The sequence below is a fragment of the Salinactinospora qingdaonensis genome (assembly GCF_039539445.1).
Lineage (GTDB): Bacteria > Actinomycetota > Actinomycetes > Streptosporangiales > Streptosporangiaceae > Salinactinospora > Salinactinospora qingdaonensis.
Map to the genome: position 1 here is coordinate 1 of NZ_BAABDD010000015.1, position 57671 is coordinate 57671.

A 57671-nucleotide genomic window follows, 5' to 3' on the forward strand; every position below is an offset into this window, starting at 1 on the left:
TCAGCGGTCGTGCGGCGCCTCTGGTGCCCGGTGACACCACCCCCCGGATCATCGGTGACAGGGGGACACAGTCATACCGGGACCAGAGGCCGGGAGTCCCATTGCGGGACTGCTCTAAAAGGTAATGAGGGACAGCGCCGAACCGCCGACCCCGGCGGTGCGGCGCTACGCCCGACGATGAGCCAACGCCCGAGCCTGGCCGACATCCGGCGCGCCCCCAAGGCGCTGCTCCACGACCACCTCGACGGTGGGTTGCGCCCGCGCACCATCGTCGAACTCGCCGACGCCACCGGCTACACCGGCCTGCCCACGCGCGACCCCGACGAGCTGGCCGCCTGGTTCCTCGCCGCCTCCCAATCCGGCGCGCTCAACCGCTACCTGGAGACCTTCGGCCACACCGTCGCCGTCATGCAGACCCGCGCGTCACTGGTGCGCGTGGCCACCGAGTGCGCCGAAGACCTCGCCGCCGACGGCGTCGTCTACGCCGAGGTGCGCTACGCACCCGAACTGCACCTGGAAGGCGGGCTCAGCCTCGACGAAGTCATCGAAGCGGTCCAGGAGGGGCTGACCGAGGGCGCCCAACGCGCGGCCCGCCAGGGCACCCCCATCCGGGTCGGCGCCCTGCTCACGGCGATGCGCCACGCCGCCCGCTCCCGCGAGATCGCGGAGTTGGCGGTGCGCTACCGCGACGTGGGCGTGGCCGGTTTCGACATCGCCGGCGCCGAAGCCGGGTACCCGCCCACCCGCCACCTGGACGCCTTCGAGTACCTGCGCAGAGAAAACGCCCACTTCACCATCCACGCCGGCGAGGGGTTCGGGCTGCCCTCCATCTGGGAGGCGTTGCAGTGGTGCGGCGCCGACCGGCTCGGCCACGGCGTGCGCATCGTCGACGACATCGAAGACCTAGCCGAGTCTGCCGCGCCGGATGCCGGCCCGGGCACGCTCAGCGGCACGGCCAAACTGGGCCGGCTCGCCGGCTATGTGCGCGACAAGCGCATCCCGCTGGAGATGTGCCCCACCTCCAACGTTCACACCGGGGCCGCTCCCTCGATCGAGCGCCACCCGATCGGCCTGCTGCGGCGGCTGCGGTTTCGCGTCACCGTCAACACCGACAACCGGTTGCAGAGCGCCACGACGCTGTCGGAGGAGTTCGCCAAGCTGGTCGAGGTCTTCGACTACGGCTGGGACGATCTGGAGTGGTTCAACGTCAACGCCATGAAGTCGGCGTTCCTCCCCTTCGACCAGCGGCTGTCCATCATCAACGGCCACATCAAACCCGGGTTTGCCCGGTTGGCGTGGGCGGCGCCGTGAAACCACTCACTCGGCCGCTGCCGCGGGTGCTGGGCTGGTGCTGGCTCGGCCTCGTCGCACTCAACCTGCTCGATCTGGCGCTGCGCGGGCGCACCTCGGCGGCGCTCGTGGCCGGTGCCGTGCTGCTGGCCAGCGCGGGGGTGGCCTACGTGGTTGCGCTGCGCCCCAAGCTCACCCCCACCGAGGCCGGTGTCTGGCTGGTCAACCCGCTGCGGGACGTGTTCGTGCCGTGGTCGGCGCTGACGTGGGTCGATGTCACCGACGTGCTGCGGGTCCACACCGATGGGCGAGTGTTCCGTTCCTGGCCGCTGCGTGAGAGCCGCCCCGCGAAGGTGCGCGACAACCTCCGCAGTGTGGAGGCCGGGATGACACAACCCCCCGAGGACACCGCAGACCGCGCCGACGCAGCCGCAGCCTCACGCCCGCCGCGCCCGGTCGACGCGATGGCCCAATGGCTGCGGGAGGAAGCCCAGCGCCGCAAGGCACAACCGCCGGCCGGTAGGCCGGAAGGTGGAGTGTCCGGCGGTGCCGAGGCCGATGGTGGGGCGCCTACCCACCCCGGGAGCGAGGCCGGTGGCGAACCCGCACCCCGCTGGGCGCCCGACGCCCTCGCCGCCCTCCTCGTCCCCGCCGTGCTCTTGGTCGCCGCGCTGCTGCTGGCCTAACCCCCCGGGAGCCGGAGGCAAGTACCGGGAGCTGTGCATTGCACACCGTGCACCTAGGGAGCGCGTGAGCGTGCCTGGCCCGCTTCCTGGCAGCACAGAAGCCCGCTCGTCGCAGCCTCGTCGGCCAAGCACGGGGCCTCCCACCGGCCCCGCTGTGAAGGGACAACGAGCCCCAAGCGGCTGCCTCTCCAAGCGCCAGGAGGGGCGGCTGTGCCACTTGCTACAGCCGGCCGTGCTTACCGCGGACACCACAACCCCACCGTTTGGCCACAATTTGAAGTGACCTCAACCAATTCCGCCCGCCTCACCAAACCCCGCGCCCGTGGCTGGATCACCTCACCGCAGGCAGACTCCACCCCACCCGGGTCACCCCTGGGCCGCCACGAACCCCACCGCGCCCCCGGCAGCCGTGGCCACGGCTCTCCACAGCTACACTTCAAGGCCATACGCCACCCAGCACCATCCGCGCGAACTATGCGGCTTATGGGGTATGTGTCCGATTCTCAACAAGTGGATAAAACAGCCCCACCCCGCCGATAGCCTCGCAGGTCAACGAGGATACTCCCCGCGCACGCGGGGATGGTCCCGACCGGGAGTAGTCGCCAATGGTTTCCTGCGAATACTCCCCGCGCACGCGGGGATGGTCCCTACTGCAATCGTGGGGGTGCGTGCCCCACCGGATACTCCCCGCGCACGCGGGGATGGTCCCGCCGCGCTGGCCTCGATTGAGAGCGCTGCGGCATACTCCCCGCGCACGCGGGGATGGTCCGGCCAGCTACACCGTCAACGCTGGCAGCTTCCGATGCTCCCCGCGCGTGCGGGGGTGGTTCGCGGGCCGCGGTGAACGACCAGCTCATCTGCTTGTGCTCCCTGTGCGTGTGAGGGCCTTGAAGTGGTGGGGACGGTAGGGGTGTTTCGTGCGCTCGTACCTCGATCGCTTCGCGATCTCGGTAGCCTGAGTGGGCGCGGGGCGGGGTGGTGTGAGGCGAGCGGGGCGGCTACCAGAGGGCAGGGTGGGTGCTACACGGCTCCGGATGGCGGGGCAAGCGTCACCCCTTCAGAGCGTGGCGGGAGGCCGGCGCACCCCTTAAGGTGCAGCCCGCCCCTGGGCTGCCGAGATCGCGAAGCGATCGAGGCACGAGCGACGCGAAACGTCCCCGCCTGCTCGAACCAGACCCCCACATCACGCTGTGGCCCTCACCCCAGAGAAGGCCCCGGATATCGTTGCTGTGGCCTGAAGCGCAGGGGCGGCGACGAAGAGCAGCGAGGACGAGCGGTGGGTGGGGGGCGACCTGGATGTCGGTACTGTGCGCTGGGGTAAGGCAAGTGACGTGGGGGCAGCGAGGGCGGCTGGTGGCTGGGCAGGCTGCGTGTCGGTGCTGTGCGTTCGGGGCGGAGCCGGCAACGGAGGGCAGCGAGGACGAGCGGTGGACGGGGCAGCCTCGGACGTGTCCCTCGTGCGGGTGGTGAGGTGTCCTTGGTTGGCCTGCTTCGCGATCTCGTTAGTCGGCGGGCCGCGGGCGAGTATGGGAGGTTCGCCAACACTGACGATGATCATGGCCGGCGCGAAAGCGATAAAGCCGCCCATAGCGCCCCCGCGGCGGCAAGGTGCGTGCCTCGCGGGTGGCCCCCTCGCGCGAGAATGCGCCCCCTTTCCGGGGCAAGAGACGACATAGCGGGGCAAATCGGATGCCATGCGGTCAGTGGCCACCCCAGGGCCGCCTTGATCGCCGAACGGATGCACCTCGCGGCGATCATGCCGAACAGATCGCCCCTCGCCCCCATTGAGAGCCCATCAGCCGCCCACCCGGCCCTCCCCCACTGGCTTTCGCTGTCTTCTGTTGCTCGCTTCACCTCAACGCGCAGCACCGATGCGCAGTGCCCTCGCCAAGCCATCCGCCCTCGTTGCCCTTCGTTGCCACCTTCACCGCAGCGCGCAGCACCGACACCCGGCCCTCGCCAGCCACCACCGGCTCTCGCCGCTCTCCGTCGCAGCCCCTTTCCTTCTCGTGTGACCTCCCGCGGTTTCCCAGGGAGGGGTAGCGGTCGGGACTTGACGCACCCCCTCCAGTCATGGTTAGGTAAGGCATGCCTAAGGGGGATTGCTGGAGATTGTCGGCATGCACCCCGGCGGGAGCGCGGAGTACAAGCACATAGCGTCAGTGCCGCCGGCCACGGATCGCCACACGTGGCGGCGCGAATCCGTCGAAGTCGTGGGTTAGACGGACCGCGCCATGGCGGCCCACCGGGGGAGAGCCGGGAGCGTCGCAGCTCCTCGCTGCGACGCGGCCCATGGGTGACACGCCGGTCGCGAAGGTCGGCGCCGCACTCTTGGCCTCAGGGTGCTGCTCGCCACGCAGCGCCGGCCCGAGTCGTCGGCCCGTCGCCCGTTCTCCCAAGCACGGGGTGGAGCGCTCGTCCTTTACGCGGAGGGGCGAGCACTCCACCCCGATTGCTGTCAGCCAGGGCTGTCCACCCTGGCGCCACAGTGGCCCCACCGGCCCCACCGGTCCCGCGCCTCGGGCCGCACCACGCCCGGGGGCGTCGTGGATTCAGTCACACTTTTCCGGTGCGCCCGCCCGTCCGACTGCCCCGGCGGTGAGCCGCCGACAGCCGCCTCAGCCGTCGAACCGCCGACGGCTGTCCACAAGGACTGTCTCAATCGCCCTTAGGGGACGCTGGCAGCCCCGCTTCCTTAGGGGACCACCGTCATCTGCCCCTCAGGGGCCGTCGGCGGCGCTGGGCCGTAGCCGCAGGTCGGTCACGTAGTTCGCCGGCGCTCCCGCGCGCTCTGCCGCGTCGGCGATCCTCCCCAGGTACGACGCTGACGGTAGCCCCCCTTCGTAGTCGTCGAGCACATAGGTCCACACGGTGAGTTCGCCATCGAACAGCGTGACCGCTCGCGCCCGGATTTTGGTATAGGTCCCCGGAGCGGTGTCCTCCCACCACTCCAGCAGGGGTTCGTCCCACTCCGCCACGTCGTAGAGGGCCACGAAGACACTGCTGCTGGGCTCCTCAGCCAGTGTGGCTAGTGCACCGCCGTCGACTGCGCCGCCGCCGAAGGTCAGCCGCCATCCTTGTAGCCAGCCGGTGTTCCACAGTGGCGAGCGCGGAGCCTGCTTGGACATCTGGTCGGGGTCGAGATTGCTGCCGTAAGCCGCGTAAAGAGGCACGCCCGCCATGGTAGAGGTCTTTCTCAACGGAGGCACGAATTTCGTGAGCGGGATATGCCCGACAATGGAAGACGAGCGACAGGCGAGCACCCGAACCCGGGCGGCAGACTCGCGTTCTCTCCAGCGGGCCTCGAATTCGTGTTCCTGCCGCCGGAAGGAGTGAGGTAGACGTGGCAAAAGTCGTAATCATCGGCGGCGGCCCCGGAGGCTATGAGGCGGCCCTCGTAGCCGCACAGCTTGGCGCGCAGGTGACGGTGGTAGATCGCGACGGTATCGGCGGCGCGTGTGTCCTCACCGACTGTGTGCCCTCAAAGACACTGATCGCGACCTCGGTGCGCATGAACTACGTCACCGACGCCGCCAAGCTCGGCATCAACGTGGGTAACGAGCCCGAGGACAAAGACATCGTCAACATCGACCTCAAGACCGTCAACGAGCGGGTCAAGCGGCTGGCCCAAGCCCAGTCCGACGACACCGCTGCGCGGCTCGTCGCCGAGGGGGTCCAGGTCATCCCCGGCGAGGCGCGTCTGGTCGATCCGCACATCGTCGCGGTCGGTGACCAGCGGCTGCACGCCGACGTCGTGCTCGTCGCCACCGGAGCCCACCCCCGCGAGCTGCCCACGGCCGTGCCCGACGGCGAACGTATCCTCACCTGGCGCGACCTCTACGAGCTGGAGAGCCTGCCCGAACGTCTCGTCGTCGTCGGCTCCGGTGTCACAGGAGCGGAGTTCGCCAACGCCTACCAGGCGCTGGGCTCCGACGTCGTCCTCGTCTCCTCCCGTGACCACGTGCTGCCCACCCAGGACTCCGACGCCGCCGAAGTACTCGAAGGGGTCTTCCAACGCCGCGGGATGACCGTGCTGGGCAACTCCCGTGCCGAGTCGGTGACGCGCACCAACGGCGGCGTCGTGGTCAACCTGGCCGACGGCCGCACCGTGGAGGCCAGCCACTGCCTCATGACGGTGGGCATGGTCCCCAACACCACCAACCTCGGCCTGGAGGAGATCGGCGTCCGGCTCGACAAGGGCGGGTTCATCGAGGTCGACCGCGTGTCGCGCACCACCGCCGCCGGAGTCTACGCCGCCGGTGACTGCACCGGCGTCAACATGCTCGCCTCTGTCGCCGCCATGCAGGGCCGTATCGCCATGTGGCACGCCCTGGGCGAGGCCGTCGCACCGTTGAAGCTGTCGACGGTGGCCTCCACCGTGTTCACCAACCCGGAGTTGGCTGCCGTGGGTGTCAGCGAGGCCGACGTGGAGTCGGGCCGCGTCGACGCCCGAGTGGTGAACCTGCCGCTCGACACCAACCCGCGCGCCAAGATGCACGGCACCAAGGACGGTTTCGTCAAACTCATTTGCCGCCAGCACACCGGGATCGTCCTGGGCGGTGTCATCATCGGCCCGCGCGCCAGCGAACTGATCCTCGGCGTCTCCATCGCCGTACAGCAGCGCCTCACGGTCGACGACCTCGCCCACACCTTCTCGGTCTACCCGTCGCTGTCGGGAAGCGTCACCGAGGCGGCTCGCTCGCTCATGCAGGCCAGCCCCGAATAGCCGCGCCCGTCCCCGCGCGACCACCGGGCAGCCGGTGGCCGCACAGCGCCGCCCCACCCTGGCCGCGAGCTGGCCGCGACATGCGAAGACCCCGGCCACAGGGCCGGGGTCTGGCGGCGAGGCGGGGCGCGGTGCCTCGGCGGATCAGAAGTCGAACCCGCCGAAGTCCATTCCGCCGCCCAGGTCACCTCCGAAGTCACCGCCCATGTCGCCACCCATGTCGCCGCCCATGTCACCCATGCCGGCGCCCATCATCGAGCCCATCATGGACCCCATCATCATGCCGGTGAACATGCCCATCATCATGTCCATGCCGAAGTAGCCACCGGCGTAGGGAGCATAGGCGGGACCGGCGTCGTAGTAAGGACGGCGGTGGCCACCGACCTCGACCATGCGCACATCGGGGTCGCCACCCGCCAGCACCGCGCGCGAGCAGGCCGCGCACGCCGGCACCGAACGCGACGTTCCCCCCGGCGGTGCCCACATCACATCCTGCTGTGAGGGGCCGTGCTGCGGGTTGAAGAAGCAAGGCGCCCGGCGTTCGGGCACCGGATCGCCGTTGAGCCGCGCGCGCGTGGCCGTCATGTAGTAGCGGCCGTCCTCCAAGGCGTTGGTGACCCGCTGGATCTCCTCGGCGCGCTCGATGGTGTCGAGCTGGCTCTTGGCCTGGTCGTAGGAGTCCATCGCGTGGGTGTAGTCGGTGCGCGTGGGCTCGTCGACTTTGGTCAGGTCGATCTCCAGGCTGGCGATGTCCTCGCCCAGCCGGGTGACGTCCTCGGCGGCCATCTGCTTGATCTCGGCCAGCTCCCGAGCCCGCTTGGCCTCGCGCTTCTTGCGGGCGGTGTAGACGAAGTAGCCACCGCCGGCTACGGCCAGCGCGAGCAGGCCCAGCAGCACCATGCCGAAGATCGCCGCCGCCGACGAGGCGGCCTCCTGCTCTTCCACGACATCGGGAACCGCGGCAAGCGAGTCGACCAGGTTGCCGTTGCCTTCCTGGATCGCCAGGTCCCGGACCTGCTCCTCTTCGGCGTCGCTTAGGGAAGAGGAAGTGACGACCATCGCCTCAGATCCGGCCATGGTCGCGTAGGTCCCCTCGCCCACCTCGTCTTGGACTTGGGAGATGAAGCTGTCGACACTGCTCTCCGAGTTGAAGGTCCCGGTGGGCAGCACCACGTAGTAGGTGGGGCTCGACGCCTCGGCCGCGGCCTGGCTCAAGACGTCGCGCTCAGCCTCGGGAAAATCAGCGGTAGTGACGCCTGGATCGACGTAGACGTTGTTGTTTTCGAGTGCGTCGGCCACTTGGCCGGCGCCGGGAGCTTCGGCCGCGCTGGCGGGCGCGGCCGACATTATGACAGCGGCACCCGCACTCAGCAGGGCCGGTACAACCAAGCGGCGCAACATAACCGTTCCTCTCGCCTCCCTACTCTCCTGATGAGACGAACGGCGGTGGGGAGATGGTTCCCGAGTGACCAGCAGTTGACTCCTGTTGAGGGGCCAGCGGTAGCCCGGCGGCTTCTCCCACCTCCCCCCAGAGCGGCCCACCACTGCCCACTACGGTCTGCCGGAGCCTGCTCGCGCGCGATTGGGCCGGCCTGTGGGCCCCACGGGGCTTAGACGCGACTGTGTCGCAGATCACCGCGCAGGACACGTTCGATGAGATCGCCGCGCAGCGCACCGAATCCGGTGTCGGACCACACACTGTGCTGTGCGGGCACCTCGTAGTAGGCGATCTCCTCGCCATCGTGGACTACCGGCAGGGCCGTCGGCCGGGCGTGGCGCCGCACCGCGTCGGCGCACGCACCGCACAGCGGCACCGTGATGGTGCGCCGGCTGCCCAGTGCGCGCCACTCGGTGGGCTTGGTGCGGGTCCCGTGCAGCGGGTTGGCGTAGCAGTGCGCGCGCGGCTTGGGGAGACTGCGACCATCGCGGCGCGCCTCGGCGGTGGCCAGGCAGTCTTCGCACATGTCCAGCAGCACCAGCGTTCCCGCCAGATTGGCTAGATCGTTCTGGTCGGCCTGCTCGTTCTGGGCGTCGCTGATCTCGCTGAACGCCTTTCCGGCGGCTTGGTAGGCGTCCAGGGCGCGCTGGTAGGACTTGCCGGCCTGGCCGCGCATGTCTTCGGTGCGCGCCTCGCGCAGCCGCTCGCCCACGGTCACCAGTTCGCGTTCGGCTTGGCTGGTGAGTTCGGCCACCCGCGCCTGGTCGGCGTTGTCGAAGGCCGCGTGCTGGGGAAGATCGGGCAGGTTGATCCGCCGGGGGCGGCGCCGCCACAGCAGCAGGCCCATCCCGGCCGCGGCCAGTACAGCCACGCCGGCGGCGATGGCGGCGACCATGGCCAGATCGGAAGCGTTTCGCTCGGCGGTTGAGGGGGTGGCCCCTTCGCCGGTGTCCTCAGCGGGCGGGTCGGGGTTACGCGCCTGGTAGTCGGCCTCGGCCTGGTCGGCGAGCTCCGCAGCGCGTCCGGAGACCGTCACCTCCACGGCGCGGTTGAGCAGATCGGCCAGCGGGACACTGGCGAAGTCGGTCTCGTAGGCGGCGGCCAGCGCGCCCGCCGAGGCACTCACGCCGGCGTCGCTGCCGCTGAGCGGAACGTCGACCCCTTGCAGGTTCGACCCGCGTAGCGCGAGGTAATGGCCTTCGGAGATGCCCAAGCGGTCGTGTACGGCGCTGACGAGCTGACGCGGGTCCCCCTCCCAGGTGTCGCCGTTGACCACCGGCACGAGGACGACGTAGACGGGCTCATCGCTGCGGTCGATGCGCTCCGCCAGCGCCTCCCGCCGATCCTGAGGCAGCGAGTCGCTCAGCGAGGGGTCGACGTAGACGGGTGACGCCTCCAGGGAACGCGCGATCTGCGCCGCAACGCTCTCTTCTCCCGCATTGGCGGCACTGTCCGCGCCGCTGGTGCTGTCGGCACCCGTGCCGGCGGCGGCAGGGCCGGCCAGGACCAGGTAGCCGGCCGCGATGAGCAGGAGGGCCGCAGCCCGGGCGGTGGTTCGGCGATTAATGCACACCCAGTTCCTCCAACACCCGTTCCGGGAAGTTCTCGACCCGGTCGCCGTAGCGCACCTGCACCCAGAAACGGTCCAGTTCGTAGTGGGGCACCCACGAGCCCGCGTGCTGTACTTGCAGCACGCGGTGGTCCAGTAGTTTCTGCTCCGGCACGACGCCGCAGCGGGCGCACACCTTGACCTTGCCGACGGTGGGCAGCCGCGCCGTGGACCCCACCGAGGCTTTGCCGTGCAGGGGGTTGACCATGCACACCGGCCAGGTGCCTTTTTCCGGAGCGGCCAGCGACTGCCGGGCGTCACGGACCAGGACCACGGCTCCCACCAGGTCCAGGGAGTCGGAGCTCTCACCTATGAGGAGGCCAACGGCGTCCACGGTGTTCACGGCGCGCTGGCGCGCCGGGTGGTCCTGGGGAGCCTGCTCCAGTTCGCGGTTGAGCGCGGCCAGCTCTCTGTTCAGGGTGTTGCTGAGCCAGCCCGGTGCGGGGCGTCGCGGGGCGTCCCGGTTGCGGGCGGCCTCGTGCGGACGGCCCGCCTCCCCGCTGCGTTCGGGGCGGTCCAAGACGACGCCGAACCGGCGTGCCCCCCGTGCCGCGCTACTGCTGACCACCTTGAACAGGGCAAGTGTGAGCAGCGCGCACACTGCTCCGATGCAGAAGAAGAGCAGGCCGGTGACCCAGCCCTCCGCCTCGTCGGAGGACCCGTCCTCCTCGCCGGCTTCTTCGCTGTCGTCGGTGAGTTCCCATACGGCGTAGGGCAGGTCCGGCGCGGCCGGCGAAGCGTCCGGAGCGGCGGCTACACCGGAGGCGAGCCGCCCGAGGGTCTCGGTGGCCGACAGGTCCTCGCGGGAGAGGTCCTCGATGTCCTCAAGCGCATCATTGGAGACGGGCACGCCGAAAGCGATCACCGTCACCTCGCAGAAGGAGAAGTGGGGCTCGACCAGGACGTAGACCGCGTCCTCGTCGAGGAGGTGGTGGAGGGCGTGCAGCACGACGTCGCGTTCCCCCTGCGCGGCCGAGTGTCTGGAGGAGGACGCCACGAGTACTCGGAGCGGGACGTCGCTTTCGGCCAGTTTCTCTTCGATCGGGGCGCGCTCTCCCGCTGGAAGCACGCTCGCCACCTCCGGGTCCACATACAGCGGCGAGTCCCGTAGTCCCGCGGCGAATCGTTCGACGCGCGAGGTGTCGGTGACATAGGGCGGCTCGGTCGTGAGTGGTTTCGCCGGAGTCTCCTGGGTTGCCCATGCGGGAGTGGTCCCCACTGGCGCGCACAGGCACAGCACGGCCGCCGCGACAGCCAACGGGCGGCGGCGGTGGGTGCGAGCGCGGAGATCGGCGGTCATCGGCGCGGCCACGAGCTCGCGGGGCGGGCGAGACGCCGGCGCGGGGAAGCGAGGTCAGCCCGGCCGGCGAAGGAGGACCGCATCCAGATGGCGATGAAGGCCAGCCAGGTCAACGCGGTGCCGCTCAGGAAGCCGATGACAGCGCCCCGCAGGGAGGCGTCCTCTTCCCAACTGGGGCCAAACGTGTCGACGAAGGACCCCTCCTCCGACTCCTGCCGCCGGTCCTGCTCGGCTCGCCACTGCGCGACCGTTTTCTCGGCGATGGCGGCCGGATCTTCCGACAGTGCGACATCGACGAACCGGCGGGCGGTCTCCTCGGGGGTGGACTCGTGGGTGAGCTCGTCATCGAACCGGGCTGCTCTGGCCGCGTCATCGGCGGGCACGCTCACTCCGTAGGTGTTGGCGTGCACCGAGGGGCCTTCCGCGTCGAGAAGGAGGTAGAGGCCCTCCGCGCCGAGCCGGTCGTGTACGGCGGCCAGCAGTTCTTCGTCCCTCGGCGGATGGAATCTCGTGGGCAGGACGAGGACGTAGAAGGGGACGTTTAGCTCCGAGACGGTGCTGCGCAGCTTCGCGGCGAGTTCGGCGCGGTCGTATCGCCCGGCCAGGTGGTCGCTGATGAAGATCTCGTCCTCGGCGAGTCGGGCGGCGAAATAGGCGGGCGCGCTCGTGAACTCTTCGGTTTGTTGCGCAGAAGAGGAAGGAGCCGCGGGCGTGGCGGGTGCCGTTTCCGCAACGGCTGCGCCGGGCAGAAGCGGCACCGCCACCACCACTGTCAACGCCAACGTGGCCATTCTGCTACCGAGAGACACAGGGGGCATCTTAACAGCGGAATCCGGGTTGGTGAATGCCCGATGTTCCCATTTTGGTCACGTCGACTGTCGGGATCGAAAGTGGCTTACTACAGTTCTTCGGATTTCACGGCGTGAACGAACGCGGCCCATTCCGCGGACGAGAATGGTAGGTGGCCGTCGGATATGCGCGTGGAATCGCGCACGGCCGAGGTGCCGTCGGTATCGGCGACCTCGACGCAGGCGCATCCGTCGGGGAGAGAGCTGTAGCTGGACTTGCGGAATTGCAGTGTGTTGTTCATGCCAATCTCATTCCCCTTCGCTGGACTGATTATGCCTGCTCAATGCGGGTGTTCGGCAGAATTTTTCAACCGGGGGAAGAGTATTTTTGGTGACCTGTCGGGGGCGGTATGGAATTTCCGATTTCGCCATCGGATCTCGTGGGTGCACGGTTCCCACCGGAGCGCGAAAGTAATGAGTGAATTCCTGTTGCCGGCAACAGGTTATAGAGCGTGCGGCAGCAGCGACCGACTCGCTGCGTCCGCCGCTGCCGCCAGCCGACCGTTCCCGCTAAGAATCCTTGATTTCGCAGATGGTGGCGCCGTTGGTGAGGGGGTCGCCGGGGGCGAGGTTGAGGCCGGTGACCGTGCCGGCTTTGTGGGCGCTCAGCGACTGCTCCATCTTCATGGCCTCGATGACGACGATGGTGTCGCCTTCGGCGACGAGTTGGCCCTCCTCGGCGGTGACTTTGACGACGGTGCCCTGCATGGGGCTGGTGAGGGTGTCGCCGGAGGCAGCGGCACCCGCGGTGTTGCTCGTGGTGCGGCGGCTAGGGGTGCGTGCTTTGCTCTTGGCGCCGCCGGGCGCGGGGGTGGCGAGTTCGGCGGGCAGGGTGACCTCTAGGCGCTTGCCCGCGACCTCCACGGTCATGCGGGTGCGTGGAGCGGGTTCGGCCTCGGCCGGGGCGTGGTCGTAGGGGGCGATGGTGTTGGTGAACTCGGTCTCGATCCAGCGGGTGTGGACGGTGAAGTCCGCACCGGTGGTGGCGGTGAAGGCCGGCTCGTCCAGCACGGCCTGGTGGAAGGGGACGACGGTGGGCATGCCCGCAACGCGCAGTTCGGCCAGGGCGCGGCGGGCGCGTTGCAGGGCTTGGGTGCGGTCGGCGCCGGTGATGATGAGTTTGGCCACCAGCGAGTCGAAGGCGGCGGGAACGGTGAAGCCGGTGTGGCAGCCGGTGTCCACGCGCACGCCGGGGCCGCCGGGCAGGTTCAACGCGGTGATGGTGCCGGGCGCCGGAAGGAAGTTGCGGCCGGGGTCTTCGGCGTTGATGCGCAACTCGATGGAGTGCCCGCGCGGGGTGGGATCGTCATAGCCCAGGGGCTCGCCTTCGGCGATGCGCAGCATCTCGCGCACCAGGTCGATGCCGGTGACCTCTTCGGTCACGGGGTGTTCGACTTGTAGGCGGGTGTTGACCTCCAGAAACGAGATCGTGCCGTCGGCGGCCAGCAGGAACTCACAGGTGCCCGCGCCCACGTAGCCGGCTTGAGCCAGGATGTCTTTGGAGGCTTGGGCGAGCAGGCGCTCCTGCTCGGCGGTGAGGAAGGGGGCGGGCGCCTCTTCGACGAGTTTTTGGTGGCGCCGCTGCAACGAGCAGTCGCGGGTGGAGACCACGACGACGTGGCCGTGGGTATCGGCCAGGCACTGGGTTTCCAGGTGACGGGGGCGTTGCAGGTAGCGTTCCACGAAGCATTCGCCGCGTCCGAAAGCGGCCTGGGCTTCGCGGGTGGCCGAGTCGAACGCCTCGGCGACCTCGGCCATGGTGGTGGCGATTTTGAGACCGCGCCCGCCGCCGCCGTAGGCGGCCTTGATCGCGATCGGCAGGCCGTGCTCGGCGGCGAAGGCCTCGACCTCGGCGGCGGTGGCCACGGGGTCGGGAGTGCCCGGCGCCAACGGCGCGCCCACACCGGCGGCGATGTGGCGCGCCGCGACCTTGTCGCCCAGCGAGCGGATCGCCGCCGGAGGCGGGCCGATCCAGGTCAGGCCGGCATCCAGCACCGCTTGGGCGAAGTCGGCGTTTTCGGCCAAAAACCCATAGCCGGGGTGGACCGCGTCGGCGCCGGTCTGGGCAGCCACCGCCAGTAGCTTGTCGATGTCGAGGTAGGACTCGGCGGGTGTGGTCCCGCCCAGCGCGTGGGCCTCGTCGGCGACCTGAACATGCAGGGCGTCCAGGTCGGGCTCGGCGTAGACCGCGACGCTGGCCAGGCCCGCGTCCCGGCACGCCCGTGCCACCCGCACCGCGATCTCACCCCGGTTGGCGATCAAAACTTTACGCACGGTCGACATTCCTCCTGGTACACGGCCTCGGCCGGTCTATCGGGCCTGGTCATGGCAAGTCTAGAAAGAAGCGGGACAATCCCTCGGAAACAGTGGGTCGGCCCGGTGAGCGCATCCCCCGCCGGGTCGACCGCGGGTGGCGGTGGGCCCGCTCGGCGGGGCGTCCCGGGATAGGCCGGTTGGCTGGGCATGCCTCCGGTGGGCCGGAGTCGAGCCTGTCCTGTGCTGGTTGGGGGCTGGCACGGCAGGTGTGGTTAGGAGGGGTGGAAACTTCTCCGCCACGCTCCCGGTCCGGGGCGCGGGTGGCCGCGTAGCAGGGCCGATCGGTCTTTCCAGGCCGAGCGTGGCGTGCGGGTGGCGTCGGTACCGGCCTGGTCACCGGCGGCCTGGGCGCGCACGGTGAGCGCCGCGGTCAGGGCCGCGATCTCCTCGGCAGTGGCATCGCCCCGCACGATCTGTAGTAACGGGGCAGCGTCCGGTTCGGCAGTGCTCATCACAGTGGGATGTTTCCGTGTTTCTTGGGCAGGGACTGTTTGCGCTTGTTGCGCAGCGACCGCAGTGCCCGTGTGACGGCGCTGCGCGTCTCGCTGGGCAGGATCACCGCGTCCACATAGCCCCGCTCAGCCGCGCTGTAGGGGTTGAGCAGCGCATCCTCGTATTCACTGATCAACCGTGCCCGCTCGGCCTCCACATCCTCGGCTTCGGCCAACGCGCGCCGGTGCACGATGTTGACGGCTCCTTGGGCGCCCATGACCGCGATCTCGGCCGTGGGCCAGGCCAGGTTCACGTCAGCGCCCAGATGCTTGGAGCCCATCACGTCATAGGCCCCGCCGTAGGCCTTGCGGGTGATCACCGTCACCAGCGGCACCGTCGCCTCGGCGTAGGCGTAGATCAGCTTGGCCCCCCGCCGAATAATGCCGTTCCACTCCTGGTCGGTTCCCGGCAGGAACCCCGGCACGTCCACGAACGTCAGCACCGGCACGTTGAACGCATCACAGGTGCGCACGAACCGCGCCGCCTTCTCCGAGGCGTCGATATCCAACGTGCCCGCGAAACTCATCGGCTGGTTGGCCACCACCCCCACCGGGTGTCCCTCGACGCGGCCGAACCCCACCACCATGTTCGGGGCGAACTGTGCCTGCACCTCGATGAAGTCGCCCTCGTCGAGCACGTGTCCGATCACAGTGCGCATCTCATAGGGCTGGTTGGCCGAGTCGGGCATGAACTCGTCGAGTTCCCGGTCGGTCGCGTCGACCTCCAGCCCTGCTTCAGGGGCCTCGTATACCGGTGGGTCCTCCAGGTTGTTGCCTGGCAGGTGGGCCAACAACGCCTTCACGTAGTCGAACGCATCAGCCTCGTCGGTGGCCATGTAGTGGGCCACCCCCGAGCGGGAGCTGTGGGAACGCGCCCCGCCCAACTCCTCAAAGCCCACGTCCTCGCCGGTGACCGTCTTGATGACATCGGGGCCGGTGATGAACATGTGCGAGGTCTCGTCGGCCATCACCACGAAATCGGTGATCGCCGGCGAATACACCGCGCCGCCGGCGCATGGGCCCAACACCAGCGAGATTTGTGGGATCACCCCTGAGGCGTGCACGTTGCGCTTGAAGATCTCGGCATACAGCCCCAGTGCCGCGACCCCTTCCTGAATCCGCGCACCTCCCGAATCGTTGATGCCCACCACCGGGCACCCCGTTCGCAGCGCGTGATCCATCACCTTGACGATCTTCTCGCCGAAGACCTCTCCCAGCGAGCCGCCAAAGACGGTGAAGTCCTGGCTGAACACCGCTACCGGCCGGCCTTCGACCGTGCCGTAGCCCGTTACTACCCCGTCCCCGTAGGGGCGATGCTGCTCTTGGCCAAAACTCACCGACCGGTGTCGCGCCAAGGCATCCAGTTCCACAAACGACCCCGGGTCCAGCAGCGCGTCGATGCGCTCACGCGCGGTCATCTTGCCCTTGGCATGCTGTTTGTCCACCGCGCGCTGTGAACCAGCATGCACCGCCTCATACCGACGCCGCTCAAGATCAGCGAGCTTTCCCGCCGTCGTATGAATGTCAATCTCCGCCGCGGGCAACGGCTCAGGAGCTTCAGTCGCCATACCGCCTCAGGGTAGACCCGAGCACCGGCACGTCCGCATTTGGGGGCACAGTTGTTTTCAGATTTGCCGTCTCGATGGAGCTCCTGGTCACCCCGGATCAAGGGGGAAGTGTGACCCTTCCCAAAGATTCCCCTGTCGCCAGCAGGTTAAGGAGAAGGTTAAGGAGAACAGTGTGGTTGTGCGGACGTCGCATCGATCACGCCTGGAACCCACCTGGCCAAGACCGATTTCCCAGGTGACCTGAGATGAAATGGTACAGACCAATCCAGATAGGGTAGCCCTATGACAGTGGTTAGCGCGGAACGCGACACTGCCCGCCAGGAGATGCCCGACCGGCTGCGCGGCGATGTCCGCCTGCTCGGCGAGATGCTCGGGACGGTCCTGGCCGAAAGTGGCGGTGACGACCTGTTGGCCGACGTCGAGCGGCTACGACGCGCCGTGATCGGCGCCAGAGACGGATCGGTCACCGGCGATGAGATCACCGATCTCATCGCGTCGTGGCCGTTGGAGCGCGCGAAACAGGTCGCGCGCGCCTTCACCGTCTACTTTCACCTTGTCAACCTGGCTGAGGAACACAACCGCATCCGGTCGTTGCGCGAGCGCGACGACGCCGACAACCCACCCCCCGAATCATTGGCCGCGGCCGTACGCTCCATCCGTGAAGACGAAGGGGAGCAGCGGCTAGGGGAGCTCGTCGCCGGCATGGAGTTCCACCCCGTGCTGACGGCCCACCCCACCGAGGCGCGGCGGCGCGCGGTGTCCACGGCGATCCTGCGGGTGAGTGAGCAACTGGAGCGGTTCAACAGCTCCCACCCCGGCAGTAGCGAGGCCGCCGAATCCCGGCGGCGCCTCACAGAACAGGTCGACCTGCTTTGGCGCACGTCGCAGTTGCGCTACACCAAGCTCGATCCGCTTGACGAAGTGCGCACGGCGATGTCGGCCTTCGACGAGACGATCTTCCAAGTCATCCCCGAGGTGTACCGCACGCTCGATGCCGCACTCGACCCCGAGGGAACCGGCCTACGCCCCACCATGGCCAAACCCTTTGTCCGCTACGGAAGCTGGATCGGCGGCGACCGCGACGGTAACCCGTTCGTCACCCACGAGGTCACCCGCGAGGCCATCTCGATCCAGTCCGAGCACGTGCTGCGCGCTCTGGAAAACACCTGCGAACGGGTCGGGCGCACTCTCACCCTCTACGGCAACCTCACACCCCCCAGCGAGGCGCTACGCCACGCCCTCGACAGTGCCCAAGCCGGTCACCCCCGCCTGGTGTCGGAGATCCTGACCCGCTCGCCCAACGAGCCCCACCGCCAGTTCCTGATGTTTGCCACCGAGCGGCTGCGCGCCACCCGCGAACGCAACGCCGACCTGGCTTACTCCGGCCCGGAAGCGTTCCTGGCCGATCTGCGTATGGTGCAGGACTCGCTGGCCCAAGCCGGAGCGACGCGCCAAGCCTACGGCGAGTTGCAGCACCTCATCTGGCAAGCCGAGACGTTCGGGTTTCACCTGGCCGAGCTGGAGATCCGCCAGCACAGCGCCGTACACGCCCAGGCGTTGCAGGAAGTGCGCGCCGGGGGTGAGCTCTCAGAGCGCACCCAAGAGGTCTTGGCCACGCTGCGCGTGATCGCCTGGATTCAGGAGCGTTTCGGCGTCGACGCCTGCCGCCGCTACATTGTCAGCTTCACCCGTTCGGCAGATGACATCGCCGCTGTCTACGAGCTCGCCCGCCACGCGCTCCCCGAGGGGCAAGCTCCCGTCCTGGACGTCATCCCCCTGTTCGAGACCGGCGCCGACCTCGCAGCTTCGCCGACCGTGCTCGGCGGCATGCTGGAGCTACCCGAGATGCAGCAGCGGCTCAAAGACACCGGGCGCCGCATGGAGGTCATGCTCGGTTACAGCGACTCCGCCAAGGACGTGGGGCCCGTCAGCGCTACGCTGCGACTCTACGACGCTCAGGCCGAGCTGACCCGCTGGGCCGGCGCCAACGACGTCAAGCTCACCCTCTTCCACGGCCGCGGTGGCGCGTTGGGCCGCGGCGGCGGCCCGGCCAACCGCGCCGTGCTGGCCCAGGCGCCGGGCTCGGTGGCTGGACGGTTCAAGGTCACCGAACAGGGCGAGGTCATCTTCGCCCGCTATGGCCAGCCCGCCATCGCCCAGCGCCACATCGAGCAGGTGGGCCACGCCGTCCTCATGGCCTCCACCCACACGGTGCAGGAGCACACCGCCGCGGCTGCCGATCGGTTCCGTGACACGGCCGACCGGATCGCCGCAGCCGCCCACGAGGCCTACCGTCACCTGATCGACAGCGACGCCTTCGCCGAATGGTTCTCCCGCATCAGCCCGCTGGAGGAGCTTGGCGAGCTACGGCTGGGCTCGCGTCCCTCGCGGCGCTCAGCCGCTCGGGGGCTCGACGACCTGCGCGCCATCCCGTGGGTGTTCGCGTGGAGCCAGACCCGGATCAACCTGCCCGGATGGTACGGGCTGGGGACCGGGCTCGCCGCCGTGAACGATCTTGAGGAGCTGGGGCGTGCCTACGCCGAATGGCCGCTGTTCGCCTCCCTGCTCGACAACGCCGAGATGAGTCTGGCCAAGACCGATCGCGCGATCGCTGAGCGCTACCTGGCGCTGGGTGGGCGCCCCGACCTCACCGAGCTGGTCCTCGACGAGTACGACCGCACGCGCGAGCTGGTGCTCAAGGTCACCGGCCACGAGCGTCTCCTAGAGAACCGGCGCGTGCTCTCCCGCGCCGTCGACCTGCGCAACCCTTACGTTGATGCACTGTCTCACCTACAGTTGCGTGCTTTGGAGGCGCTGCGTTCCGAAACGGCCGAAGAGCTGTCCGAGACCAACCGCAGCCACCTGGAACGGCTGCTGCTGCTCTCGGTCAGCGGCGTCGCCGCCGGCCTGCAAAACACCGGCTGAGCCCCGCGCCGAGGGTCAGCCGCGGGTGGCGGGAGCCCACTTCCGCCACCCGCGCCCTCCGCCGCCCGGGCCCGTCCCGGCGGGCGCCGCGACGGGCGGCATCGTCGGCCGGCCCCAGTCGCGCTCGACGAAAAACACAGCGGCACCCCGGCACGGGTGGTGGCGCCGGCACGGTTGAATGGAGAGACCACCGTCCTCCCCGGCGCCGCCAGGTGAGCCCGGCGCGCCTCGGGGGGATAGTGGAGCGCAGCCGACCGCGTGAGGGGAGCTCCCGTGCTGTCACATCTGGCCCCGCCGGCCCCGCCGGGGCAGCAGCGGGCCGCGGCGCCTCCCCGCCGCCGCGCGCTGCCGGCGCACCCACCGTCGTCCGAGCAAGATGGCGGGCAGCGGCATGCCCGTCCCCACCAGTGCTTCCCGGCCTGCCGGCCGGGCCGTCCCGGGGAGGTCAAGGTGACTCCAGGTGACTGAGGTACCAGGTTTTCCCACCTCATCGGCCTCGTCGCCCTACACCGACCTGGATCGTCCTCCGCTGCGCCAGTCCGCGCTGCGGCGCGCACTCTTAGGGGCGGGCGAACTGTGGCGCGAAATCGAGGTCGTCGACGCACTGGAGTCGACCAACACCGAACTCGCCCGCCGCGCCCACGCCGGCGCCCCCGAGGGGAGCGTCCTCGTCGCCGAACACCAGACGGCCGGTCGGGGGCGGCTCAACCGCTCGTTCCAGACCCCCCCGCGCGCCGCTTTGACGTTCTCGGTCCTGGTGCGCCCGGGGCCGCACCCCACCAGCTACGGATGGTTGCCCCTGCTCATGGGGAGCGCCGCCGTGGCCGCACTGGACCGTGTCGCTGGGGTGAGGGCCCGCTTGAAGTGGCCCAACGACGTCCTGTTGGACGAACGTAAACTCGCCGGCATCCTCAGCGAGGCCGTGACCGAGACTGGCGGGTCCGTGGCCATCGTCGTCGGTATGGGGCTCAACGTTTCGCAAACCGCCGAGGAGCTTCCTTCGGCCGCTGCCACCTCGCTCGCCCATGCCGAGGCCGGCTGCCTTGACCGCGACCCGCTGTTGCGCGCCGTGCTGCGCGGTTTTGCCGAACGCTACGGACAATGGCAGCGGGCCGGGGGAGACGCCGAAGCGTGCGGCTTGGCCGCGGAGTACCGGCAGCAGTGCGCGACGATCGGCCGCGACGTGCACGTTCACCTGCCCGACCAGTCTCTGCGGACCGGGGTGGCCACCGATATCGACGCTGAGGGGCGCCTGGTGCTCCAATCGCACGACGCTCACGGGGCTGGAGGGCAGATCCCACTGACGGCCGGGGACGTGGTCCACGTGCGGCCCGACGAACGGACCGGTTAGGTTCTGTTTTTCGAAGCGCTGGGGCGGCGGCCGTGGGGGTGTTTTCGTTCGCTCGTGCCTCGATCGCTGCGCGATCTCGGCAGCCCGGGAGCGCGGTCGTTGAGGTGATATGAGAAGTGTTGGTTGTTGAGGTGAGGCGAACAGATGAGGTGAACAGATACAGGCAGCCACCGGAGGCGAAGAAACGCTGCGGCAACTCGGAACCCGGTAACGGGTACGGCCTCCCCTGACATGGCCTCGAACGGCATGGTCGCTCTGTGGCGGGAGGCGACCTTTCGGGAGGGTGGCAGGCTGGCATAGTCGCGCTGTGGCAGGAGGCGGCCTCGAGAGTGCAGCGTCAGGTGACGGCGCTCCTCGACCTCCACGCGCCCCGTAAGGCAGCGGAAATGTAGCTCCAGGCTAAGGCGTTCACCCCAGACGCAGCCCACCACCCTGCGGGCGGTTGGAGGGGGTTGTGTGCTCTGCTGAGGCGTTCACCCCAGACGTAGCCCACCACCCTGCGGGCGGTTGGAGGGGGTTGTGTGCTCTGCTGAGGCGTTCACCCCAGACGTAGCCCACCACCCTGCGGGCGGTTGGAGGGGGTTGTGTGCTCTGCTGAGGCGTTCACCCCAGACGTAGCCCACCCTTGGCTGCCGAGATCGCGCAGCGATCGAGGCACGAGCGACGGGAAACGCCTCGTGACCTCCTCAAGCCAAAGCCACACCGCGCCGAAGGCCCTCTCCTGTTTTCCACCGCCGCCACAGGCGTGTCGGCCTGTCACCAACGTGCCGGGGCATCACGGCTAGGGCCGGCTGAGACGAGTAGGGCGCCAACGGCACGGTTGTGCCAAGATGAGGGTATGTCCAGCGTTTCCCGCTACCTGGCTGAAGACGAGCGACTGGTGCGCGTCGTCCGGCGTCACTGGACGGATGTGCTGGGCTGTTTCGCGGTGCTCGCGGCGATCGTTGCGGTGGCGGGCGCCCTGCTGTGGCTGCTGTCGGCCCGTCAAGAGCAGTGGTCGGTGTGGGCCTCCTATGTGGTGGTCGGTATCGCCGCGCTGGCAGCGCTCGTCTACTGGCTGGCGCCGCTGCTGAGCTGGTGGAACACCCGCTACCTTCTAACCGACCGGCGTCTGCTGCACCGCTACGGCGTCCTCACCCGGCACGGCCGCGACGTGCCGCTGGCGCGGATCAGTGACGTCTCCTCCTCCGCAACGCTGGCCGACCGGCTGCTGGGCCGGGGCACGCTCTCCGTGGGCACTGATTCCGAGCAGGAGGAGCTGGTCCTCGACAGGATTCCATCGGTGGAGCTGTTCCAAAGCGACCTGCACCGCTTGGTCGACGCTGAGAACCGGCGCTCCGCCTCCGCCAGTGACGAGTCGGACCGCAGCGACACCGGGGGATGAGCGTGGGGAGGCGGCCACGGTTGGAGTGCTCGGCGCCTTATGTCGGTCCTCTCCGCTTCCTCACGTGCGGTGATCCCATCGTTGAATGTCCTTGACGGGGTGGGTGTACAGGTACTAAACCGGCAATCACGCGCACATGCGCCGTGTGCCCCTCCGGCCGGCGCCCGTCCTTCACCGGCTCGCCGCCCCGACCCTGAATGCACGAGAGAACCTATGCCGTCGCGTCCCGACCCCAAGGAGATCGAAGCCACCCTGTTGGGAGGCGAGGCGCTCTACACGCGCGAGGAGGCGGTGCAGCGCGCTGGAGTCACACACGAGTTCGCCACCCGCATCTGGCGAGCGCTGGGGTTTGCCACGCGCGGCGAGGACGTCCCCGCATTCACCGACAGTGACATCGACGCCCTGCGGACGACGGCTGGACTGCTGAGCCGCGGCGCGCTCGACGAGCAGGCCGCTGTACGCATGGCTCGGGCGATGGGACAGACGATGACGCGACTCGCCGAGTGGCAGATCAGCATCCTCGCCTCCCTCACTCCGGCTCCCCAACCCGACTCCGGCGAGGGCGACGAGAGCTCGCTCGTGGGGTTGACCGCAGATCTGCTGCCCGACGTCGAACGCCTGCTCGTGCATATCTGGCGCCGTCAGGTCGCTGCTTCGGCCACGCGCACCATCGCCGTCTTGGAAAACAGCGAGGACGCCGCCCCTAACTACTTCCCGCTGTTCGTGGGGTTTGCCGACCTCGTCTCGTTCACCACCCTCAGCCGGGAGCTCGACGAGATGGAACTCGCTGAGGTCGTCGAGGAGTTCGAGGCCACCTCGGCCGACGTCGTCGCTTCCAGCGGGGGCCGCCTCGTCAAAACACTCGGCGACGAGATCCTCTACGTCACCACCTCCGCCGCCCCCGCAGCCGAGATCGCGCTCCAGCTCGCCGATGGCATCAAGACCCACGTGGAGGTGCCCGATGTGCGGGTGGGCATCGCCTATGGCCCCGTTCTCGCGCTGTTGGGCGACGTCTTCGGGACCACGGTCAACCGCGCCAACCGGCTCACGTCGTTCGCGCGGCCAGGTACGGTTCTCATCGACGAGGACCTCGCTGGCTTCCTCAAGGACAACAACGCTTACCAAGTGGTCAGCGCACGGCCGCGCCACGCCCACGGCTTGGGCCAGCTTCAGCCCTACGCATTGCGGCGCAGTCTCGCCGTCTCCGGGGCCGATTCCGCTACGGGGTGACGCCGGGTGTTTGCGCTCAGCTTTCGCAGAGCGCTAGCCGGATTTTTGTCTCACGTACCGGCACGTGGTCGGCTCGATGCGCCACGATAGTGAGCGGAGCCGATTCCCGTGGGCGATGGCCACGCCGGCCGTGAGGTGTCTCTGAGGTGCTGGCCACGACGTCGACGAAGAGAGACGGGTGAGTCATTGATGACGGCCGAGACCCCTCCCATCCCGATTGACACGCTCGTCACCTCGGGAGTGTTCAGCCTCGACGGTGGCGACTGGGAGGTTGACAATAACGTCTGGATCGTCGGTAACGAGCGTACGGCAGTGGTGATCGACGCCTCGCACGACTACGAGGCGATAGCCCGCGCCCTTGGTGACCGCGAGCTGATGGCGATCGTGTGTACGCACGGCCACAACGACCACATCAACGCCGCAGGCGCGCTCGCCGACCTCACCGACGCCCCTATCCTGCTGCATCCCGACGACGCGCCGCTGTGGCGCATGGTTTACCCTCACCGCGAGCCCGACGCGCCGCTGCTGCACGGCGAGCGGCTGCAAGCCGGCGACGTGGAGGTGCGGGTCATCCACACCCCCGGCCATGCTCCCGGCGCGGTCTGCCTGCACATCCCTGAGGCGGGGGTGGTGTTCACGGGCGACACGCTGTGTCACGGCGGGCCCGGGGCCACTGGCCGCTCCTACTCCGATGCGGCCACCCTCCGGCGGTCGATCCGGGAGCGCCTGTTGTGCCTGCCGCAGGAGACCGTGGTCTACCCCGGTCACGGTGAGTCCACCACGATCGGAGCCGAGGTCGCCGGGTTCGACGCTCGATAGGCCCGCCTAGCCTTCGCAGCACCGTGGGGAGCGAGGTTCTGTTTTGGGGACGGGCGGCGCGAGCGGGCGGTGGGTGAAAAAGCGGGTGAGCGCGTCCGCCGGCGCTTCGCGGGCTGCCGAGATCGCGCGGCGATCAAGGCACGAGCCAACGAAGAACACCCCCACAGCCCCCCACCGGCCGTTCGCACAACAGGACCTAGACAGGACCGGTGACGCGCGACAGCCCGTCGGTGCCGATCGGTAGGAACACCGCGAACGTCGTGGGGCGGGCGTGGACCAGTTCGACCCGTGCACCCCCCGACTCGGCGATGTGGCGGGCCAGCGACAACCCTAGACCGGTACCGTTGCCGCTGGTGACCTCGCGTTCAAAGATGCGGGCGGTCAGTTCCTCGGGGATGCCCTCTCCCTCGTCGCTGATCTCGATGCGCGCGCTTTGGCCGGCTTCCATCCGTCGGATGGTCACGGTGCCGGCTCCGTGCTTGAAGGCGTTTTCCACCAGGGTCGCCAGGATCTGGTTGAGATCGGTGGGTACCGTCATGGCGGTCAAGCCACTGGTGCCGGTCAGCCGCAACTCGCGCCCGGCCTGGGCGAACATCGGCGCCCACTCGTCGATGAACTGGTTGAGCAATTGATCGAGGTCAACGGGCTCGACTTCGGGGTTTTGGCTCTTGCGTGCCCGTCCCAGCAGGCTCTCCACGATCTCGACGAGCCGCTCGGTCTGGGAGAGGGCGGCTTCCCCTTCCTCCCGCACGATCTCAGGGTTGTCGGCCTCGGCGATGATCTCCTCCAGCCGCATCGACAGCGCGGTCAGCGGGGTGCGCAATTGGTGGGAGGCGTCGGTGGCGAAGTGGCGTTCAGTGGCGATGAGTCCGGCGATGCGCTCGGCGCTCAGGTCGAGGATCTCGGCGACCCGGTCGGCCTCGGGGATGCCGTAGCGGTGCCCCCACGGGGTTACCACCCCCGACCCCAGGCGTTCCGCGGTGGCGGCCAGATCGACCAGCGGTAGGGTCAACCTGCGGGCCTGGAGCATCGCCAACCCCACGGCAACTCCGATGGCCAGCAGTGACAGTGACGCGATGCCGATCCAGGCGCGGATGATGCTGTCGCGCACCCCGCCGATCCCGCGCCAGATGTGCACCCTCGTGCCCTCGCGCGAGGTGACCTGGGCGTCCAGCGCGGCGGAGGCGTGGTCGGTTCTGGGGTTGTAGTCCAGCCCTCCCACGATGATGGGCTCGGAACGGCCGGCCGGCGTGATCTCGATGCGGCGATTGGGGTAGACCCGCGCGAAGTGCTCGCGGTCGAGGCCGCCCCCGTCTTCAAACTGCGAGTCGGCGTCGGCGGCGATGACCTCGGCTTCGCGTTCGAGTTGGGCCACGTTTTCGCCATAGACGTTCTGATAGGTCAGCGCCCCCAACGGCAGGCCGAGCAGCATGACCGCGATGATGGCCACGACGAGAGTCGAGAACAGCATCCGCCTGCGCAATGTCACTCCTTGCCCGCGCGCTACCGCGCCCGTCGCGTCCCCGCGCCGGGGCGAATGCTCGTGTCGTGGGCCGGCACTACTCTCGCTCGAACCTGAATCCCACTCCGCGCACCGTCGTGATGTAGGAGGGCTGGTTCGCGTCGTCGCCGAGCTTGCGGCGCAGCCATGAGATGTGCATGTCGAGTGTCTTGGTTGAGCCCCACCAGTTGGTGTCCCACACCTCCCGCATAATCTGTTCGCGCGTCACGACCTTGCCCGCGTCGCGCACCAGGACGCGCAGGAGATCGAACTCCTTGGTCGTGAGCTGAAGTTCGTGCTCACCGAGCCAGGCGCGGCGGGAGTCGTTGTCGATACGGACGCCGTGCACCACGGGAACCTCGGCCCCGCCCCTGCGCAGCAGGGCGCGCACGCGCGCCAGGAGTTCGGCAAGCCGGAATGGTTTGGTCACGTAATCGTCAGCGCCGGCATCCAGGCCGACGACGGTGTCGACTTCGTCGGCGCGCGCGGTGAGGATCAGCACCGGAGTGCCGTGCCCTTCGGCGCGCAGCCGACGACAGACTTCAAGACCGTCCAATTCCGGTAGGCCCAAATCGAGCACGATGAGATCGGGGTCGCCGGTGCGGGCGCGTTCCAGCGTTTCCACACCCTCGATAGTGATCTCAACCGTGTATCCCTCTCGCCGCAGCGCACGAGCCAGCGGTTCAGAGATCGAGCTGTCGTCTTCGGCCAGCAACACGCAGGTCATGCCCTGATCGTAAGTCGAACGGCAAGGTTTTCCCTATCCTGCGCGCCGGTTGAGCAAGGGTTGACCTAAAATGCGCAAGGCCTGTTCAGAGCGCTGGTCACCCGATCACGGTGCCACAGCGCCGCAGTGGCGCGGTGATCGGACAGCCGTGCCTCAGGCCGCGAGATGAGGGTAGTTTTCGGGTGAGCGAAAAACCCATTTCTTATAGGACCAAAATCGGAACAGCGTTCCGATGCCGACACCGATCACGTTGCCGCCGATGTTGCGCGCCAGCGGTCCGTCCAACCCGAGGAGGTCCACGGTCACCCAGAGGCAACTGAGCTGAATGAGTATCCCCACCCCGTTGAGCACGAAGAACACGAGGTAATCGCGCGACAGACTCGACCGTACCCGGTGGCTGAAGGTCCAGAATCGGTTGCCCAGAAAGGTCACCACGGTGGCGCAGAAGGTTCCCAGCGCCTGACCGCCCAACTCCGGCATTCCGAGGCCCCACCAGAACAGGTTGGTCAGGGTGAGTTGGACGACGTAGGCCACAGCACCCACAGTTCCGAACTTGGCCAACTCGTGTACCAGGTGGGAAAAGCGCCGGTAGAGCGCTGTGAGCAGTCTCAAGAGCCGTCCCGCTTCTTTCCGAGGTCGTTACTAGAATTTCGAGGGCACCCCATCGGCGGCTGACGGCGTCGCTCAGCCCCGTTTCGCATCACACCGTGAAGAGTTGAGGCAACGTGAGTGAGCGTAATCGGCCCCTGCCCTCCGTGGGAATGGTAGGGGGCGGCCAACTGGCCCGGATGACCCACCAGGCGGGGATCGCCTTGGGGGTGAACTTTCGCGTGCTGGCTGGTTCAGCCACCGACAGCGCGGCGCTGGTCTGCGCCGACGTCCAGTTGGGAGACGACAAAAGCGCGGCCGACCTCCTGACCTTCGCCAAGTCCTGTGACGTCCTCACCTTCGATCACGAACACGTGCCCGATCCCGTCCTGCGTGAGCTGGAGGCGGCGGGCGCCACGGTTAGGCCCAGTCGGGATACCCTGCGTTACGCTCAGGATAAGCTGCGTATGCGTACCCGGGCCGAGGAGCTGGGCGCGCCGTGTCCTCGCTGGCGTGCGGTCACCACCCTCGCCCAAGTCGAGACCTTCGCCCGCAACAGCGGATGGCCGGTGGTTCTCAAGGCCGCCCGAGGCGGCTACGACGGCAAAGGGGTGTGGGTCGTCGACTCCGCCGAGCAGGCGGGCGTAGTCGTCGACCGGGCGGCCCGCGAGCAGGTGCCGCTGCTCGTCGAAGAGCAGGTGGCCTTCACCCGGGAACTCGCGGTACAAGTGGCCCGCTCTCCCTACGGGCAGCTCGCCGTCTACCCGGTTGTCGAGACCGTGCAACGCGACGGCATCTGCCATGAGGTGGTGGCGCCGGCGCCAGGACTCGATGAGGAGAAGGCGATGCGGGCCCAAGAGTTGGCCATCGACCTCGCCCACGCTCTCGACGTCGTCGGCATGCTCGCCGTGGAGCTGTTCGAGACCCCTGAGGGCGTCATCGTCAACGAGCTGGCGATGCGTCCCCACAACTCCGGCCACTGGACGATCGAGGGAGCCCACACCTCCCAGTTCGAGCAGCACCTGCGGGCCGTGCTCGACCTTCCGCTGGGCTCGCCCGCCCCCACCGCCCCCACCACGGTCATGGCCAACGTTCTCGGCGGCACCGACCCCGACGTCTACGGACGCTACATTCATGTCATGGCCAAGGACCCCGCCGTGAAGGTGCACTTCTACGGTAAGCAGGTCAGGCCCGGCCGCAAGATCGGCCATGTCACGGTCACGGGCGACGACCCCACCGACCTGCTTGCCCGCGCCCGTGACGCCGCCGCCTACCTCAGAGGAGAACCGCAGTGACCGAGACCGCCCCGAACGTCGGCATCGTGATGGGCAGCGACTCCGACTGGCCTTTTATGCGTGAAGCCGCCGAAGTGCTGGAGGAGTTCGGTCTCGCCTACGAGGCCGACGTCGTGTCTGCGCACCGTATGCCCCAGGAGATGCTCGCCTACGGCTCGCAGGCGGCCGACCGTGGCGTGCAGGTCCTGATCGCTGGTGCCGGCGGAGCGGCTCACCTGCCGGGCATGCTGGCTTCGGTGACCCCGCTGCCGGTGATCGGCGTGCCCGTGCCGTTGCGCCACCTCGACGGCATGGACTCGCTGCTGTCGATCGTGCAGATGCCGGCCGGTGTCCCGGTGGCCACCGTGGCGGTGGGCGCCTCCCGTAACGCCGGCCTGCTCGCCGTGCGGATGCTGGCCGCCTCCGACGAGGAGCTGCGGGCCAAGATGACGGAGTTCCAGGAGCGGCTCAAGGAGCACGCCCACGCTAAGGGCGAGCGCCTGCGCCGGGAGGTCGCCGGGAACTCCGCCCCCGTGGGGTTCGGACCTGCCCAATAGTCGGTTCCGTTCGCGTCCGGGAAGCCGGTCACGAGGACCACAGGTCCTCGGGCAGGTGCTCGATCAGCTCAGCCATGGCCTTGAGGGTGTCCTCGATTCCCTCGGGGCCACCCTCAGCCGCGGTGTGGATCAGCAGGTGGCTGTCGACGACGAACCCGGTGAAGGCGTGGCGCCGGATCTCCTCGCGGACCTCGGTCGAGAGCAGGCGCAGGGCGAAGTCGGTGTCGCCGCTTTCGACATAGATGTCGTGCGTGTCCCCGGGAGGGCAGCGCACCCGGACATAGGGCGCGCGGCCCGGCAGTTCCATGGCCCATACCAGGAGGCGTTCCCCCTGGCCGGTCCGCGCCGACCGGTGCGCGTAGTCGAACACGGTGAAGGCGCGACCGTGGGTGTCACCGAAGACGGCGTCGCATACTCGCCCCACCGGCCCCGGCGGTAGTGCCGTGCGCGGCCAGCCCACAATGACCCGCTGGTCGTGGGGCACGTAGTGCCAGCCGTGAGCTTGGGCCATCGCCTGGCGCCCGGTCGCTGCCGCTGTCTCGTCTGCGGGCTCGTTCCGCTGTGGCCCGAACCAGCCCCATCGCCGACGTCGCATAAGTGGACAATCTATCCTTACCAGCCCCGTTTGAGTCGCCTCCCCGCGCCTCGCGGGTCGGGATCAGGGGCGCCCCAGCGCGCGGTAGGTCCACCCGCGCTCGCGCCACAGGGCCGGATCGAGGGCGTTGCGGCCGTCGACGATCTTGGTCTGCGCCACGACCTCAGTCAGCTCCTTGGGGTCGGCCTCGCGAAACTCCGCCCACTCAGTGAGCAGCAGCACGACCTCGGCGTCGCGCACCGCCTCCAGCATGGAGGAGGCATACGACAGGTCGGGGTGCTCGCGGCGGGCGTTGTCGAGGGCTTCGGGGTCATAGACGGTGACCCGGGCCCCCAACGAATGGATCGTCGAGGCCACGTCCAGGGCAGGGGAGTCGCGGATGTCGTCGGAGTTGGGTTTGAAAGCCGCCCCGAGGACGCCAACGGTGCGGCCGGCGAAGCTGCCGCCGATGAGCCCGCGCGCGATGTCGACGGTGCGCGCGCGGCGGCGCTGATTGATCGCGTCCACCTCGCGCAGGAAGGACAGGGCCGGCTCAACGCCCAGCTCGTCGGCGCGTGCCATGAAGGCGCGGATGTCCTTGGGCAGACACCCGCCGCCGAAACCGAGGCCGGGCCCCAGGAACTTGCCGCCGATGCGGTCGTCATAGGACAGGGCGCGGGCGAGTTGGATGACGTCGCCCCCCGAGGCCTCGCACACTTCGGCCATAGCGTTGATGAAGGAGATCTTGGTGGCCAGGAAGGCGTTGGCCGAAACCTTGACGAGTTCAGCGGTCTGGAGATCGGTGACGAGAAACGGGGTACCCCGCTCGATCTGGGGGGCACAGATCTCACGCATGACCGACTCGACACGTTCGGAGTTGGTACCGATGACGATCCGGTTGGGCCGGAGCGTGTCCTCCACCCCCAAGCCCTCGCGCAGGAACTCGGGACTCCACCCCAAGCCGACCTGCTTGCCCGCCGGCGCGGTGGTCGCTAGCCGGGCCTGCGCGCGCGCGGCGGTACCGACGGGAACCGTGGACTTGCCGATGACCACACAGGGGCGTTTGAGCTCGGCTGCGAGCTGGTCCAGCGCGGAGTCGACCGCGGTAAGGTCGGCGGCGTTGGAATCGGCCTGCTGCGGGGTTCCCACGCATAGGAAGTGAACGTCGGCGAACGCGCCTACCTCGGCGTAGTCGGTGGTGAAACGCAGCCGGCCACTGGCCAAGTTCCGTTGCAGGACCTCCTGGAGTCCCGGTTCGTAGAAGGGCACCTGGCCAGAGGAGAGTTGGTTGATTTTGGCCTGGTCGACGTCGAGGCCCAGTACATCGAACCCCAGTTCCGCCATGCAGGCCGCGTGTGTCGCGCCCAGATACCCGGTGCCGATAACCGAGATCTTCAGGCGCTGTTCCTCGACCAATGGTGTTGTCCTTCCTTCGACCGGCCGTGGCATGGTACCGATGCGCTACCAGCACAGTGGGCGGTGATTGGCACACAGGGGCGCCGGCGACGACGCGGGCCGCGGTTTCGGCATCACATGACCTGAGCATGCCGGATCATGCTTTTTGCCTTCCTCAACCTCAATCGTGCGTTACGAGCCATAGTCGGACCAGCACCCCTCGATGAGAGATTGCCGAATTTAGAGCTAACGCAATCTCACGAGAGCTGTAAGAACCGTCCCACAGCGCCGATAACGGGGCGGGTAACGGGGGGCTACACGGCGATGCGCAATCCTGGCATACGGCTCCCATCATCCTAATCCCCCGCTTCGCTGGGGCGCTTCTGCCCTGGCGGGCTCGGCTGTCGGGGCCTGGTCGAGGGGTTTCTGTTGGGGTGTCAAGCGGTGGTGGGGTGGGTGGTGTTGGTTTGTGCGTTGCTCGTTGTGGGGTCTGGGTGGTCGTGGCGGGGGCTGTTGTGTGTCCGGGGTGGGGAGGGTGCTGTTCGCTCGTGCCTCGATCGCTTCGCGATCTCGGCAGCCTCAGGGGGCGCCGTGGTGGGGGCCGGAAACGATGCGGACGGCCCCCGAAGGGTGAGGCGACGCTGTTTCAGCGCGCGATGTCGCTGTCGCGGAGGGCGCCGCTGTCGTGGGATGTTGCGGCGGGGGTACGGCGGTGGGTGGCGGTTTCCGCGGGGGGTGGAGGTGGTGGGTGGTGATCTCTGCGGGGGGTACGGCGGTGGGTGGCGATCTCTGCGGGGGGTGGAGGTGGTGGGCGTTTCGGAAGGCGTTGCACCGTCCCACCTACCCCGGCCACAGCCCATCCCAGGCTGCCGAGATCGCGAAGCGATCGAGGCACGAGCGACGGGAAACACCGCTCGCTCTCCTTAGGCCAGAGCCACACTCCGCCGCAAGCCCCAGGGGGCTGGCCGTCGCCGGGAGCGGCTTCCTCGCACGGGTCTGTCGTACTCGCCACGCGCGCCGCCGTAGCCGCACGCGCGGCAGCGACCCTCGCGCCGCTTTCCCTCGCCGTGGGGTGCTTAGCGGGCGTTGGAGTCAGGGGAGGCGACAGAGTCGGTCGTGTTGCCCGTCCACGAGTCCGGCCGCACGCCGCCGGCCTCGCGCCGAAACGGCGTGGTGGTCTTGCTGCTGTCGTCGATGTCGTCCGTGCCCTCGGGGCGCGGGTGGACGGGGTCGGGGTAGCCGGCAGCGTTAGGGCCCGCCGTCACGGTCACGGGTGGGTTCGTGTGCTGCCCGTAGGCGTCGGTGGGCTCGTCGTCGAACGGCCGGCGGCGCGAGCGCCAGCGGGAGGGAGCCAGCGCCGAGATGAACAGTAGCGTGCCCAGCGCCAACCCCAGCGGCAGGGCCGGCCCCATCGGATGGAACAGCGAACCGGGGGAGATGGTTCCGGGCAGCAGCGCGGCCAGCGAAGCGTAGTCGACGAGCGGCCACAGCGAGACTCCCAGCAACAGACCGCCACTGACCAGCGCAGCCAGCGGCGACATGCGGGAGCCTGCGAGCAGGCCGCACAGCAGCCCGACTGCCATCATGGCCGCGATCGCGCTGAGCAGCATCGGATCGTTGAAGTCCAGACTCTCGATCGCCGAGCCGATTTCGCTGGCCGCCCAAGCGGTGCCCGCCCATAGCAGGGGTGTCACAGCAAGTCCAGCCAGTAGACCGAGCACGTGACGAAGCACGGAATCCTCCTTGGACGAGCTCTTTGCATGGTCCTACCACGTTGTGGACAGGAATAACCTGGCCCTGGCCAGGGCCGAAACCAGGGGTGACCGTGGGTGGGGCGGTACTCATGGGCACACCTTTTGCCGCGCCGTCGACGTCTGCACCGTGCCACCCCCCGCTGCGGCGGAGGGAGCTGAGTCCAGCTCCGAACTCGGCTGTGGTGCGACGACACGGCTGAAGTCGGCTCCCAGCACTACCTGGATACGCTCGTTGAGGCTGGCGTCGACCTCCAGGCGCGCCCCGGGTACGGCCGCGCTGACCATCCGTGCCGCCTTGGCCTGCTCCGGCGCGTGCCGGATCACCGTCTGCGACACGTCGTGTGTCGACCAGTTGCGCGCCTGAGCCGCGATGGTGAAACCGGCGGCGGCCAGCTCGCCGCTGACCCGCCCGGCCAAGCCGGGAGTGCCGACGCCGTTGAACACCCGAACCGCGATGTCGCCGCGTTCGAGTGGCTCTGCTGTCTTGGCGGCGTCGACGTCGTCTTTGGGTTGGGCCCCCACCGGTTCGTCGTTGGCGATGCGGTCGAACATCCTGGCGGCGGCTGGTTCGTCCCATTTGATCGCCACATCCCCGCGTGGGGTCCAGTAGTCCACCTGCGCCACCGGCACCTGGGTGAACGTCACGTCATTGAGGTCGATCGCGCGCAGTTGGTTGCCGAGTTGGCTGATCGTCGAGGTGGTCAGTCCCTTGTCGACCGTGATCGAGCCCAACGCGGTGTCGAGGAAATCGGTGAATTTTTCCGGCGTGCGCAACGTGTCGGAGCTGAGCGCCTTGTCCAGCAACGCCGACATCACCTGGTGCTGCCGGTCGATCCGGTCCAAGTCCCCACCGGCGGACTTGCGGGTGCGCGCGAACGCCAAGGCCGTGGCACCATCGACGCTGTGGGTGCCCCTGGCCATGTTCAGCTTGGCCTTCTCGTCATGGATCGGCTGTTCCAGGCACACCTCGATGCCGCCGAGCGCGTTGATGACGTCGACGAAGCCGCCGAAGTCGATTTCAATATAGTGGTCAATCCGGACACCGGTGGTGTTTTCCACGGTCCGCACGGCCAACTGCGGCCCGCCGTAGGCGTAGGCGGCGTTGATCTTGTCGAGACCGTGACCGGCGACCGGAACCCATGAGTCGCGCGGAATCCCCACGACCGTGAGGTGGTCGTGGCTCTCGTTGAGGTGCACCAGCATCATCGTGTCGGAGCGCCCGCCGCCCACATGGCCCACGCCGAGTTCGCTGCGTTGGGCCGAACTCAACCCGTCGCGGCTGTCAGAGCCGATGAGCAACACATTGAGCGTCCCCCGTGGCCCGGCGCTGGGACGGCCCTCCTCAGTGAGACCGGCGAAAACGTCGTAGCGCCGCATCTGCCCCGAGACCCAACTGGTCAGCGCCCACGCCGTTCCTGAGGCCAGCAGAACCACGATCGACATCATCCCCGCCAAGACCACCGAGGCGTGCCGGCGCCGCGCGCGCCGGCTCGGCAACCGCAGCGAATAGCTGCCTGGTGTCCGGGGGCGGCTCGTGGAGCCGCTGGGCGGTACGGGGCTCGAGCGCATCCGCTGGAATTCCGGCACACTCGTGGCCGGCCCTTCCGCGCCGTCGTCTGCCCCGTGGTGCATCGGGTCCTACCTCCAACTCCGTCGGATCGTCCCCAAGATGGTGCGATTGACGTGTTTCCTAGATTGGCAGGCTCCCCTCGTACCGGACCGGTGACGCCGGATCTCGGCGTGTTGACGCATCGTCCACACTGGGTGGGACGCAAAGCCGCGGGGATCGGTTTCCTCGGCGAGGTCGGGCCGAGAAACCCCGACGTCACGCCCGTGCGCCACCACTACGCCAGGGCTTCCCGCGCCAGCGGCTCCCCGGTGGGCGCCGAGCCTGGATATCCTGTTGCCCTTCCCCGCGCGCACGGTGGTGCGAACCCGCGGGGAAGGTGTGCCCGATGTGTTCCCCGAGTTGCTTGGACGTGCCCGTGACCTGGCCGGCCGTATCGGTTGTCATGACTATCCTGAACGAGGAGCGCCACCTTGCGGCGGCCGTACGCCACGTTCTCGATCAGGACTACCCTGGTGAGCTCGAAATGATCGTCGCCGTCGGGCCGGCGACCGACGGCACCCGCGAGGTGGCCGACTCCATCGCCGCAGTCGAACCGCGGGTCAAGGTCGTCGACAACCCCACGGGCCACACCCCCGCCGGGCTGAACGCCGCCATCGCCGCCTCTTCCCACGCCATCGTCGCCCGCATCGACGGTCATGCCATGATGCCTCCCGATTACCTACGGATAGCCGTGGAGACGCTGGAGGAGACAGCCGCTGACAACGTCGGCGGGATCATGGCGGCCGAGGGCGAGACCGACTGGGAACGCGCCGTGGCCGCCGCCATGACTTCCAAGATCGGCGTTGGCAACGCCCGCTTCCACACCGGTGGGGCGGGAGGGCCGGCCGACACCGTCTATCTGGGGGTCTTTCGTCGCTCCGCGCTGGAGCGGGTTCACGGCTACGACGAGGCGTTCCTGCGGGCCCAGGACTGGGAGATGAACTACCGCATCCGCCGTAGCGGTGGCGTCGTGTGGTTCCAGCCGCGGATGCGGGTGTCCTACCGGCCTCGCCCCAACGTCAAGGCGTTGGCCAAGCAGTACTTCCACTACGGCCGCTGGCGCCGCGTCGTGGCGCGCCAGCACAAGGGCACGATCAACCTGCGCTACCTCGCCCCACCTATGGCCGTGCTCGCCATCGTCCTGGGGCTCGTGGCCGGTTTCCTGTACTGGCCGGCCTGGCTCGTCCCGCTTGGCTACCTGCTGGCTGTCACCGCCGCGACCTTCCCCGTGGGCAGGGGGCTGCCGTTGCGGTCGCGGCTATGTGTGCCGGTGGCGCTGGCGACGATGCACATGTCGTGGGGAGTGGGTTTTCTCACCAGTCCGCCAGGGCTTGGCCGCGACTCTCGCACCGTTCGCACCGCTACCGCCGATTCCTAGGACCGGCCACGGGGCTGTGGGCGCGAGGCGCGCCCCGGCCCTGTGGGCCGCGCCACCTTTCCTTCCCCGCTCCGCCATGAACGCCTCGGCGTGACGCTCAAAGCCCCGCATTCTCGGTGACCACCGCGGTCGCCGCCCTGTCGCGTGCCCTAAAGCGGCCGAAACCACCACCACAGCTTCTGTTAACTGATATCCCGGATCAAATTAACCTGCTGGTAGCCTTTCGATGTCAGACTGACTGCCTATGCTCACGTCGGGATGCCCCTTCCCCGACTGATGCGGCTTTCTCGCGTTCTCATCTTCTCCGCGTCAACTCGGGAGTTTTCTCGTTGCGTGTCCTCGCTGTGATCCCCGCTCGGGGAGGGTCAAAAGGCGTCCCATTGAAGAACGTCACCCCAGTTGGGGGGCGTCCGCTCGTCACCCGTGCGGTGGAGTCGTGCCTGCGTGCGACAAGGGTGGATTCCGTCGTCGTCTCCACCGACAGCGACGAGATCGCCGCGGTCGCCCGGCTCGCCGGCGCGCGCGTCGTGGCGCGCCCCGACGAGATCGCCGGGGACACCGCCACGTCGGAGTCGGCGCTGCTGCACACGCTCGATCACCTCGCCGAAGAGGGCGAGCGTCCTGAGGTGACGGTCTTCGTGCAGTGCACGAGTCCGTTCATCGATCCCGAGGACATCGATGCCGCCGTCGACAGCGTCGTGTCCGGACGGGCCGACAGCGTCTTCGCGGCAGTGCAGACCTACGAGTTCCTCTGGCGCGCCGCGCCCGAGGGGGCGCGTGGCATCAACCACGACCACCGCCACCGGCCACGCCGGCAGGACCGCGAGCCGCACTACCGGGAGACGGGCGCGTTCTACGCCTTCCGCACCGAAGGCTTTCGTGAGCATCGTCACCGCTTCTTTGGCCAGATCGGCATCCAGGAAGTACCCGAGACCCACGCCGTCGAAGTTGACACCCCGGCCGAGTTGGAGGTGGTGCGCGCGCTCGCCGCCGTCCTCGACCGGCCACTGCCCGTCGACGTCGACGCTGTGGTCACCGACTTCGACGGGGTGCACACCGACGACGGTGCCCAGGTCGACCAGGAGGGTCGTGAAGCGGTCATCGTCAGTCGTTCCGACGGTATGGGAGTGCGGCTGCTCCGGGAGGCGGGGGTGCGGTTTTGCATCCTCTCCACGGAGGTCAACCCCGTCGTTCGAGCGCGTGCGGACAAGCTCAGGGTCCCCGTGACCCACGGACTGAGCGACAAGCGAGCGGCCCTGCTCAAGTGGATCAGCGATGAGGGCCTCGACCCGGCCCGCGTCGCTTACGTCGGAAACGACGTAAACGACCTCGCCTGCATGGCTGAGGTTGGTTGGCCGATCGCGGTTCCCGACGCCCATTCCCGGGTGCTGGCCGCGGCTCGGCTTGTCCTGTCACGCCCCGGAGGTGCTGGGGCAGTGCGTGAAGTGTGCGACCGCGTTCTCGCGGCACGAAAGGGATAGGGATTTCATGACCCAGAGCACCACGCCCACCAACGCCGCAGTACAGCCCGTGGCGATCGGTGATCAGTTGCTCGGCCCTGGCCAGCCCACCTACGTCATTGGCGAGATCGGGATCAACCACAACGGTGATGTCGACATCGCTCGCCAGCTCATCGATGTGGCAGCCGAGGCCGGTTGCCAGGCCGTAAAGTTCCAGAAGCGGACCCCGGAGATCTGTGTCCCGGTGGAGCAGCAGAGCAAGCTCCGCCAGACTCCGTGGGGCGAGATGACCTATCTGGACTACAAGAAGCGCGTGGAGTTCGGGGAGGAGGAGTACCGCGAGATCGCCAAGTACGTCAGCGAGCGCGGACTCCACTGGTTCGCCTCCCCGTGGGACGTCCCTTCGGTGGAGTTCCTGGAGTCGTTCGACGTCGTGACGCACAAGGTGGCCTCGGCTTCGATCACCGACCACGAGCTGCTGCGCGCTCTTGCCGCGACGGGCAAACCCATCATCCTTTCCACCGGCATGTCCACCATCGAGGAGATCGACGCCGCCGTCGAGATCTTCGACCGCGACAAGCTGGTGATCCTGCACGCGACCTCCACCTACCCGATGCCGGAGGAGGAAGCGAATCTGCGCACGATCCAGACGCTTCGGGAGCGTTACGGCGTTCCGGTCGGCTACTCTGGGCACGAGCGTGGGCTGCAAATCTCGCTGGCGGCGGTCACTCTCGGAGCCGTCGCGGTCGAGCGCCACATCACGCTCGACCGTGCCATGTGGGGATCTGACCACGCGGCATCCTTGGAGCCCACGGGCCTGGAGCACCTGGTGCGCGATATCCGCATCATCGAACGCGCTCTTGGTGATGGCGTTAAGCAGGTCTTCCCCGGCGAAGAGGAGCCGCGCAAGCGGTTGCGCCGGGCCACGGCCTGACGCGAACACCTCGTGGCGGGAGAGGACGACTCTCCCGCCACGCGCCTGTGGCACAGTGTCCAGCCCCCCGAGAACGAGGACCTGGAGAAGTTTCGAGTGACCACGCTGTCGGTCATCGTGCCGGTGCGCAACGTCGCCCCCTACATCGTCGACACTCTCGTGAGCCTGGGGCGCAACGCCCGCAATGACTTTGAATTCATCGTTGTCGACGACGGCTCTACCGATGCCACGCCCGACATGGTCGACGACCGGCGCAGCGCTCTCCCGGCCCTCACGCTGCTGCGTAACAGCGCCTCCGTCGGCCCTTCCGCGGCGCGCAACCGCGCGCTCGCAGCCGCCACGGGCCGCTACATCACGTTCCTGGACGGCGACGACTGGCTGGCGCCCGGCTACCTGCCCCAAGCGGTCGAGGCGATCGAAACGCTCGGGGTCGACTTCATCAAAACCGACCACGTCAAAGCCACCGGCCGCTCCCGCGTGCTGGTCCGTGTACCGGAAGGTCGGCGCAACGTGGCGCTGGCGCCGCGTCCGGGGATCTTGCCTGAGAACGCCACCAGCATGGTCGACTACCCCAACGTGTGGTCGGGAGTCTACGACCGCACCCTGCTCGACCGGGGGCTGCTCACCTTCGCTGAAGACCTGCACACGGCCGAGGACCGGTTGTGGACGTGGCAACTGCACCTGCACGCCGAGAGCTACGCTTCCGTGCCACTGATCGGTGCCTTCTACCGTCGTGAAGTCGCCAACTCGCTCACCCAAGTCGGCGACGAGCGTCAACTCCAGTTCTTCGACGCCCACGACCGCATCTGGCGTGAACTCGACGCGATCGAGGACGGCGAGCGCTACCTGCCCAAACTCATCCGCACCTACTGCGCACTGATCGCCTTCCACCTGAACCGCCTCGACAGATTCACCCCCCGCCTACGGCGCGAACTCAAGTCCCAGGCAGCCCGGCGCCTGCGCGACATGCCCAGCAACCTGCTGGCTCAGACCCTCGCCGCGCTCGGCTCCGAGCGGGAGCGCCTCCTCAACGACCTCCTCGATTTGGAAACGGTGGCCGGACGATGACTCAGATCTTCGTCGCCAGCACGTTCTACGGCGCCATGTCGCTGGCCGCCGCCATCGACGCCGGTCTATTCGGGACGAATGACCAGCGCCGAATCCTGTTGATGTCCAACAACACGGCGGTACCCGAGATCGCCGCTTCGCTCGACGAATCCCCGGGGTTCGCCGCGCTGCGCGACCGTTTCGGCGAGATCCTGTCGTGGAACGAGCTGCTGTGGCCCGCCCACCCCTCCACGTGGAGCCCGCGCAACCAGGACCGCACCCTGCTGTACCGGCTGCTGCGCCACTACTGGAGCCTTGGTGACGAGCCGCTGCATCTGGTCGTGGAGTCGATCCAAGTGCCTCCGGCGCGAGCCCTCGCCGAGATCTTTGAAGACGCCACGATCACCGTCTACTCCGACGGGCTGATGAGCTACGGCCCCAGCCGCGAGTCACCGCCACGCGAGATGGCCACGCGCATCGATCAGGTGCTCTACCTCGATTTGGTCCCCGGCGTGCGCCCCCTGCTGCTCAGCGAGTATCCCGAGGTCGAGTTGGCCACTGTCCCCGCCGACGCCTTCCGCGGTGTGGTCAAGGAAGTGGCTACGCAGGTCGACGCCGAGTCCGTCTTGGCCGACCGCGATCTGTCGGGCGTGCCCATGGTGATCGGCCAATACATGGCCGCTTTGGAGATCATCACCGCCGAAGAGGAAGACGAACTCCACGCCCGGATGCTGCGGGGGATCGCGGCTCAGGGCCACCGGAAAGTGATCTTCAAACCCCACCCCTCCAGCACGACGCGGATGTTTCGGGCGCTGCGCGCCTCCGCGGAGCAGGCCGGGGTGGAGCTCGCTGTCTTGGATGCCCCTTTCCCGGTTGAAGTCTGGTATGAGAAGCTGCGCCCCAGTCTCGTGGTCGGCTGCTTCTCGACCGGGCTGAGCACGGCTGCCTCCTTCTACGACCTGCCCACGGCCACTGTGGGAGCCGAGCTGCCGTTGCAACGGATCACCCCATACCAGAACAGCAACCGCATCCCGATCACCCTCGCCGACGCCGCGATGCCCCGCATGGCGGACAACGGCGACATCCAGCCGCCGCGCATCCCCGCTGAGCGCTTTGCCGAACAGCTCACTCCGCTGCTGTCGGCCATCTCCTACTGCATGCAAAGTTCCACCTACCCGCACCTGCGCGACGCCGCCGTCACCTATCTCAGCCAGCACAGCGAGGCGGAGGTCTCGCGCTACTTCAAGCGGCGCCGCCTCACCGCGCTCCGACTGCCTGGGGCCAGTCAGCGCCGCTACCCCTCCTGGCTCGTCGCCGGGGCACGTAGAATCCGCCCGGGCAAGTCCAGCAAGGACGACAAAGACAGCAAGGAAAACAAGGACAACTAGCGTGCCCCCTCGGGCGTCCCAACCATGACTAACCCCCACCGGGTCCTGGTGAACGCACCAGAGACGTAGCTCGCAGTGAAGGCGTTATCACGCAGCGGCGCGGGTTGGTTGTCTCCCTTCCCCACATCCGCATATCCCCTGAAAGCAGGTAGTCGTGACCGCCGCCCCCACCTCACTGCCCTCAGCCCCCGGCGACAACGCCCCGGGAGCGCGCCCCACCGTGGCCCCGCGTTCGGAGTACCGTCCCGAGGTCCAGGGGCTGCGGGCCGTCGCCGTGCTCCTGGTGGCCGTCTACCACATCTGGCTCGGCCGGGTCTCGGGCGGTGTGGACGTGTTCCTGCTCATCACCGGCTTCCTCATCACCGGCTCACTACTGCGGTCGGTGGAGCGGCAGGGCCGTATCCGCTACCTCGCTTTCTGGACCCGGTTGCTCAACCGCCTCGCCCCCTCGGCAGGGCTCGTCCTGCTGGGCATCCTGACGGCCTCCGCGCTGTGGCTGCCCACGGCGCAATGGCGCGACGTGATCGCCGAGACGTTCGCCGCGGCGCTGTACCACGAGAACTGGTACCTGGCCACGAACGCGGTCGACTACCTGGCCAGAGACAGTTCCATCAGCCCTGTCCAGCACTTCTGGTCGCTGTCCATCCAGGGACAGTTCTACCTGCTGTGGCCGCTGTTGGTGACCCTGGCGGCCGTGATCGCGCGGTGGTGCGGTCAGCCGTTGCGCCGCGTCGTCATGGTCGCGCTCGTCGCCGTCATGGCCGGCTCCCTTGGCTATTCCGTCTGGATCACCGCCACGAATCAGGCGTGGGCCTACTTCGACACGGGAGCGCGACTGTGGGAGTTGGCCTTGGGCGGCATCCTCGCCATCGTGCTGCCCCACCTCGCCTTCTCGCCGCGACTGCGGCTGGCGATGGGCTGGGTCGGTCTTGTGGGCCTGGTCTCGTGTGGCCTGCTCCTCCAGGTCTCCACCCTGTTTCCCGGCTGGATCGCCCTATGGCCCACGGGGGCGGCCGTCTTGGTGATTCTCGCCGGCACCACAGGTAGCCGGTTCGGTGCTGACCGGCTGCTCACCTGGCGCCCCTTGGATTACATCGGTGACCTCTCCTACGCCCTGTACCTGTGGCACTGGCCGGTGCTGGCCATCTACCTGAGCGTGGCCGGCCGCACCGTGGCCTCCCTCCATGGCGGGCTGCTCGTGCTGGCCGTCTCCGTTGCCCTGGCCGCGGCCACGAAATGGCTCATGGAGGACGGGGTGGGACGGCTCACCCGCGGCCGGAAGAGCCTGCTATGGCCGCTGGCCGTGGGGGTGGCCTGTCTGCTTCCCGCGGTGACCGCCGCCGGGGTGTGGGAGAGCCGATTGGATCGCCAGGAACAGGCCCAGGTAGAAACGGCTGACCAACAGCGCGACCGGTACCCCGGCGCCGCCGTGCTCATGCCTGGCTTCTCCGGCACGCTCCCCGAGGCGCCGGTCTTGCCCAGTCCGGTCAACGCCCACAACGATCAGGGCGACAACAAGGAGCCGGGCGGGTGCCACGACCTGTTCGAGGCGACCACCGCCACTCCCTGCGTCGACGGTCCTGCCGACGCCGAGCGCACCCTCGTGCTGGTCGGCCAGTCCCACGCGGCCCACTGGTACACCGCGCTGCGCGACGCCGCCGTGGAGCGGGGGTGGCGGCTCGTCAGCATGACCAAGGACGCCTGCCAGTTCAGCACCGAGCCTTCCTACCGCGGCGAAGACGAGTACCTGGAGTGTGAGCCGTGGAACCAGGATGTGATGCGCCGTATCGCCGATATCGATCCCGACCTCGTCATCACCACCGCCACCCGTTCCAGCGCCGGCAACGGTGAGTCGGTGCTCGACGGCTACGCCCAGCGGTGGCGGGAACTCGACGCCATGGGCATCCCGGTGCTCGGCATCCGCGACACGCCGCGAATGGCCACCTCCGCGGCGCAGTGCGTCGCCGAACACGGCCCTGACGCCGCCGAGTGCACCACCGATTTCACCCGCTCGCTCGCCGAGGTGCCTCCTTATGAGGGCATGGCGGGTGTGCCCGCATCGATGTCCTTCATCGACCTCAACGACTACTTCTGCCCGCAGCGCCGCTGCCAGTCGGTGATCGGCAACGTGCTCGTCTACTACGACGACTCCCACATCACTGCCACCTACTCTGCGACCCTGGCCCCGGTGGTGGGCGCCGAGATCGAGCGCGTCACCGGTTGGTAGGGCCGGCCGGTCGCGCTGCGCCCCGCCTTCCCTGCCCGCACCTCGGCTAGGTTCTGTTGCTCGGACGGCTGGGGTGGGGGCTGGGGGTGTGCTTCGTCGGCTCGTGCCTCGATCGCTGCGCGATCTCGCCGGCCTGCGAACGCGCCGGCGGACGCGCTCACCCGCGTGTGCTCACCGCCGGCCCTCGCCGCCCTTCCAAAAACAGCACCTCTAGGACAAGATCTTGCGCACCCTTTTGCGCATCCGGCCGATCGTGCGCAGTGTGCTCGGCGGTACCTCCAGCCGTAGCCGGGCCCGGCGCCGCGCTGCGACGTCGGCGGGGGCGTTCAGCAACGCTGGACGGTCGGGCAGTGCGCCCGTGCGGCGCTGCTCGACGAGTTTCGCCAGGCATTCGGCCCAGTCGTTCGCCGCGGGGGAGTGGAAATAGTTCGCGGCGCACCACTGGGGGCTGGGGTGGTTGAAACGGCCGTGCCGCAGGTCATCGAGTGTCCCGAGCGTGCCACTGTCCTCGAACACCAGGTTGATCATCTCCGCGCTGACCCCGAAGTCCGACAGCACCAAAAGCGGCACCTCGTGGGTGATGGCCTCCAGCGCCGCCGTGGAGCTGACGGTGACGAACCCCACCGCGTGGGCAAGGTGGTCGCGCATCGAGCCGTCGGCGAAGGTGACGACCCCGGCCTCGACCTCGCCGGCGGCCACCAACTCCTGCCACAGCGTTTCGTAGTGGTGATGCTCGCGGTGCGTCTGCTGCTCGTGCGCGCGGGCTCGGAGCTTCACCACGACGTCCAACTCGGGCCGGTTCGCGGCGAGTGCGGTCAAGGCCCGCAGGATGGCGACGCGCTCATCCCGCTCCACCGGCACCTTGGCCTGGGTGGCGAACACCACGCGGTTACGCTGCCCGGTGACGGCCGTCCCGGGGAGAGGATCGCCGGTCGCCCTCGCGCCCTCACGAGCCACGTCGGTGGGGGCGGGGCCGGAGCCGTCGGCTCCCGGGGCCGGGCTACCACTGAGAAACGGCAGGGTGGCCAACGCGACCGATCCGGTCGCGCCCACCTCAGCGCCCACATCGCGGAAGTCGGCGACCTCGTGGGTGCTGTGCACCACGAACAAGTCCACCTGCCCGCGGTAGAGCCACGCCTTCTGGGTGGCGGGAACGGAGATGCCGGGCAGGCCGGAGACGAAGACCGGTCGTGGCCGCAGGTCCCCTAGGACACTGTTGACCAAAACGTCGACTACCGGTCCGGTGCAGGCCAACACGACGGCGTCGGGCCGGTTGCGGCGTAGCGACCGCCGTAGGGCGTGCGCGGAGAGCACCTGGGGCGGGGACTCCTGGACCCGCGTGCCCTGCACCGCCGCGCGCATCTGGGAGGCTGAGGGGGCGATGGGGGTACGTACGACCGCGAGTTCGCCGCTCCACCCCGCCGGGAGGCCGTCGAGGAGTCCCGCGGCCCATTTCAGGTAGGAGTCGGAGTCGGCGATCGCCAGGACGTGGACATCACCACGCTCGGTCAAGGAGGGGCCTCCGCGCTGTCAGTGGTCGTTGTCGATGGCGCCCCCGGAGGGGGCCGTGTCCCCCACGCTGGCGATCTCGCCGCCGGCGCTACCGGTGGGATCGCTGACGAACGTGCTCAGATGCGCGCGCAGCGCTGGGCTGGCCAGCGGGGTCCACCAGTCGTGCGGCACGTCGACCGCGTCGATGCGCACGCCGCGCGCGCCGAGGAGGACACGCAACGATGTTACGGCCGTCGACGGCAAGCTCACGACACGGTGCTCGGCGGTGAGGGCGCGCAGCCCCATCTCGACAGGCAGACCGTCGTGCACGATCCGCACGCCCGGCATCTGGCGCAACGGCCCCAGGGTCCGCTCGTCCTCGCGCCGGTGTGGGTAGTAGACCACCGGCTCCGCCGCGGCGTGGGAGGCCACCCATTCCAGGTAGCGATCGGCGTGGATCAAACCGTCGTTGACCATCGCCGCGCCCAACAGCACCCGCCGCTCTGGGGGAGCGCCTAGGTCGGGTTGTGAGCGCAGCCACGCGAAGTCGTGCTGGACGACGTTGATCCCCCTCCGCTCGGCACCCCGAGCCAGCTCCTCGGGCAACGGCAGCACCGTGAAAACCGTGAGACGCCCTTCACGGGCCGCGGAACGCAGCCGTAGAGAAGTGATGAGGCCCAGGGCTTTGCGTGAGGCAGTGGCCGGTACACGGGCGCGCACAAGGGGCACCGGGTGGGGGCGTACCAAGAGCCGCAGCAGGTGCAAGGTTGCCAGGCCGTCGTCGACGATGACGCAGTGCTGCCGGGAGGCCCGCAGCAGGCTCCGCTGCACTTGCCCGGAGAAGGCGTCACCGATGAACCAGGCGCGGTTGTCCGTCCGCGAGCCGTGCGGTTGCTCGCGAGCCGGCAGCACCGTCAGGTTCGGTGGTGGTCCCATCCGCTCGATCTCGGCCACGGTGGTGGCCAGGGCGCCGGCCCCCTGGCGGGGCACCACCTCACAGCGCTGGGCGAAACCACCGCTGTGGTGGGCTTCCAGGACCGACAGGAATTGTAGTGGTGTTTCTACCCATGCCGTTGCCGTGGTCAGATCACGGTCCCCGACTTCGGTCAAGGGGGTGGCGAGCTTGTTGTTCACAGGGAATGCCTCGTCACTTCTGTGCGCCGCAACGGTCACGTGTCAATAGTGAATCGAGGACTCGGAGTATCGGCGAGATAACACAAAGGCCACAGGTGGCAAAGAATAGTGGTGTAAAATAACCATATTTATGACTTCTGATTGAACTGTGAGTTAATTCTGGGCAGGATGGTGCGCTGCATACTTAGGGGACGAAGGGGACGGAGTTGAGGTTCACATCTGGGCTGCTCCCACCTGCCCGACCGCCGCTGTGATCACCCGCCCCTGGCCGTCCACCTCGATCCGCCCATGGGAGGCGGGAACGAAAGCCGATTCGCCACGCTCCAGCGTCAACCCAGTGGTCCCCGTGGCGTCGCTCAGCCGCACCGCTCCTTCCAGAGCGAGCACGATGACCGGCCCCTCGGGCAGGCGGCACGCGCTGTGCTCGGGCACGCTCGTCGAATCGGGCGAGATGACCGACAGCGCGAAGTCGGCGATGTCGGGGCGATAGTCCAACCGCCCGGGTGCCGTCTCGTGCTGGGCGTGCACATAGGGGATGGGAAGGACGGCGAAGTCCACGACGTCGAGTAGCTCTTCGGCGTCGACGTGCTTGGGGGTGAGCCCGGCGCGGAGCACATTGTCCGAGCACGCCATGACCTCCACGGCGGTACCGCTCAGGTAGGCGTGCACGTTTCCCGCCGGCAGGAACAGCGCTTCTCCCGGCGCCAGGGTGAGGTGGTTGAGCAACAGCGCTGCCACGGCTCCCGGGTCGCCCGGATAGCGTTGGGCCAGATCGAGGGCCACTGTCACGTTGCCGCTATGACCGCAGTGTTCGGTGCGTCGCGCGAGTTCGCTCACCAAGGCTGCCACCGCGTCGGCGCGGTGCTCGCGGGGCAGGGTGAGCAGTCGGGTCATCGCCGCCCGCAGCGCCGCCTCCGCCGTGGGGGCGGCCAGGTCCGTGCGTAGCGCGACGGCCAGGTCCGAGGTGAGCCCCTCCAGTTCGGCCAGCGCGTGGGCGGGGGGACGAAAGCCGCACAGCGCTTGGAAATCCTCCAGCGCCAGCACCAACTCCGGCTTGTGGAAGGGGTCCTTGTAGTTGCGATGCGGCGCGTCAAGGGCAATCCCGGCGGCGTTCTCGGCCGCGTAGCCGCGTTGTGCGCGCTCACTAGAGGGGTGGGCCTGCAACGACAACGGCTCTTGGGCGGCCAGGAGTTTCAGCAGAAACGGCAGTCGCTTGCCGAACCGCAGCGCGACCTCCTCACCCAGCATCTCCTGGGGGCACTCGGCGATGGCCGTATCGAGTGCTACCGAGCCGGTTGCGGTAACGATGTGGCTCGGTGCGCTCCCATGGGCACCCAGCCACAGTTCGGCCTGTGGTTGCCCGGTGGGCTCGACCCCCAGCAGTCGCGGGATCGCGGTCGTCGACCCCCATGCGTACGAGCGCACTTGGTTGGCCAACCGCCACATCGTCAGGCCTTTCGACGGAAGAGCAGTGGGACACTGGCCGGCTGGTGAGCGGCCAGTAGCCGTTACGCTACCTCCACAAATGGGAAGAAATGCCTGCCTAGCGGGGTATGCCCTGACGTTCCCGAGCGCGTCATAGATTGTTCACTTGGGAGCAGCTTTGCGATCGCTTGTTTTCAAGTCCATGGCTACCTGGGCATGGCCTTAGGTGGCTCGCAGGAAGGCGCTGGTGGCGACTGAGCCAAGGAACTCGAAACGGTCGGAGTCCTGTAGGTGGCCTTCAGCGGCCTTGGTCACACCGGGCCACTTGGTGTCGCCGTAGTCGTCCAGAACCACGATGGCGCCGGGGGCCACGAGTTTTTCCGCCCATTCCAGATCGGCGCGGACCCCTTCTTCGGTGTGGTCGCCGTCGATGATCACGACCCCGTACTCGCGATCCGACAGCTCCGCGCGTGCCGCGGGATCGGTGGAGTAGCCACGCCTGATCCGGACGCGCTCCTCGGGCACGCCTCCCAACGCGAGGTTGGCCCGCAGCACGGGCTCTGAGACGGGAGAGCCTGAACGGTCGCTGCCGTTGGGCCGCCCCGGCTGTATCTGAACGTCGACGAGCGGGTCGACGATGCTCAACCGGTAGTCGACCCCGTAGCGCGTCATCTGGCGGGCCATGCAACAGGAGAACAGCCCGAAGAGAGTCCCGATCTCCAGAACCTGGCCGTTGGGGGGAGCGAGCAGCGGCGTGGTCACCAGCTTTCCCAGGACGTTCATCGTGCCGCCGGCGATCCGGCCGACGCCACGCAGCTCCACCTCGACAATGGAGCGGTAGGCCTGCACCACCGCCGCATGGGGCGACTCGACACCAGTGACCGCCCTGATCTCCTTCTCCAGGTGGGCGATCTGTTTGCTCGTGGGGCGCCGGTTGCCGCGCCCGCCGAGATCACCGAAGAGCAGTTCGGTGTAGTGCAGCTCGTACCGCAACGCCTCGACCTGCTTGCGCAGCTCGGCGACCTCGGCGTGCACTCCTGAATCGTGACCGCTGCCGGTGGTCGTGGGGCTTTTCGCGGTGTCCTTCGCGGTGATGCGCCCCCGAGCCTCTAGCCGCCGTAGCGCCGGAGCGAACAGCCGTTTGACCGGAGCGGTGGAAAGTAGAGATGACATAACGCTATGGGATCATAATCCCTCGCCCCCTACCACAGATACCTTTGAGTTTCCTGAGAAAGTTGCTCACACTTCGGGCAATCCGCCTGTCAGATATGGTCCACGTCACATTGGGCGGCAAGCATTGGGCAATTTCTCATTTCGGCGCAACCGTGCGAAGAGCTCTAGGGCTCTCCGCACTCCTCAGTCCGGGGAGCCCTAGAGCCCCCTCAGCGCCTCACGGGTCCCCGCGATATCGTCGACGACCACCGCGTCCACGCCCGCGGCGGCGAACATCGCCGCCTCCTGCGGCGTCGGACACCACAGCACCACTTCCATACCGGCACGGTGGGCCAACTCCGCGGTGTACTTCGCGTCGCGGTACCCCGAATGCTGGAGTTTATCGGGGTCGCCAAAAGAACGCGCATCAATGGCCACGGCCTCGCACCCCATCCCGGCCGCCCCGGCCACGGCCTGGTCGGGCGGGTTGCGCACGAACGGCATCCACGCCGTCGCGATCCCGCGCACGCCCTTGCGGATCGCCGGCAACACCGCGGGATCGAAAGAGCACACCAGCAACGAGCGCCGGCGTACCTCCCGCCGCAGCAGTGGGGCCAGGAGCGCTACGGTGCGCTGCGCCGGTTCGGCCACAGCGTCTTCCATCACGGTCTTGACATCGACGTCCACGCCCACATGAGCTGGAACCGCCTCAAAGATCTCGGCCAACGTCGCCAGTCCGAACGACCGGCACGTCGAGGCGGAAACATCCACGATGGCCTGCCCGTCGGCGAGTACCGGCTCGTGATGGGCCATCAGCACGCCGTCGGCGCTGCGCCGTACATCGATCTCGACCCACGTGGCTCCGGCCTCCACCGCGGCGAGCGCCGAAGCCACTGTGTTCTCGGCGCTCTCCCGGTCCGCGGCGCCGTCCCTGCCGGCGCCGCGGTGCCCGATGATCTCGGTCGCCGTGAAGATCACACACCCTCCTTGTTCGCTTTGGCCGTACGGGTCCGCACCCGCAGCAGTGCCTCGGCGATCTCCAGGTCGCCCGGGTGCGTCACTTTGAGGTTGGCTTCGTCGCCGGGGACGAGGTGGACCTCTTCCTCCGGCAGATAGCGCAGCACGACCCCACAGTCGTCGGTGGCGACCAAGTCCGGATCGCGCATGGCACGTTCGTAGGCGCGGCGGATTACGCCGAGTCGGAAGCCCTGCGGTGTCTGCATGCACCGCAGCCAGGCCCGCGGTGGAACATCGCGGATCACCTCGCTTTCGGCCGGCCCCGGAGCCGCCTGCACCACGGTGTCGGTCGCGGGAACCGCCACTCCCACCGCACCCGCTGAGGACAGCGCGTCGACGCACGCCTGGATCGTCTCGGGGGAGACCAGCGGTCGGACGGCGTCGTGGAGGAGGACGAGCTCGTCGTCGCCGGCCGGGGACAGTGCCGCCAGTGCCGCCAGCGACGTCGCGGTCCGGTTCTGGCCACCCGGCACGACCTGCGATACCTTCGCCAGGCCACGCTCGGCGACCAGCGTCTCGACCGTCTCGACGTGATCGGGGACCATGCATACCACGACGTCGTCGACGTCGGGCGCCGCGCAGAAGGCGGTGATCGTGTGCTCGATGACAGTCCTGCCCGCCAGCGGCAGCAGTTGCTTGGGGCGGGAACCTCCCATGCGCGCTCCGACACCACCGGCCAGCACCGCCGCCGTCACCTTGGGCCGTCGCGCATATGGAACACCGGTTGTCATGACTTCCTAGTCTTCCACTTCAGTGGGTCGTCGGAGGCAGATCCTCCGGATCGAAGGCTGAGACTAGCGGACTGCCCATCTGGCGTCCGAGATACCCAACAATGGCCTAACGATTGGTTGCTCAGACAGTACCCAATGAGATTTGTCAGAATTGAGGGGCCAGGTGCGGGCTGTAAGCAGTGGCCGGGCGAGGGTAATCTGAGGGCGCCTGGATCGATCTCCGGTTGGCACGTGTGCCAAGATCGGACGTTGAGCCCGGCACTGACGAGTTCACGACCTAGTTCACGACGTGACTGTGGCTCGTGACGATCTCTCAGGTAGCCCCTGACCCTCAAGAACCGTGCTGCCGCCGCGCCGCAGCGTGGTGACAGACGCGCGAGTGTCGTGCGGACGCCCCGCGAGCTTTACGTGTCGGCCGGCACTGCCGCCCATGGTGCCGATTCCACGGCACCGGTGTCCCGCTTCGCCGGTCAACCGAAACCTGTGGTGGCAAAAGGCGCGCGACGGATGATGACGACTGCACCCCAGAGGAGGTGGCGGTGGCGTCGAAGGCGCTGGCCGTCTGGCGGAACCGGCAGGTAGTGAGCCTTCTGGTTCGGCGCGACCTGAAAGTCAAATACCAGCAATCGATCCTGGGATACGCCTGGTCACTCCTAGAGCCCCTGGCGATGGCGGGGATCTACTACTTCGTCTTCGGGGTGCTCTACAACTCGCGGGTGGCACCCGGCGGCGAGGAGGCTCCCGGCGGTTATCCGCTGTATCTCCTGGCGGGCCTGTTGCCCTGGATGTGGTTCAGCGGGGCCATGAGTGACGCCAGTCGAGCCCTGATCACCCACGCCAAACTCATCACCACGATGAAGGTGCCGCGGGAGATCTTCCCGTTCTCCGTCGTCTTAACCAAGTTCGTCGAGTACATGCTCACCTGGCCGGTGCTGCTGGTGTTCGTCCTCTTCTTGGGCGGACAGACCGGCTGGAACGTCTTGTGGCTGCCGATGGCGGTCATGGTCCAGTTCCTGTTCCTCCTGGGAGTCACGCTGCTGCTGTCCTCTTTGAACGTCCTGCTGCGTGACATCGAACGGATGATCCGTATCCTGAACCGGGTACTGTTCTACTCTTCGCCCATTCTCTATCCGATGCACGTCGTGATGACCGCGGAGAAGATACCGGAGTGGTTTAAGACGGTGTACACGATGAACCCGCTGGTAGGGATCTTCCAGATGCACCACACGGTGTGGTTCCCAACGGAAACACCAAGCACGCTGATGCTTACCTCGACCCTCGTGTGGACCGCCGTCATACTGATTGCCGGCTACATGACCTTCCGGCGTCTTGAGACCGCGATCCTGAAGGAGCTGTAAATGGCGGAGTCGGTTATTGAGGCCAATGGGCTTGGCGTCAAGTTCGCGATGAACCGCCGGCGCAAGCGCAGCCTGCGCGAGATGTTCATCCACGGCAACAAACGCGATCCCAACAAGGGTAACGACTTCTGGGCACTGCGGGACGTCTCCTTCGAGATCGCCCAAGGCGACTGTGTGGGCATCGTCGGCAAGAACGGCACGGGTAAGTCCACGCTGCTCAAGATCATCGCGGGTGTGCTCATGCCCGACGAGGGCACCGTCACGGTACGCGGCAAGGTCGCTCCGTTGCTGGAGTTGCGCGCGGGCTTCTCCGACCAGCTCACCGGCCGCGAGAACCTCTACCTCGTGGGCTCGCTCCACGGGCTCAGCCAGAAGGTTCTCGATGAGAAGTTCGACTCCATCGTCGACTTCGCGGAGGTGCGCGACTTTATCGACACGCCGGTACGCCACTACTCCAGCGGCATGAAGGTGCGGCTGGGGTTCGCGCTGATCTCGCAGTTGCAGCATCCGATCATGCTGGTCGACGAGGTGCTGGCGGTGGGAGACAAGGCCTTCCGCAAAAAGTGCTACGACACCATCGAAAAGATGCTGGAGAACAACCGCACGATGGTGCTGGTCTCCCACAGCGAGGGCGACCTCAAGCGCTTCTGCAACCGCGGCCTCTACATCCGCCAGGGCGAACTGGTCCACGACAGCGACATCGTCTCGGCGCTGGAGGCCTACAACGCCGACACCAAGGCCGAGATCGAAGCGAAGAAACAGCAGGCGGAGGCGGAGAAGACGAAGACGTCGGGCGACGGCAAGGCCGCCTAGCCTTAGGTTCTGCTTTTGGGAAGGACAGTGAGGGCGGGCGGTGGGCACAAGCGGGTGACCCCCTTGGCTGGTGGCCCGGAGCCTGCGTTATTCCATCCAGGGCGAGGACAGGCGGTGGGCACGAACGGGTGAGCACCCCCGCAGGCTGGCGGGATCGCGCAGCGATCGAGGCACGAGCGAACGAAGAACGCCCCCACGGTCCCGCACCCCAGCCGTTTGAAAAACAGAACTTAGATCGGTTCGTGCCTGCCCCCGTCGTAGGCGAGCCCTCACCGGCAGCGGCTCCCGATTCCCCGCCGTGCCGCGCGGCGCGCTTGCCAACCCCCACTCCCCTCGGGGACGGTAGCCACGGAGCGCTCGGGAAGGTGCGGGGAGGATAAGGCCGTGACGAATACCGGCTCGCTCGCCGGCCACCTGCTGCGGCCGGTCACCGAGCCGCTGGCACAGTGGGCGGCCCGAAGCGCACTGACCCCCACGCGCGTCCACGAGATCACGCTTTTGCTGGCGGTACTCGCGGCGGTGTGGTTCACCGGCGGCGGCCCCCTCCATACGGCTATCGGAGCCGTCGTGCTGGCCGCGGTGCTCCTGGCCGACGCCTTCGCCGCCGAATTGCCCGAGGGACACGACGACGCGCTCGCCCTGTGGTTCGGTCCGCTCGCCCGCGGGCTGCGAGAGTACATCGTCTATGCCGGAGTCGCAGTCGGTGGGCTCGCCACCGTCGGCGGCGACGTGTGGGGGTGGGCCACCGGCGCGATCCTCGCCCATGCGCTGCGGACCTCAGTAAGCACCGCTCGCCGGGCCGAGCCCGCCCCGGCGAGCGGTGGTGCCCAGCAACCGGCGGAGCCGCTGCCGGCGACGGCGGGGGGCCGCTCCGCGCGTCCCTTGTCGCCGATCGACGCGGTCGACCCGAGCCGCTCGACCGTGCCGGAGCACGCCGACCTGTCGCTGACCGACGAACTCCTCGGCGCCCCCCGCAACCAGCCGGCCCACACCAGTGCGAACGGCCGCCGCCAGTGGCCCCGCCGGCCGCGGCGCGGCCCGCGCGTCGCCACCGTTGCCTGGTTCTCTCAGCCCACACGTTTTGCGGTGCTCGCTGTCACTCCTGTGGTGTGGGATGCTCGCGCCGCCTTTCTCATACTGATAGTCGGTTGTGCCCTTGCCGTGATCGTGCGGTCGGTGGGGCGCCCGACGCCCGACGTCGACCGGTAGCTCATGTCATCAGCAGACTCGAAGCCCCGCTCAGGTGCCGCAGGTCCCGACCGTCGCTTTTTGCGCGACGATGGTCACCTCAGCGACGCCTTGGGGCGCCTGGTAGCGGGTACGGTCCCGCCGCTGCTGCCGGCCCTGGCCGGGAGTTTGGTGACGGGGGTTTTGATACTCACGGGGTTGGAGCACCTCGCGGGCGTTACCCTGTTCGCACCGGTAGCGGCGCTGCTGCTGTCGGGCGTCGCTACCCGGCACCCCCATGACGGGCAACTCGACTGGATCGTCATACCGCTGTTGCGCGCTATGGAGTACCTCTATCTCCTGGCGCTAGGGCACGGAGCGGGCGTACCGGGGCCGTTGGTGTTCGTACTCTTGACGGCGGTTGTCCTGCACCATTGTGACGCCGCACGTCGAGAACGCTACGGTGCGCGCCCCAGCGGATGGATCATGGGAGCCATGCTCGGCTGGGACGGGCGTATGCTTCTCATCGCCGCGGGCGGGGCGGTGGGGTGGCTACCGTTCGCCTATGGTCTGCTCGCGGGGTACCTGGCGGTGCTGCTCGTATGGGAGGCCACGACAAGCTGGCTCGCGACCCCCGTCACGACCGTCGCGAACGCGCCGCAAAACGAACATGGAGGCATGGCCGCCTCCGAAGGATAAGAAGGAAGGCGCCTACATGCTCGGTATGGTTCTCGCCGCTGGAGCGGGTCGTCGGTTGCGTCCCTACACCGACACGCTCCCCAAAGCACTGGTGCCGGTTGACGGTGACACCACCATCATGGACATCTCGCTCCGCAACCTCGCCGAAGCCGGACTCACCGACATCGTCGTCGTCGTGGGGTACTGCGCCGAGGCGGTCGAAGAGCGCAAGGAAGCCCTGGAGCGGCGCCACGGTGTACGGCTGAGGCTGGTCTACAACGATAGAGCTGAGGAATGGAACAACGCTTATTCGCTGTGGACCGCTCGTGAGTACTTTGCCGAGGGTGTCCTCCTTGTGAATGGCGACACGGTTCACCCGGTCAACGTGGAAAACACCCTACTTGCGGCACAGGGGGCGGAACTTCTCCTCGCGGTGGACAATTGGAAAACTCTCGCTGAAGAAGAGATGAAGGTGACGCTGGACGAGGCCGGCTATCTCCGCCGCATCACCAAGCTCATGGACCCCGTCGATGCCGCCGGCGAGTACATCGGCGCGACCCTCATCGAGGCGAGTCTGGCTGGCCGCCTCGCCGACGCCCTGCGGGCCACCTGGGAGCGCGATCCCCAGTTGTACTACGAGGACGGTTACCAGGAGTTGGTTGACCGTGGCGGAAAGGTCGGCGTGGCCCCGATCGGAAAAGTCGACTGGGTCGAGGTAGACGACCACGATGATCTGCACCGAGCCAGGGAGATCGCATGCCGCTACTAGCCCGAATGGTCACCTCGCCGTTGGCGATCGACGTTCGGCGGGGTGCGATCACCGACCTGGGGCGGGTGCTCGCCGACCGCCGCATCGCCAACGAGGGGCGTATCGCGGTCGCGGTCGGGCCGGGGCAGGGGCCACAGATCGCCGCCGACCTGAACCTGCCCAACTGTGAGGTCTTCCAAGTCACGGGAGGCAGTGTCGACGAGGCCTCCGAACTGGGGCGCAAGCTGCGTTCGGGTGCCTACGAGGCCGTGGCCGGCATCGGCGGCGGCAAGACCATCGACGTCACCAAGTTCGCGGCCTCGATGGCGGGCATTCCCATGGTCGCGGTGGCCACCAACCTCTCCCACGACGGGATCGCCTCGCCCGTGAGTTCGCTGGAGCACGAGAGCGGTAAGGGCTCCTACGGCGTTCCCATGCCCATCGCGGTCGTCGTTGACGTCGACTACGTACAGGCGGCCCCCCAACGGCTCGTCCGCTCCGGTATCGGCGATGTCGTCAGTAACCTCTCGGCTATTGAGGACTGGCAACTCGCCGGTACCGAGCAGGGAGAGCCGGTCGACGGCATGGCCGTCACCTTCGCGCGGGTCGCCGCCGAAGCCGTGCTGCACCGGCCCGACTCGGTGGAGTCCCAAGACTTCCTGACTGCGTTGGCCGAGGCGTTGGTGCTGTCGGGCATGGCGATGTCGGTGGCGGGATCGTCTCGCCCGGCCAGCGGCGCCTGCCATGAGGTGTTGCACGCCATCGACCAGCTTTACCCAGGCACCAGCAACCACGGAGAACTGGCCGGTATCGGCGCGCTCTACTCCTATTTCCTGCGGGCGCGCCACCTTGGCCACGACACCCCCCGGATGGCCGACATCCGCTCCTGTCTGCGCCGCCACGACCTTCCTGTCCTCCCGGGCGATGTCGGTCTCAGCGAGGAGTGCTTCGCGCGCGCCATCAGCCTGGCCCCCGCTACGCGCCCCGGGCGCTACACCATCCTGGAACACCTCGACCTGCCGGACGACGAGATCCGGCGGAATGTCAGGGAGTATGTACAAACCGTCGATCGCTGAGGTCCGTGCCGGCGGCCAGCCCGAAGGCGTCCGAGAGCGTCGCAACGAAGAGCACTGGGCGGGCCGTCTCTACATGCGCGACATCTCCCCCTATGTCAGCACCGCCTTCGTCCGCGCGGGGGTTCCCCCCAACCCCATCACGTATCTGATGATGGCCTGCGGGGTGCTCGCCGGCGTCACGCTGGCGTTGGGCGGCTTGTGGTCAGCTATCGTCGCCGCGCTGCTGGTGCAGCTCTACTTGCTGCTGGACTGCTCTGACGGAGAGGTCGCCCGTTTCACCGGCCGCACCAGCGTCGCCGGCATCTACCTGGACCGTATCGGCCACTACCTGTCCGAGGTCGCCTTGCTGATCGGCTTGGGCGTGCGGGCCCAAGGCGAGTTTCAGGCTGGGGAGTGGGTGGTGGCCGGGCTCGTCGCAGCGCTGGGGGCGGCGTTGATCAAAGCCGAGACCGACAACGTCGTAGTGGCCCGGGCTAAGGCGGGGCTGGACGAGCACGTGGCCGAGGAAGCCCTCCGGCCGCGCTCGGCCGGCTTGAGCCTGGCGCGCCGGTTGGCGGCCGCCCTGCGGTTCCACCGCGTCATCCACGCCGTGGAGTTGTCGCTGCTCGCGCTCGCCGCCGCCGTTATCGACGCTGTCCGCGGTGATCTGCTGGCCACTCAGGTCCTCACCGTGGTCTGTGTGGCGGTCGCCGTCGTGCAGACGGTGTTGCATCTGGTCAGTGTGCTGGCTTCGCGCCGCCTCCAGTGACCGGCGCGGGCCGCTCCTCTTGCGGCCCGCGCGTCGTCGAGGACAGACTCGGTCTTCTGTGCTTCACTTGGACTTTGAGGTGTGTTTCAATTCACTTGTTCGGTAGTTCCGGTAGTGTTTATTATCTGTACACCTTTTAGTCACTTTGGATGAACGAAGCCCATGAGTGGTCCACCTTCCTCGCAAGCGGCCCCCGTGGCCGGTTCGACATCGGCTTCCGGGCGCCCCACCGACCTGAGTGGGCGCCTTGACGGGGTCAGTCCCGAGGCGGGGGAGTGGAGCGCGCAGTTCCAGGGGGCTGAGAGCGCACAGATGAAGGTCTCCTGCCTCGTACTGACCATGGGCAACCGTCCAGCCGAGCTGCGGCGCGCCGTCAACAGCGTGCTGGAGCAGGAAGGCGTCGACGTCGAGGTGGTCGTCGTCAGTAACGGGGCCGACCTGCCCCCGCTGCCCGAGGGCGTGGTCACGACAAAGCTCCCGGAGAACCTTGGAATCCCGGAGGGGCGCAACCACGGCGTCAAACTCTGCTCCGGCGACATCGTCTTCTTCCTCGACGACGACGGCTGGTATCGCTCGCGCGATCTGGCGCGCCACGTCCACGACGCCTTCGCCGCCGACCCCACACTAGGGATCGTCTCCTTCCGGGTCGCCGATCCCGACGGCGGACCCGATCAGCGCCGCCACGTGCCACGGCTACGTGCCAGCGACCCCCAGCGCTCCAGCCCGGTCACCACCTTCCTCGGCGGGGCGTGCGCGATCCGCCGCACCGCCTTCGAGCAGGGCGGCGGGCTGCCCGGCTCGTTCTTCTACGCCCATGAGGAGACCGACCTCGCCTGGCGCGTCCTTAACGCCGGATACCACATCCGCTACGACGCCGAGGCGGTCATGTACCATCCGGCACTGCCGCCCAGCCGCCATGAGGACTTCTACCGCCTCAACGCCCGCAACCGCGTCTGGCTGGCGCGCCGCAACCTGCCATGGCTGCTCGCAGCGTGCTACCTCGCCACGTGGATTGTGCTCACCGTGCTGCGGGAACGGTCTCCGGGGCGGCTGCGTTGCTGGTTCGCCGGTTTCTGCGAAGGGTGGCGCCACGACCCTGGCCCGCGTGCGCCGATCACGTGGTCCACAGCGTGGCGTATGACCAGGAGCGGGCGGCCACCGATCATCTGAGCCGCCGCTGCGCGGCCCAGTCGTAGGGAGCCCCTACCGTCCGGGCAGGCCGGGCATGGCGGTCGTCGCCGCCCCGGACAGCGCCGAGGGGCGCGGTGCGGTGGGCTGCTCCGGTGGCATCCGCGGCGGCGTGCTGGAGCGAATGCCGCGGTGCAGCGGTCCCGCTCCGGCCCACTCCTCGATCTGGCGAACGAACACCTCGGCCTGAGTCGGCCAGTGGAACCGGGCACGCGCGATCCCATGGCCGACCAAGGCGAACCGGTCGCGTAGCCAGGTGTCGGCCTGGAGCCGCAGGACCGCGTCCGCGGCTGCCTCGACGTCGTTGTAGGGCACCACGATCCCGCACTGGCCCTGGGGCTGCTCGGTCGTCAGCGCCGCAGCGGCGGGGGCGGGGGAGGTGACCACGGGGACGCCGTGCGCCATGTATTCCACGACCGTGGTGGGGAAACAACGGCGGTTCCGGGGCGTGTCCCGCAACAGGGAAACCCCGGCCAGCGCGCCGCTGATCATGCGCAGTGCCTGGTCGTTGGGGATGAACCCGTACCAGCGCAGCGCCTCCTCCCGCTGGG

General features: G+C 68.0%; 47 protein-coding genes (1 of these 47 running past the window's edge). 24 read left to right on the plus strand and 23 right to left on the minus strand.

Annotation, left to right across the window (positions count from 1 at the left end; translation table 11 throughout):
- Positions 1–177: 177 nt before the first annotated feature.
- Both ABD848_RS15790 and ABD848_RS15795 read left to right on the plus strand, forming a co-directional pair.
- Entirely contained in the window at positions 178–1311 is a 1134-nt protein-coding gene (locus ABD848_RS15790; RefSeq protein ID WP_344972592.1) for an adenosine deaminase, read from the plus strand.
- On the plus strand, positions 1308–1976 hold the full coding sequence (locus ABD848_RS15795) for a PH domain-containing protein (RefSeq protein WP_344972594.1): 669 nt from the start codon (positions 1308–1310) through the stop codon (positions 1974–1976). Before ABD848_RS15790 ends, ABD848_RS15795 begins: the two co-directional genes overlap by 4 nt.
- Positions 1977–4696: 2720 nt before the next feature.
- On the opposite strand, the gene ABD848_RS15800 is transcribed toward ABD848_RS15795, so the two are convergent.
- A complete protein-coding gene (locus ABD848_RS15800; RefSeq protein ID WP_425567557.1) occupies positions 4697–5158 on the minus strand; it encodes a gamma-glutamylcyclotransferase in 462 nt (153 codons plus the stop codon).
- Between the two features lie 161 nt (positions 5159–5319).
- On the opposite strand from ABD848_RS15800, the gene ABD848_RS15805 reads away from it, so the two are divergent.
- On the plus strand, positions 5320–6702 hold the full coding sequence (locus tag ABD848_RS15805) for an NAD(P)H-quinone dehydrogenase (RefSeq protein WP_425567558.1): 1383 nt from the start codon (positions 5320–5322) through the stop codon (positions 6700–6702).
- A gap of 144 nt (positions 6703–6846) precedes the next feature.
- On the opposite strand, the gene ABD848_RS15810 is transcribed toward ABD848_RS15805, so the two are convergent.
- The 8 genes from ABD848_RS15810 to ABD848_RS15845 form a co-directional block, all read right to left on the minus strand.
- Entirely contained in the window at positions 6847–8091 is a 1245-nt protein-coding gene (locus tag ABD848_RS15810; protein WP_344972598.1) for a chemotaxis protein CheA, read from the minus strand.
- A gap of 221 nt (positions 8092–8312) precedes the next feature.
- Positions 8313–9713, minus strand: a complete 1401-nt coding sequence (locus tag ABD848_RS15815) for a hypothetical protein (RefSeq protein WP_344972600.1) — start codon at positions 9711–9713, stop codon at positions 8313–8315.
- Positions 9703–11049, minus strand: a complete 1347-nt coding sequence (locus ABD848_RS15820; protein WP_344972602.1) for a hypothetical protein — start codon at positions 11047–11049, stop codon at positions 9703–9705. Before ABD848_RS15820 ends, ABD848_RS15815 begins: the two co-directional genes overlap by 11 nt.
- Complete coding sequence (locus tag ABD848_RS15825) at positions 11046–11858, minus strand: hypothetical protein (protein WP_344972604.1); 813 nt, start codon at positions 11856–11858, stop codon at positions 11046–11048. Before ABD848_RS15825 ends, ABD848_RS15820 begins: the two co-directional genes overlap by 4 nt.
- Positions 11859–11947: 89 nt before the next feature.
- Positions 11948–12139: a DUF397 domain-containing protein gene (locus tag ABD848_RS15830; protein ID WP_344972606.1), complete on the minus strand. Its 192-nt coding sequence runs from the start codon at positions 12137–12139 to the stop codon at positions 11948–11950.
- 268 nt (positions 12140–12407) lie between these two features.
- Positions 12408–14171, minus strand: coding sequence for an acetyl/propionyl/methylcrotonyl-CoA carboxylase subunit alpha (locus ABD848_RS15835; protein WP_344972608.1), 1764 nt, complete (start codon positions 14169–14171; stop codon positions 12408–12410).
- A 254-nt stretch (positions 14172–14425) separates the two neighbouring features.
- On the minus strand, positions 14426–14665 hold the full coding sequence (locus ABD848_RS15840; protein WP_344972610.1) for an acyl-CoA carboxylase subunit epsilon: 240 nt from the start codon (positions 14663–14665) through the stop codon (positions 14426–14428).
- The gene (locus tag ABD848_RS15845) at positions 14665–16272 is read right to left on the minus strand and encodes an acyl-CoA carboxylase subunit beta (protein ID WP_344972612.1); all 1608 of its coding nucleotides are present in this window, start codon (positions 16270–16272) and stop codon (positions 14665–14667) included. Before ABD848_RS15845 ends, ABD848_RS15840 begins: the two co-directional genes overlap by 1 nt.
- A 324-nt stretch (positions 16273–16596) precedes the next feature.
- On the opposite strand from ABD848_RS15845, the gene ABD848_RS15850 reads away from it, so the two are divergent.
- The 5 genes from ABD848_RS15850 (at position 16597) to ABD848_RS15870 (ending at position 23981) form a co-directional block, all read left to right on the plus strand.
- Positions 16597–19197 (plus strand): phosphoenolpyruvate carboxylase, encoded by a 2601-nt coding sequence (locus ABD848_RS15850; RefSeq protein WP_344972758.1) that lies wholly within the window; start codon positions 16597–16599, stop codon positions 19195–19197.
- 460 nt (positions 19198–19657) lie between these two features.
- Complete coding sequence (locus ABD848_RS15855) at positions 19658–20548, plus strand: biotin--[acetyl-CoA-carboxylase] ligase (protein WP_344972614.1); 891 nt, start codon at positions 19658–19660, stop codon at positions 20546–20548.
- Positions 20549–21386: 838 nt separating this feature from the next.
- The gene (locus ABD848_RS15860; protein WP_344972617.1) at positions 21387–21932 is read left to right on the plus strand and encodes a PH domain-containing protein; all 546 of its coding nucleotides are present in this window, start codon (positions 21387–21389) and stop codon (positions 21930–21932) included.
- A 213-nt stretch (positions 21933–22145) separates the two neighbouring features.
- Positions 22146–23162, plus strand: coding sequence for an adenylate/guanylate cyclase domain-containing protein (locus tag ABD848_RS15865; protein WP_344972619.1), 1017 nt, complete (start codon positions 22146–22148; stop codon positions 23160–23162).
- Between the two features lie 189 nt (positions 23163–23351).
- Positions 23352–23981 carry an MBL fold metallo-hydrolase gene (locus tag ABD848_RS15870; protein WP_344972621.1) on the plus strand — a complete coding sequence of 210 codons (630 nt, stop codon included), beginning with the start codon at positions 23352–23354 and terminating at the stop codon, positions 23979–23981.
- A 196-nt stretch (positions 23982–24177) separates the two neighbouring features.
- On the opposite strand, the gene ABD848_RS15875 is transcribed toward ABD848_RS15870, so the two are convergent.
- From ABD848_RS15875 to ABD848_RS15885, 3 genes are all read right to left on the minus strand, one after another.
- Positions 24178–25464, minus strand: coding sequence for a sensor histidine kinase (locus tag ABD848_RS15875; RefSeq protein ID WP_344972623.1), 1287 nt, complete (start codon positions 25462–25464; stop codon positions 24178–24180).
- A gap of 76 nt (positions 25465–25540) precedes the next feature.
- Positions 25541–26209 carry a response regulator transcription factor gene (locus ABD848_RS15880; RefSeq protein ID WP_344972626.1) on the minus strand — a complete coding sequence of 223 codons (669 nt, stop codon included), beginning with the start codon at positions 26207–26209 and terminating at the stop codon, positions 25541–25543.
- Positions 26210–26362: 153 nt separating this feature from the next.
- The gene (locus tag ABD848_RS15885) at positions 26363–26821 is read right to left on the minus strand and encodes a GtrA family protein (RefSeq protein ID WP_344972628.1); all 459 of its coding nucleotides are present in this window, start codon (positions 26819–26821) and stop codon (positions 26363–26365) included.
- A gap of 113 nt (positions 26822–26934) precedes the next feature.
- Here ABD848_RS15885 and ABD848_RS15890 point away from each other — a divergent pair, with 113 nt between their 5' ends.
- A complete protein-coding gene (locus ABD848_RS15890; RefSeq protein ID WP_425567559.1) occupies positions 26935–28092 on the plus strand; it encodes a 5-(carboxyamino)imidazole ribonucleotide synthase in 1158 nt (385 codons plus the stop codon).
- Positions 28089–28628 (plus strand): 5-(carboxyamino)imidazole ribonucleotide mutase, encoded by a 540-nt coding sequence (gene purE, locus ABD848_RS15895; protein ID WP_344972630.1) that lies wholly within the window; start codon positions 28089–28091, stop codon positions 28626–28628. Before ABD848_RS15890 ends, purE begins: the two co-directional genes overlap by 4 nt.
- 28 nt (positions 28629–28656) lie before the next feature.
- On the opposite strand, the gene ABD848_RS15900 is transcribed toward purE, so the two are convergent.
- The 4 genes from ABD848_RS15900 to ABD848_RS15915 form a co-directional block, all read right to left on the minus strand.
- Positions 28657–29223, minus strand: coding sequence for a type III secretion system chaperone family protein (locus ABD848_RS15900; protein ID WP_344972633.1), 567 nt, complete (start codon positions 29221–29223; stop codon positions 28657–28659).
- Between the two features lie 63 nt (positions 29224–29286).
- Entirely contained in the window at positions 29287–30651 is a 1365-nt protein-coding gene (locus ABD848_RS15905; protein ID WP_425567560.1) for a UDP-glucose dehydrogenase family protein, read from the minus strand.
- A gap of 1022 nt (positions 30652–31673) precedes the next feature.
- Positions 31674–32330 carry a hypothetical protein gene (locus ABD848_RS15910; protein WP_344972637.1) on the minus strand — a complete coding sequence of 219 codons (657 nt, stop codon included), beginning with the start codon at positions 32328–32330 and terminating at the stop codon, positions 31674–31676.
- A 108-nt stretch (positions 32331–32438) separates the two neighbouring features.
- A complete protein-coding gene (locus ABD848_RS15915; RefSeq protein ID WP_344972639.1) occupies positions 32439–33983 on the minus strand; it encodes an LCP family protein in 1545 nt (514 codons plus the stop codon).
- Between the two features lie 353 nt (positions 33984–34336).
- On the opposite strand from ABD848_RS15915, the gene ABD848_RS15920 reads away from it, so the two are divergent.
- From ABD848_RS15920 to ABD848_RS15945, 6 genes are all read left to right on the plus strand, one after another.
- Positions 34337–35338 carry a glycosyltransferase family 2 protein gene (locus ABD848_RS15920; RefSeq protein WP_344972762.1) on the plus strand — a complete coding sequence of 334 codons (1002 nt, stop codon included), beginning with the start codon at positions 34337–34339 and terminating at the stop codon, positions 35336–35338.
- 380 nt (positions 35339–35718) lie between these two features.
- Positions 35719–36819 (plus strand): acylneuraminate cytidylyltransferase, encoded by a 1101-nt coding sequence (locus ABD848_RS15925; protein WP_344972641.1) that lies wholly within the window; start codon positions 35719–35721, stop codon positions 36817–36819.
- 7 nt (positions 36820–36826) lie between these two features.
- Positions 36827–37732: an N-acetylneuraminate synthase family protein gene (locus ABD848_RS15930; RefSeq protein ID WP_344972643.1), complete on the plus strand. Its 906-nt coding sequence runs from the start codon at positions 36827–36829 to the stop codon at positions 37730–37732.
- Positions 37733–37744: 12 nt separating this feature from the next.
- The gene (locus ABD848_RS15935; RefSeq protein ID WP_344972645.1) at positions 37745–38800 is read left to right on the plus strand and encodes a glycosyltransferase family 2 protein; all 1056 of its coding nucleotides are present in this window, start codon (positions 37745–37747) and stop codon (positions 38798–38800) included.
- A complete protein-coding gene (locus ABD848_RS15940) occupies positions 38797–40167 on the plus strand; it encodes an alpha-2,8-polysialyltransferase family protein (RefSeq protein ID WP_344972647.1) in 1371 nt (456 codons plus the stop codon). The genes ABD848_RS15935 and ABD848_RS15940 overlap by 4 nt, the downstream gene beginning before the upstream one ends.
- 154 nt (positions 40168–40321) lie before the next feature.
- Entirely contained in the window at positions 40322–42394 is a 2073-nt protein-coding gene (locus ABD848_RS15945; RefSeq protein WP_344972649.1) for an acyltransferase family protein, read from the plus strand.
- 210 nt (positions 42395–42604) lie between these two features.
- Here the strand turns inward: ABD848_RS15945 and ABD848_RS15950 are convergent, their stop codons facing one another.
- The 6 genes from ABD848_RS15950 to ABD848_RS15975 form a co-directional block, all read right to left on the minus strand.
- On the minus strand, positions 42605–43906 hold the full coding sequence (locus tag ABD848_RS15950; protein ID WP_344972651.1) for a DUF6716 putative glycosyltransferase: 1302 nt from the start codon (positions 43904–43906) through the stop codon (positions 42605–42607).
- An 18-nt stretch (positions 43907–43924) separates the two neighbouring features.
- Positions 43925–45019 carry a hypothetical protein gene (locus ABD848_RS15955; RefSeq protein WP_344972653.1) on the minus strand — a complete coding sequence of 365 codons (1095 nt, stop codon included), beginning with the start codon at positions 45017–45019 and terminating at the stop codon, positions 43925–43927.
- Between the two features lie 213 nt (positions 45020–45232).
- Positions 45233–46465, minus strand: coding sequence for a mannose-6-phosphate isomerase, class I (manA, locus tag ABD848_RS15960; protein ID WP_344972655.1), 1233 nt, complete (start codon positions 46463–46465; stop codon positions 45233–45235).
- Positions 46466–46666: 201 nt separating this feature from the next.
- Complete coding sequence (locus ABD848_RS15965; protein ID WP_344972657.1) at positions 46667–47617, minus strand: class I SAM-dependent methyltransferase; 951 nt, start codon at positions 47615–47617, stop codon at positions 46667–46669.
- Between the two features lie 198 nt (positions 47618–47815).
- The gene (locus tag ABD848_RS15970; RefSeq protein ID WP_344972659.1) at positions 47816–48574 is read right to left on the minus strand and encodes a glycerophosphodiester phosphodiesterase; all 759 of its coding nucleotides are present in this window, start codon (positions 48572–48574) and stop codon (positions 47816–47818) included.
- Positions 48571–49344, minus strand: coding sequence for an IspD/TarI family cytidylyltransferase (locus tag ABD848_RS15975; RefSeq protein WP_344972661.1), 774 nt, complete (start codon positions 49342–49344; stop codon positions 48571–48573). The genes ABD848_RS15970 and ABD848_RS15975 overlap by 4 nt, the downstream gene beginning before the upstream one ends.
- Positions 49345–49883: 539 nt before the next feature.
- Between ABD848_RS15975 and ABD848_RS15980 the strand changes: the two genes are divergently transcribed.
- The 8 genes from ABD848_RS15980 to ABD848_RS16015 all read left to right on the plus strand — a co-directional run bounded on the left by ABD848_RS15980 (position 49884) and on the right by ABD848_RS16015 (position 57102).
- Positions 49884–50702, plus strand: a complete 819-nt coding sequence (locus ABD848_RS15980) for an ABC transporter permease (RefSeq protein ID WP_344972663.1) — start codon at positions 49884–49886, stop codon at positions 50700–50702.
- Complete coding sequence (locus ABD848_RS15985; RefSeq protein WP_344972665.1) at positions 50703–51515, plus strand: ABC transporter ATP-binding protein; 813 nt, start codon at positions 50703–50705, stop codon at positions 51513–51515.
- A gap of 384 nt (positions 51516–51899) precedes the next feature.
- Positions 51900–52724 (plus strand): hypothetical protein, encoded by an 825-nt coding sequence (locus ABD848_RS15990; RefSeq protein WP_344972667.1) that lies wholly within the window; start codon positions 51900–51902, stop codon positions 52722–52724.
- 3 nt (positions 52725–52727) lie between these two features.
- The gene (locus ABD848_RS15995) at positions 52728–53381 is read left to right on the plus strand and encodes a DUF5941 domain-containing protein (RefSeq protein ID WP_344972669.1); all 654 of its coding nucleotides are present in this window, start codon (positions 52728–52730) and stop codon (positions 53379–53381) included.
- A 16-nt stretch (positions 53382–53397) separates the two neighbouring features.
- Positions 53398–54129 (plus strand): phosphocholine cytidylyltransferase family protein, encoded by a 732-nt coding sequence (locus ABD848_RS16000; protein ID WP_344972671.1) that lies wholly within the window; start codon positions 53398–53400, stop codon positions 54127–54129.
- 5 nt (positions 54130–54134) lie between these two features.
- A complete protein-coding gene (locus tag ABD848_RS16005; RefSeq protein ID WP_344972765.1) occupies positions 54135–55184 on the plus strand; it encodes an iron-containing alcohol dehydrogenase family protein in 1050 nt (349 codons plus the stop codon).
- A complete protein-coding gene (locus ABD848_RS16010; protein ID WP_344972673.1) occupies positions 55162–55932 on the plus strand; it encodes a CDP-alcohol phosphatidyltransferase family protein in 771 nt (256 codons plus the stop codon). Before ABD848_RS16005 ends, ABD848_RS16010 begins: the two co-directional genes overlap by 23 nt.
- Positions 55933–56244: 312 nt before the next feature.
- On the plus strand, positions 56245–57102 hold the full coding sequence (locus ABD848_RS16015; protein WP_344972767.1) for a glycosyltransferase family 2 protein: 858 nt from the start codon (positions 56245–56247) through the stop codon (positions 57100–57102).
- Positions 57103–57135: 33 nt separating this feature from the next.
- Here ABD848_RS16015 and ABD848_RS16020 read toward each other — a convergent pair whose 3' ends face one another.
- Positions 57136–57671, minus strand: partial view of a glycosyltransferase family 4 protein gene (locus ABD848_RS16020; RefSeq protein WP_344972769.1) — the 3' end only. It continues 676 nt past the right edge of the window; only the last 536 of its 1212 coding nucleotides appear in the window; the start codon falls outside the window, past its right edge; its stop codon occupies positions 57136–57138.

Bases quoted from the DNA above. Each gene is read 5' to 3' on its own strand.
- ABD848_RS15940 (WP_344972647.1), top strand. From the start codon at position 38,797: ATGACTCAGATCTTCGTCGCCAGCACGTTCTACGGCGCCATGTCGCTG.
- ABD848_RS15965 (WP_344972657.1), bottom strand. From the start codon at position 47,617: ATGTCATCTCTACTTTCCACCGCTCCGGTCAAACGGCTGTTCGCTCCG.
- ABD848_RS16000 (WP_344972671.1), top strand. From the start codon at position 53,398: ATGCTCGGTATGGTTCTCGCCGCTGGAGCGGGTCGTCGGTTGCGTCCC.
- ABD848_RS15995 (WP_344972669.1), top strand. From the start codon at position 52,728: ATGTCATCAGCAGACTCGAAGCCCCGCTCAGGTGCCGCAGGTCCCGAC.
- ABD848_RS15865 (WP_344972619.1), top strand. From the start codon at position 22,146: ATGCCGTCGCGTCCCGACCCCAAGGAGATCGAAGCCACCCTGTTGGGA.
- ABD848_RS15790 (WP_344972592.1), top strand. From the start codon at position 178: ATGAGCCAACGCCCGAGCCTGGCCGACATCCGGCGCGCCCCCAAGGCG.
- ABD848_RS15850 (WP_344972758.1), top strand. From the start codon at position 16,597: ATGCCCGACCGGCTGCGCGGCGATGTCCGCCTGCTCGGCGAGATGCTC.
- ABD848_RS15800 (WP_425567557.1), bottom strand. From the start codon at position 5,158: ATGGCGGGCGTGCCTCTTTACGCGGCTTACGGCAGCAATCTCGACCCC.
- ABD848_RS15915 (WP_344972639.1), bottom strand. From the start codon at position 33,983: ATGCACCACGGGGCAGACGACGGCGCGGAAGGGCCGGCCACGAGTGTG.
- ABD848_RS15930 (WP_344972643.1), top strand. From the start codon at position 36,827: ATGACCCAGAGCACCACGCCCACCAACGCCGCAGTACAGCCCGTGGCG.
- ABD848_RS16010 (WP_344972673.1), top strand. From the start codon at position 55,162: ATGTACAAACCGTCGATCGCTGAGGTCCGTGCCGGCGGCCAGCCCGAA.
- ABD848_RS15880 (WP_344972626.1), bottom strand. From the start codon at position 26,209: ATGACCTGCGTGTTGCTGGCCGAAGACGACAGCTCGATCTCTGAACCG.
- ABD848_RS15900 (WP_344972633.1), bottom strand. From the start codon at position 29,223: ATGCGACGTCGGCGATGGGGCTGGTTCGGGCCACAGCGGAACGAGCCC.
- ABD848_RS16015 (WP_344972767.1), top strand. From the start codon at position 56,245: ATGAAGGTCTCCTGCCTCGTACTGACCATGGGCAACCGTCCAGCCGAG.
- ABD848_RS15840 (WP_344972610.1), bottom strand. From the start codon at position 14,665: ATGAGCACTGCCGAACCGGACGCTGCCCCGTTACTACAGATCGTGCGG.
- ABD848_RS15830 (WP_344972606.1), bottom strand. From the start codon at position 12,139: ATGAACAACACACTGCAATTCCGCAAGTCCAGCTACAGCTCTCTCCCC.
- ABD848_RS15905 (WP_425567560.1), bottom strand. From the start codon at position 30,651: ATGCCACGGCCGGTCGAAGGAAGGACAACACCATTGGTCGAGGAACAG.
- ABD848_RS15820 (WP_344972602.1), bottom strand. From the start codon at position 11,049: ATGACCGCCGATCTCCGCGCTCGCACCCACCGCCGCCGCCCGTTGGCT.
- ABD848_RS15845 (WP_344972612.1), bottom strand. From the start codon at position 16,272: ATGGCGACTGAAGCTCCTGAGCCGTTGCCCGCGGCGGAGATTGACATT.
- ABD848_RS15870 (WP_344972621.1), top strand. From the start codon at position 23,352: ATGACGGCCGAGACCCCTCCCATCCCGATTGACACGCTCGTCACCTCG.
- ABD848_RS15860 (WP_344972617.1), top strand. From the start codon at position 21,387: ATGTCCAGCGTTTCCCGCTACCTGGCTGAAGACGAGCGACTGGTGCGC.
- manA (WP_344972655.1), bottom strand. From the start codon at position 46,465: ATGTGGCGGTTGGCCAACCAAGTGCGCTCGTACGCATGGGGGTCGACG.
- ABD848_RS15985 (WP_344972665.1), top strand. From the start codon at position 50,703: ATGGCGGAGTCGGTTATTGAGGCCAATGGGCTTGGCGTCAAGTTCGCG.
- ABD848_RS16005 (WP_344972765.1), top strand. From the start codon at position 54,135: ATGGTCACCTCGCCGTTGGCGATCGACGTTCGGCGGGGTGCGATCACC.
- ABD848_RS15975 (WP_344972661.1), bottom strand. From the start codon at position 49,344: ATGACAACCGGTGTTCCATATGCGCGACGGCCCAAGGTGACGGCGGCG.